At 65.6% G+C, this 57491-nt stretch carries 52 protein-coding genes (1 of these 52 running past the window's edge); 31 read left to right on the top strand and 21 right to left on the bottom strand.

All coding sequences use genetic code 11. The features are described 5' to 3' along the window. Together metK and ACIPXZ_RS09395 are read left to right on the top strand one after the other, a co-directional pair. A protein-coding gene (gene metK, locus ACIPXZ_RS09400) for a methionine adenosyltransferase (protein WP_400593325.1) crosses the window boundary here: on the top strand, positions 1-50 show its end. The gene continues 1159 nt to the left of window position 1, outside the view; only the last 50 of its 1209 coding nucleotides appear in the window; the start codon falls outside the window, past its left edge; the stop codon is at positions 48-50. A 14-nt stretch (positions 51-64) separates the two neighbouring features. Continuing rightward, positions 65-2134 carry a primosomal protein N' gene (locus ACIPXZ_RS09395; protein WP_400592891.1) on the top strand — a complete coding sequence of 690 codons (2070 nt, stop codon included), beginning with the start codon at positions 65-67 and terminating at the stop codon, positions 2132-2134. 22 nt (positions 2135-2156) lie between these two features. Here ACIPXZ_RS09395 and ACIPXZ_RS09390 read toward each other — a convergent pair whose 3' ends face one another. The 4 genes from ACIPXZ_RS09390 to ACIPXZ_RS09375 are packed head-to-tail and all read right to left on the bottom strand — an operon-like array spanning position 2157 to position 5993. Then, positions 2157-3239: a glycosyltransferase family 4 protein gene (locus ACIPXZ_RS09390; RefSeq protein ID WP_400592888.1), complete on the bottom strand. Its 1083-nt coding sequence runs from the start codon at positions 3237-3239 to the stop codon at positions 2157-2159. Continuing rightward, positions 3236-4165: an alpha/beta fold hydrolase gene (locus ACIPXZ_RS09385; RefSeq protein ID WP_400592885.1), complete on the bottom strand. Its 930-nt coding sequence runs from the start codon at positions 4163-4165 to the stop codon at positions 3236-3238. The genes ACIPXZ_RS09390 and ACIPXZ_RS09385 overlap by 4 nt, the downstream gene beginning before the upstream one ends. Then, positions 4165-5001 carry an aldo/keto reductase gene (locus ACIPXZ_RS09380; protein ID WP_400592883.1) on the bottom strand — a complete coding sequence of 279 codons (837 nt, stop codon included), beginning with the start codon at positions 4999-5001 and terminating at the stop codon, positions 4165-4167. Before ACIPXZ_RS09380 ends, ACIPXZ_RS09385 begins: the two co-directional genes overlap by 1 nt. 47 nt (positions 5002-5048) lie before the next feature. Continuing rightward, positions 5049-5993 (bottom strand): sugar-binding transcriptional regulator, encoded by a 945-nt coding sequence (locus ACIPXZ_RS09375; protein WP_400592880.1) that lies wholly within the window; start codon positions 5991-5993, stop codon positions 5049-5051. 118 nt (positions 5994-6111) lie between these two features. Between ACIPXZ_RS09375 and ACIPXZ_RS09370 the strand changes: the two genes are divergently transcribed. The 8 genes from ACIPXZ_RS09370 (at position 6112) to holA (ending at position 17821) form a co-directional block, all read left to right on the top strand. Beyond that, the gene (locus tag ACIPXZ_RS09370) at positions 6112-7869 is read left to right on the top strand and encodes a glycerol-3-phosphate dehydrogenase/oxidase (RefSeq protein ID WP_400592878.1); all 1758 of its coding nucleotides are present in this window, start codon (positions 6112-6114) and stop codon (positions 7867-7869) included. Positions 7870-7935: 66 nt separating this feature from the next. Then, the gene (locus tag ACIPXZ_RS09365) at positions 7936-8685 is read left to right on the top strand and encodes an MIP/aquaporin family protein (RefSeq protein ID WP_400592875.1); all 750 of its coding nucleotides are present in this window, start codon (positions 7936-7938) and stop codon (positions 8683-8685) included. A gap of 28 nt (positions 8686-8713) precedes the next feature. Continuing rightward, positions 8714-10228 carry a glycerol kinase GlpK gene (glpK, locus tag ACIPXZ_RS09360; RefSeq protein WP_400592872.1) on the top strand — a complete coding sequence of 505 codons (1515 nt, stop codon included), beginning with the start codon at positions 8714-8716 and terminating at the stop codon, positions 10226-10228. Positions 10229-10594: 366 nt separating this feature from the next. Next, the gene (gene leuS / locus ACIPXZ_RS09355; RefSeq protein WP_400592869.1) at positions 10595-13105 is read left to right on the top strand and encodes a leucine--tRNA ligase; all 2511 of its coding nucleotides are present in this window, start codon (positions 10595-10597) and stop codon (positions 13103-13105) included. A gap of 82 nt (positions 13106-13187) precedes the next feature. Beyond that, on the top strand, positions 13188-14219 hold the full coding sequence (locus ACIPXZ_RS09350) for a DegV family protein (RefSeq protein WP_400592866.1): 1032 nt from the start codon (positions 13188-13190) through the stop codon (positions 14217-14219). 49 nt (positions 14220-14268) lie between these two features. Further along, entirely contained in the window at positions 14269-15093 is an 825-nt protein-coding gene (locus ACIPXZ_RS09345; RefSeq protein ID WP_400592863.1) for a helix-hairpin-helix domain-containing protein, read from the top strand. Between the two features lie 7 nt (positions 15094-15100). Further along, positions 15101-16783, top strand: coding sequence for a ComEC/Rec2 family competence protein (locus ACIPXZ_RS09340; RefSeq protein WP_400592860.1), 1683 nt, complete (start codon positions 15101-15103; stop codon positions 16781-16783). A 45-nt stretch (positions 16784-16828) separates the two neighbouring features. Next, positions 16829-17821: a DNA polymerase III subunit delta gene (gene holA, locus ACIPXZ_RS09335; protein ID WP_400592858.1), complete on the top strand. Its 993-nt coding sequence runs from the start codon at positions 16829-16831 to the stop codon at positions 17819-17821. 185 nt (positions 17822-18006) lie between these two features. Here the strand turns inward: holA and rpsT are convergent, their stop codons facing one another. Continuing rightward, complete coding sequence (gene rpsT, locus ACIPXZ_RS09330) at positions 18007-18267, bottom strand: 30S ribosomal protein S20 (RefSeq protein ID WP_400592855.1); 261 nt, start codon at positions 18265-18267, stop codon at positions 18007-18009. A gap of 193 nt (positions 18268-18460) precedes the next feature. Continuing rightward, entirely contained in the window at positions 18461-18931 is a 471-nt protein-coding gene (locus ACIPXZ_RS09325) for a type II toxin-antitoxin system PemK/MazF family toxin (protein WP_400592852.1), read from the bottom strand. Positions 18932-19113: 182 nt separating this feature from the next. On the opposite strand from ACIPXZ_RS09325, the gene lepA reads away from it, so the two are divergent. Continuing rightward, positions 19114-20973: a translation elongation factor 4 gene (gene lepA, locus ACIPXZ_RS09320; protein ID WP_400592849.1), complete on the top strand. Its 1860-nt coding sequence runs from the start codon at positions 19114-19116 to the stop codon at positions 20971-20973. A gap of 3 nt (positions 20974-20976) precedes the next feature. Further along, positions 20977-22206, top strand: coding sequence for a radical SAM family heme chaperone HemW (gene hemW, locus ACIPXZ_RS09315; RefSeq protein WP_400592846.1), 1230 nt, complete (start codon positions 20977-20979; stop codon positions 22204-22206). A 58-nt stretch (positions 22207-22264) separates the two neighbouring features. On the opposite strand, the gene ACIPXZ_RS09310 is transcribed toward hemW, so the two are convergent. Together ACIPXZ_RS09310 and ACIPXZ_RS09305 are read right to left on the bottom strand one after the other, a co-directional pair. Next, positions 22265-22720: a DUF4870 domain-containing protein gene (locus tag ACIPXZ_RS09310; protein WP_400592843.1), complete on the bottom strand. Its 456-nt coding sequence runs from the start codon at positions 22718-22720 to the stop codon at positions 22265-22267. A gap of 81 nt (positions 22721-22801) precedes the next feature. Further along, complete coding sequence (locus ACIPXZ_RS09305) at positions 22802-23641, bottom strand: DUF3097 domain-containing protein (protein ID WP_400592841.1); 840 nt, start codon at positions 23639-23641, stop codon at positions 22802-22804. A 126-nt stretch (positions 23642-23767) separates the two neighbouring features. Here ACIPXZ_RS09305 and hrcA point away from each other — a divergent pair, with 126 nt between their 5' ends. Genes hrcA through ACIPXZ_RS09290 form a run of 3 tightly spaced genes read left to right on the top strand, consistent with a single transcriptional unit; the run spans position 23768 to position 26722 of the window. After that, the gene (gene hrcA / locus ACIPXZ_RS09300; RefSeq protein ID WP_400592838.1) at positions 23768-24781 is read left to right on the top strand and encodes a heat-inducible transcriptional repressor HrcA; all 1014 of its coding nucleotides are present in this window, start codon (positions 23768-23770) and stop codon (positions 24779-24781) included. A 56-nt stretch (positions 24782-24837) separates the two neighbouring features. Then, complete coding sequence (gene dnaJ / locus ACIPXZ_RS09295; RefSeq protein WP_400592836.1) at positions 24838-25959, top strand: molecular chaperone DnaJ; 1122 nt, start codon at positions 24838-24840, stop codon at positions 25957-25959. A 1-nt stretch (position 25960) separates the two neighbouring features. After that, complete coding sequence (locus tag ACIPXZ_RS09290) at positions 25961-26722, top strand: 16S rRNA (uracil(1498)-N(3))-methyltransferase (protein ID WP_400592834.1); 762 nt, start codon at positions 25961-25963, stop codon at positions 26720-26722. A 36-nt stretch (positions 26723-26758) separates the two neighbouring features. Here the strand turns inward: ACIPXZ_RS09290 and ACIPXZ_RS09285 are convergent, their stop codons facing one another. After that, on the bottom strand, positions 26759-27694 hold the full coding sequence (locus tag ACIPXZ_RS09285) for a GerMN domain-containing protein (RefSeq protein ID WP_400592831.1): 936 nt from the start codon (positions 27692-27694) through the stop codon (positions 26759-26761). A 288-nt stretch (positions 27695-27982) separates the two neighbouring features. Between ACIPXZ_RS09285 and ACIPXZ_RS09280 the strand changes: the two genes are divergently transcribed. The 5 genes from ACIPXZ_RS09280 (at position 27983) to ACIPXZ_RS09260 (ending at position 33470) form a co-directional block, all read left to right on the top strand. Further along, the gene (locus ACIPXZ_RS09280) at positions 27983-29083 is read left to right on the top strand and encodes a PhoH family protein (RefSeq protein ID WP_400592829.1); all 1101 of its coding nucleotides are present in this window, start codon (positions 27983-27985) and stop codon (positions 29081-29083) included. Then, on the top strand, positions 29080-29553 hold the full coding sequence (gene ybeY, locus ACIPXZ_RS09275; protein WP_400592826.1) for an rRNA maturation RNase YbeY: 474 nt from the start codon (positions 29080-29082) through the stop codon (positions 29551-29553). The genes ACIPXZ_RS09280 and ybeY overlap by 4 nt, the downstream gene beginning before the upstream one ends. Beyond that, positions 29550-30854 (top strand): hemolysin family protein, encoded by a 1305-nt coding sequence (locus ACIPXZ_RS09270; RefSeq protein ID WP_400592823.1) that lies wholly within the window; start codon positions 29550-29552, stop codon positions 30852-30854. Before ybeY ends, ACIPXZ_RS09270 begins: the two co-directional genes overlap by 4 nt. A gap of 3 nt (positions 30855-30857) precedes the next feature. After that, complete coding sequence (era, locus tag ACIPXZ_RS09265; protein WP_400592820.1) at positions 30858-31820, top strand: GTPase Era; 963 nt, start codon at positions 30858-30860, stop codon at positions 31818-31820. A gap of 99 nt (positions 31821-31919) precedes the next feature. Further along, a complete protein-coding gene (locus ACIPXZ_RS09260; protein ID WP_400592817.1) occupies positions 31920-33470 on the top strand; it encodes an LCP family protein in 1551 nt (516 codons plus the stop codon). A 111-nt stretch (positions 33471-33581) separates the two neighbouring features. Here the strand turns inward: ACIPXZ_RS09260 and ACIPXZ_RS09255 are convergent, their stop codons facing one another. Beyond that, positions 33582-35534, bottom strand: a complete 1953-nt coding sequence (locus tag ACIPXZ_RS09255) for a M13 family metallopeptidase (RefSeq protein ID WP_400592814.1) — start codon at positions 35532-35534, stop codon at positions 33582-33584. A 270-nt stretch (positions 35535-35804) separates the two neighbouring features. Here ACIPXZ_RS09255 and leuA point away from each other — a divergent pair, with 270 nt between their 5' ends. The 3 genes from leuA to ACIPXZ_RS09240 all read left to right on the top strand — a co-directional run bounded on the left by leuA (position 35805) and on the right by ACIPXZ_RS09240 (position 39192). Beyond that, positions 35805-37544 (top strand): 2-isopropylmalate synthase, encoded by a 1740-nt coding sequence (gene leuA, locus ACIPXZ_RS09250; protein WP_400592812.1) that lies wholly within the window; start codon positions 35805-35807, stop codon positions 37542-37544. A 73-nt stretch (positions 37545-37617) separates the two neighbouring features. Then, positions 37618-38373 (top strand): DNA repair protein RecO, encoded by a 756-nt coding sequence (gene recO / locus ACIPXZ_RS09245; RefSeq protein ID WP_400592810.1) that lies wholly within the window; start codon positions 37618-37620, stop codon positions 38371-38373. Positions 38374-38391: 18 nt separating this feature from the next. Next, positions 38392-39192 (top strand): isoprenyl transferase, encoded by an 801-nt coding sequence (locus ACIPXZ_RS09240; RefSeq protein WP_400592807.1) that lies wholly within the window; start codon positions 38392-38394, stop codon positions 39190-39192. On the opposite strand, the gene ACIPXZ_RS09235 is transcribed toward ACIPXZ_RS09240, so the two are convergent. Next, positions 39159-40238: an alpha/beta hydrolase gene (locus ACIPXZ_RS09235; protein WP_400592805.1), complete on the bottom strand. Its 1080-nt coding sequence runs from the start codon at positions 40236-40238 to the stop codon at positions 39159-39161. The genes ACIPXZ_RS09240 and ACIPXZ_RS09235 overlap by 34 nt on opposite strands. Positions 40239-40268: 30 nt before the next feature. Beyond that, positions 40269-41213, bottom strand: a complete 945-nt coding sequence (locus ACIPXZ_RS09230; RefSeq protein WP_400592802.1) for an alpha/beta hydrolase — start codon at positions 41211-41213, stop codon at positions 40269-40271. Between the two features lie 92 nt (positions 41214-41305). Between ACIPXZ_RS09230 and ACIPXZ_RS09225 the strand changes: the two genes are divergently transcribed. Continuing rightward, entirely contained in the window at positions 41306-42373 is a 1068-nt protein-coding gene (locus ACIPXZ_RS09225; RefSeq protein ID WP_400592800.1) for a quinone-dependent dihydroorotate dehydrogenase, read from the top strand. Positions 42374-42442: 69 nt separating this feature from the next. On the opposite strand, the gene ACIPXZ_RS09220 is transcribed toward ACIPXZ_RS09225, so the two are convergent. Next, on the bottom strand, positions 42443-43027 hold the full coding sequence (locus ACIPXZ_RS09220) for a DUF3043 domain-containing protein (protein WP_400592797.1): 585 nt from the start codon (positions 43025-43027) through the stop codon (positions 42443-42445). 105 nt (positions 43028-43132) lie between these two features. Here ACIPXZ_RS09220 and ACIPXZ_RS09215 point away from each other — a divergent pair, with 105 nt between their 5' ends. The 5 genes from ACIPXZ_RS09215 (at position 43133) to ACIPXZ_RS09195 (ending at position 48209) form a co-directional block, all read left to right on the top strand. Then, a complete protein-coding gene (locus tag ACIPXZ_RS09215) occupies positions 43133-44542 on the top strand; it encodes a dipeptidase (RefSeq protein ID WP_400592794.1) in 1410 nt (469 codons plus the stop codon). Positions 44543-44680: 138 nt separating this feature from the next. Then, the gene (locus tag ACIPXZ_RS09210) at positions 44681-45061 is read left to right on the top strand and encodes a HesB/IscA family protein (protein ID WP_400592791.1); all 381 of its coding nucleotides are present in this window, start codon (positions 44681-44683) and stop codon (positions 45059-45061) included. 181 nt (positions 45062-45242) lie between these two features. Next, positions 45243-46115 (top strand): cytochrome c oxidase subunit II, encoded by an 873-nt coding sequence (gene coxB / locus ACIPXZ_RS09205; protein ID WP_400592789.1) that lies wholly within the window; start codon positions 45243-45245, stop codon positions 46113-46115. A 10-nt stretch (positions 46116-46125) separates the two neighbouring features. Then, positions 46126-47811 (top strand): cytochrome c oxidase subunit I, encoded by a 1686-nt coding sequence (gene ctaD, locus ACIPXZ_RS09200; protein ID WP_400592786.1) that lies wholly within the window; start codon positions 46126-46128, stop codon positions 47809-47811. After that, positions 47808-48209, top strand: a complete 402-nt coding sequence (locus ACIPXZ_RS09195) for a cytochrome c oxidase subunit 4 (protein ID WP_400592784.1) — start codon at positions 47808-47810, stop codon at positions 48207-48209. The genes ctaD and ACIPXZ_RS09195 overlap by 4 nt, the downstream gene beginning before the upstream one ends. 104 nt (positions 48210-48313) lie before the next feature. Here ACIPXZ_RS09195 and ACIPXZ_RS09190 read toward each other — a convergent pair whose 3' ends face one another. Beyond that, a complete protein-coding gene (locus tag ACIPXZ_RS09190) occupies positions 48314-48589 on the bottom strand; it encodes an HPr family phosphocarrier protein (RefSeq protein ID WP_400592781.1) in 276 nt (91 codons plus the stop codon). Between the two features lie 88 nt (positions 48590-48677). On the opposite strand from ACIPXZ_RS09190, the gene ACIPXZ_RS09185 reads away from it, so the two are divergent. Then, the gene (locus ACIPXZ_RS09185) at positions 48678-49472 is read left to right on the top strand and encodes a GntR family transcriptional regulator (protein ID WP_400592778.1); all 795 of its coding nucleotides are present in this window, start codon (positions 48678-48680) and stop codon (positions 49470-49472) included. 314 nt (positions 49473-49786) lie between these two features. On the opposite strand, the gene ACIPXZ_RS09180 is transcribed toward ACIPXZ_RS09185, so the two are convergent. From ACIPXZ_RS09180 to ACIPXZ_RS09165, 4 genes are all read right to left on the bottom strand, one after another. Then, complete coding sequence (locus ACIPXZ_RS09180; protein ID WP_400592775.1) at positions 49787-51478, bottom strand: cytochrome bc complex cytochrome b subunit; 1692 nt, start codon at positions 51476-51478, stop codon at positions 49787-49789. After that, positions 51456-52526: a Rieske 2Fe-2S domain-containing protein gene (locus tag ACIPXZ_RS09175; protein ID WP_400592772.1), complete on the bottom strand. Its 1071-nt coding sequence runs from the start codon at positions 52524-52526 to the stop codon at positions 51456-51458. The genes ACIPXZ_RS09180 and ACIPXZ_RS09175 overlap by 23 nt, the downstream gene beginning before the upstream one ends. 94 nt (positions 52527-52620) lie before the next feature. Further along, complete coding sequence (locus ACIPXZ_RS09170; RefSeq protein WP_400592769.1) at positions 52621-53409, bottom strand: c-type cytochrome; 789 nt, start codon at positions 53407-53409, stop codon at positions 52621-52623. An 85-nt stretch (positions 53410-53494) separates the two neighbouring features. Next, positions 53495-54073, bottom strand: coding sequence for a heme-copper oxidase subunit III (locus ACIPXZ_RS09165; protein WP_400592766.1), 579 nt, complete (start codon positions 54071-54073; stop codon positions 53495-53497). Between the two features lie 232 nt (positions 54074-54305). Here ACIPXZ_RS09165 and trpD point away from each other — a divergent pair, with 232 nt between their 5' ends. Then, on the top strand, positions 54306-55364 hold the full coding sequence (gene trpD / locus ACIPXZ_RS09160) for an anthranilate phosphoribosyltransferase (RefSeq protein WP_400592763.1): 1059 nt from the start codon (positions 54306-54308) through the stop codon (positions 55362-55364). A gap of 81 nt (positions 55365-55445) precedes the next feature. Here trpD and ACIPXZ_RS09155 read toward each other — a convergent pair whose 3' ends face one another. The 3 genes from ACIPXZ_RS09155 to rlmC are packed head-to-tail and all read right to left on the bottom strand — an operon-like array spanning position 55446 to position 57335. After that, positions 55446-55727: an Lrp/AsnC family transcriptional regulator gene (locus ACIPXZ_RS09155; protein WP_400592761.1), complete on the bottom strand. Its 282-nt coding sequence runs from the start codon at positions 55725-55727 to the stop codon at positions 55446-55448. A gap of 49 nt (positions 55728-55776) precedes the next feature. Further along, positions 55777-56169, bottom strand: a complete 393-nt coding sequence (locus tag ACIPXZ_RS09150) for a DUF3054 domain-containing protein (protein ID WP_400592758.1) — start codon at positions 56167-56169, stop codon at positions 55777-55779. A gap of 14 nt (positions 56170-56183) precedes the next feature. Continuing rightward, positions 56184-57335, bottom strand: coding sequence for a 23S rRNA (uracil(747)-C(5))-methyltransferase RlmC (rlmC, locus tag ACIPXZ_RS09145; protein WP_400592755.1), 1152 nt, complete (start codon positions 57333-57335; stop codon positions 56184-56186). Between the last annotated feature and the right edge of the window lie 156 nt (positions 57336-57491).

Here is a 57491-nt window from a genome sequence, read left to right as displayed (position 1 = left end):
GGGAACGGCTGGACAAGGTGGCCGATCTCAAGGCTTATTTCAACGCCTGAGCCGGTGACGCGAGGTGCAGGACGGACTCTTCCCCGCGACTGAGCCGGAGGGCGCTGCCCTCCCGGGGCTCGATTCGGCCGGACCGTGGCAGCCCTCGGACCCTGCCGAGAAGCCTGCCGCCCAGAATCCGGTGGCGCGCGTCGTCGTCGAATCCCCGCTCCCTCATCTGGACCGCCCTTTCGACTACCTGGTTCCGGAGGACCTTGACGAGCAGGCGGTTCCTGGTGCTCGCGTCAGGGTCACCTTCGCTGGACGGGCCTTGCACGGTTATCTGATCGAGCGCCGGGCCGACAGCGACGCCGGAACGCGTCTGGCCATGCTGGGCAAGGTCGTCTCGGCGGTCCCGGTTCTCACCCCGGAGGTCCTGGACCTCTGCCGGGCGGTTGCGGCAAGGTACGCGGGGACCGTCAGTGATGTGCTGCGCCTCGCGGTGCCGAGCCGGGTGGCCAGCTGTGAGAAGGACTGGGCCCCTCGTACGGGGGATCTGCCCGCCGTGCCCGAGGCCGGATCCCCGGAGGCGCCGGCGTGGGACCGGCTCCGGAACGGTTCAGCCTTCCTGCATCACCTGCGCCAGGGCGAGAATCCCCGGGCCGTGGTGTCGATTCCCGAGGGGTTCGGACCGCACGCCTGGCCTCAGCTGTTCACCGAGGCGGCACTGGCCACGCTGGCTTCCGGCCGCAACGTTCTGTTCGTGGTCCCGGATCAGCGTGATCTCCGTCGTCTTGAAGCCGTACTCGCCGAGTCTTTGCCGCGCGGACTCGTCGCCCGGCTCACCGCGGAGGACGGCCCGTCCGTGCGCTACCGCGAGTACTTGCGGGTGCTCGGCGGCTATGCGCGGGTGGTGATCGGGACGCGTGCCGCCGCCTACGCGCCGCTCGGCGATCTCGGCCTGGTCGGTATCTGGGACGACGGCGACGATGTGCACGCCGAGCAGCGTGCCCCGTATCCGCATGCCCGCGAAGTCCTGATGCTCCGCAGCAGCGAGGGGGCCGGGGCCGCTTGCGTCCTGGCCGGTCATGCTCGCAGCACCGAGGCGCAGCGTCTCGTGGAGAACGGCTGGGCGGGTTCGGTGAGTGCCGACCGTCCACTGCTGCGGACCGTGACGCCGCGTGTGGTGAACACTGCCGATTCCTACCACCAGGAGCGTGATCCGCTGAGCACGGCGGCTCGTCTGCCGCACGCCGCCTGGCAAGCCGCGAAGGACGGACTGGACCTCGGCCCGGTGCTGATCCAGGTGGCCCGTTCCGGATACGCCCCGGCCCTGCTCTGCTCCCAGTGCGGCACGCGGATGCGCTGCACGAACTGTGAGGGGCCCCTGCATGTGCCTGCGCACGGAGCCGCGCCGGAATGCCGCTGGTGCGGCTCGGTGCAGCGGGCACTGAGCTGCCGTGAGTGCGGGTCCAACAAGTACACGGTCACGGGCAACGGGGTTCTCCGGACGGCCGAACAGCTCGGGAGGGCCTTCCCCGGGGCCCGGGTGGTCTCGTCCTCTGCAGGCCGGGTGAAAGACACCGTTTCCGGTGCCGGGACGCTGGTGGTGGCGACCCTTGGCGCCGAACCTGTGGCCACTGAAGGGTATGCCGCAGCTCTGCTGCTGGACGGCGAGCAGATGCTCCGCCGGGAGAACCTCCGGGCCGCCGAGGAGACCGTGCGGCGATGGTTCAACGCTGCGGCGCTGGTCAGGCCGGCCAAGGACGGGGGAGTCGTGATGGTGACGGCCGAACAGGAGAACCCTGTGGGGGCGCTGGTCCGCTGGGATCCGGCGGCCTTTGCGGCCCGGGAGCTGGAGGAGCGCCGCGAACTGCACCTGCCCCCGGCCGTGCGAGTGGCAGCGCTGACCGGGCCGCGAGAGGCGGTGGAGTACCTTCAGGCCGCCCTCTCGCCCCTGATGGTCGGGCCGACGGAGGTCCGCTGCGTCGGGCCGGTTCCGATCGGTGAGGACGGCTACCGTACGCTCGCGTTCATTCCGTTCGCTGTCGCATCCGAGGCCGCGAAGCTGCTGAGAGCCGCCAAAGCAGCCTCCTCGGCGAAGCGCACCCACGGTGCCGCCCAGTTGCGCTTCGACGGCGTCGACCTGCTCTGACCGCTCAGGATCTGCGTTCGCTTCACGCCTTGCGGGCGCGCAGCCGCACGACTTCCCCTGCGGCGGCGAGCAGTTCCTGCGCGGACCGCTCCCAGGAGAAACGGGCCGCCTGATCCACGGACGCGGCACTCCTGGCCGCCCATGCGCCGTCGTCCTCCAGGGCGAGCACGGCGGAGGAGAAGGCCGCCGGGTCCTCGGCGGGGACGTATGCTGCGGCGTCGCCACCCACCTCGCGGAAGATGGGGGTGTCCGCCACGACCACCGGTGTCCCGAGCGCCATGGCCTCCACGAGAGGCAGGCCGTAACCCTCGGCCTTCGAGAGCGTCACGAGTGCGGCGGCGTTCCGCAGGAACCCTTCATACTCTTCGTCACTCACGCCATTGTGGAAGACCACTTCCGCGCCGGCCGGAACGAGGGCCTCCAGTTGTTCACGGCGGGCCGGTGCGATACGGCTCATCAGGCGCAAGGTGTATCCCGGGAGTCCCACCATGCCGCGGATGAGCGTTTCGACGTTCTTGTACTCCATGAAGGACCCCATGTAGACGAGTTCCTTCGACGGCGCTTCGGAGGCGTCGCGGGGCACCGCGCCGGGCTGAGGTGCGTTGCCGATGATCCGCACGGGTTTGTGCGTGAGACGGAACTTCCTCATCAGTGATTCGGTGGTGCGGCTGATGGTCGCGACGATGTCGGCCCGGTTCAGCAGCAGCCGCTGCGGCCAGTAGGCCTTGTGGTAGAGCCGCCACAGCACTCGCACCGGCGCCGGCAGGAAGCCGGGGGGCGCGGGGTGCTCGTAGTAGATCAGATCGTGCAGGGTGAGGATGAGTCCGTACTTGCGTCCCCACGACCCCATGGTCTGCATGGGACAGACCACGACATCCGGCTGCAGACGATTGACCCGACGCGCCACGAACAGCTCCAGCGGTGACAGCGGGCTCCCGATCTTGATGTACGGGACCTCCGGGAGCAGCTTCAACTGACGGTCGTCGCAGATCAGCATCGTCACGTCGGCGACCTTGGCACAGGCCTCGATGAGACTGGCACCGTAGCGGCTGATCCCGTCGTGATGGTCCATGCGGGTGAACCTGGCGTCGATCACCAATTTCATGCTGGGTACTCCTGAAGGAAGTGGTCGATGGCATTCGCGGCGATTCCAGGAGTCTCGTAGTGGATGAGGTGGCCGACGCCGTCGATCACCACCAGACGGGAATCGGGGAGTGCCGCGTGGAGGGTCTCCTGGGCGGGAAGGGGGGCGACCTCATCGGTGGAGCCGACCACCAGCAAGGTGGGCAGCGTCAGCTTGTCCGCGCGCTCGGTGACGGTGCCGGACACGGACGCCCGGAAGGACTCCAGCAGACTGGAGCGGCTGTCGAAGTCACTGAAATAGGCGTCATGCTGCGCGTGGATGAAACGGCGCAGATCCTTGTTCCTGGTCCGGGCCATGGTGACACTCATGATGCGCACGATGGCCGGGTTGGCCAGCAGCGCGCGCCCCGCGCCTTCGGGCAGTGCGGCGGCCGCCCGGTAATAGAGGATGGCCAGTTTCGTCAGGAATCCCTTGGGCCCTTCCAGCGCCGGTGCCGCGATCGGGTTGATCAGGATCAATGGATGGACGCGGCCCGGGTGCTCGCTGACGAAACGGCTGCACACCAGCGACCCGAAGGAGTGGCCGAGCAGAACGGTGTCGGGTCCGAGCCCTAGCGCGTCCAGGAACTCGGCGACGAAGCGGCCGTAGCCGTCAAGGGAGTGCTCCCGTCCGCGGAAGGCGGGGGAGGCGCCGAAGCCCGGCAGGTCGGGGGTGATGAAGCGATGGCCGGGCAAGAGGTCCACCAGGCGGAGCAGGCCGTGGTGGTCGCCACGGAAACCATGGATGACCAGGATCGTCCTGCTGGCATCGTCGGGTTCACTGGCCCGGTGCTCCCAGTAATGGACGGGACCGCTGGGAAGCTCCACCACATGACGGGACTCGCGGTCACGCAGAGCAGGGGAGATGAACCCGGAGGTATCGGGGGAGCCGGCGTGTTGCGTGGGCATCAGTTCACCGCGTCCGGATGGGAACCACTGCGGAAGTCACGGTCGAGTCCGGCGATCTCCGCCATGTCGGCAGGGCTGAGGGCGAAGTCGAAGAGCGCGGAGTTCTCTGCGATCCGGGCCGCGGTGCTCGCCTTGGGGAACGTCACGGAGCCTTCCTGGATCTGCCAGCGCAGCGCCACCTGGGCGACACTGCGGCCGTGCTCCGACGCGATGCGCTGCAGCGCCGGGTCCTCGAGGAGCCGGCCGCGCGCGAGAGGGCTCCAGGCCTCGGTGGTGATGCCGTGCTCGGTGTGGAACGCCCTCAATTCGCGCTGCTGAAGCCAGGGATGCATCTCCACCTGGTTCACGGCAGGCACCACCTCGCATTCGTCGAGGACACGCTCGAGGTGCTCGGGCTGGAAATTCGACACGCCGATGGCCCGGACGCGTCCCTCACGGTACAGGGTCTCCAGGGCCTTGTAGCTCTCAACATAGAGGCCTCGTGCCGGCGCCGGCCAATGGATGAGGTACAGATCGAGCACGTCCAGTCCCAGGGCGACCATGCTCGCATCGAAGGCCCGCAGCGTGCTGTCGTACCCCTGGTCGTCGTTCCAGACCTTGCTCGTGACGAAGAAGTCCTCCCGCGCCAGGGAGCCTTCCTCGAGCACCGCGCCCAGGGCGCGGCCGAGCGCGAGTTCGTTGCCGTACATCGAGGCCGTATCCAGATGGCGCAGGCCCGCGTCGACAGCTGCGGGCACGAGATCCCGGACCGACTCGGCTGGGACCTTGTAGAGGCCGAAGCCCAATTGGGGGATCTCCACCCCGTTGTTCAGGGTGACGGTGGGAATGCGGCTCATGATTGAAGACTCTACCGAAGACGGCCGGGCTCTCCCCGGGGACCCGCTCAGGCGGACACGAGGAGGCGGGCCGTCTTCTCGTCGAGGATGAGCTCGGTGACCAGGCCCGCCGCGAGGGCTCCCTGAAGGCCGTTGATCTTCCCTGCGCCGGACACCACGCAGACCCGGCGGGGCGCGCGGCGCAGCTGCTCGTGACTGGGGCCGGTGGAACGTGCGTTCAGGGGGATGCCATCGGTGGTTCCGTCGGCGCGGAAGAACACGGTGGCAACGTCGCCGACCACTTCGTGACGGGCCAGGGACTCCAGGTCTTCACGCTCCAGATATCCACCGGCGTACACGTGGCTGGGATAGCCGGCGTCGATGCCACCGACCCCGAAAAGGGCCATGGTCATGCGGGACTGCAGGTCCAGCATCCGGGCCACGCTGCGTTCGCGCCACATGGCCTGGCGGGTCTCCACGTGGTCGAAGAACGCAGGCACGGGGAACTGTTCCACCTTGGCCCCGTAAGCCCGGCCGAAGCGGCGCAGGATCTCACTGGAGTAGGAGATCCCGGTGGAGTGGGTGTTGCCGGCACCGTTGAGCTGGACGATCACGCTGTTGTGGGTGGGCTTGCTCGTCAGATGGCGGCTGACAGCGCTCATGGTCGCACCCCACGCCACTCCGACGATGGAGTTGGAGTCCACCTGCGGGGTGATGGTCCGCGCCGCGTACAGGGCGACACGTTCCAGCGCATCGGCTTCACCCATGCTGCTCGGAACGGGCACCACGTGGGCGTCCACACCGAAACGTTTCTTGATCAATTGTTCAAGCTCCGGTGCCATGTCCAGACTGGACCTGACCTGGATCTGGACGAGTCCCGTCTCCCGCGCTGTCGCAAGGAGCCGGGAGACCGTGGACCGTGATGTGCGCAACTCGCGGGCGATCGCGTCCATCGTGAGGTCCTGCAGGTAGTAGAGCTGGGCTGCTTTGAGGACGTCCCCGTCTTTCCGCATCGGAACCCCTTCTGCACGTTCGTGCATTTCGCTTGACGGTAATTTTCACTGTTTCCAAGAATAGTGGGACGTGCCGTCCTGGCACCTAGAACGACGTGAAACCCCTCCCGGAGAAACGATGTCCACGCAGCAGAACGCAGCCCCCCGTACCCCTCAGACTCGGCAGACCGTCCAGGCGATCGCCGGGCGTCCGTCCGCCACCGTGCTGATCGTCGGTGGAGGCATCAACGGCGTGGGAACCTTCCGCGATCTCGCCCTCCAGGGTGTGGACGTGGTGCTGGTGGAGCGCGGCGACTACTGTCAGGGTGCGTCCGGTGCGTCCTCCCACATGATTCACGGCGGCATCCGCTATCTGGAGAACGGCGAGTTCCGTCTCGTGAAGGAATCGGTCGTGGAGCGCAACCGCCTCATGAAGATCGCCCCGCACTACGTGAAGCCCCTCAAGACCACCATCCCGATCTTCAGCACCTTCTCCGGAATCCTCAGTGCGCCGATCCGCTTCCTGACTCACAAGCAGGGCAAGCCCCAGGAGCGTGGCGCGTTCCTCATCAAGCTCGGCCTGAGCCTCTACGACTCCTTCTCCCGCGACGGCGGCACGGTGCCCCGCCACCAGTTCCGCGGACGCGACAAGGCCCTGCAGGAACTGCCGCGGCTGAACCCGGGCATCAAGTACGCCGCGAGCTACTTCGACGCCTCGGTGCACAACCCCGAGCGCCTCACGCTCGACGTTCTCAATGACGGCCTGAAGGCCGGCGGTGAGAAGGCCCGTGCCGCCAACTACCTGAGCGTGGTGGGTCCCGCAGAGTCCTCCGACGGCGTCGTACGGCTCCGTGATGAACTCACCGGCGAGGAGTTCGACTTCTCCGCCGACGTCGTCGTCAACGTGACCGGCGCCTGGGTCGACCAGAGCAACACCGCGCTCGGGGCGCCGACCCGCTTCATGGGCGGCACCAAGGGTTCCCACATCGTGCTCGACCACCCGGAACTGCTCGCCGCCACCGGTGGCCGGGAGATCTTCTTCGAACACACCGACGGCCGGATCGTCCTCATCTACCCGATGGGCGACCGCGTCCTGGTGGGCACCACGGACATCAATGCCGACATGAACGAAGACGCCGTCTGCACTCCTGAGGAGATCGACTACTTCTTCGATCTCATCTCCCACGTCTTCCCGGACATCTCGGTGACGAGCGATCAGATCGTGTACACCTTCTCCGGCGTCCGGCCCCTGCCGCGACACGATGACACCGCACCCGGATTCGTCTCCCGTGACTACCGCATCGAAAAGCGCGAGCAGGACTTCGGCACCGCGAAGGCGACCGTACTGAGCCTCGTGGGTGGCAAGTGGACGACCTTCCGCGCACTGTCCGAACATCTTTCCGATGAGGTCCTGGGGCTGATCGGTGCCTCGCGCACGGTGTCCACCGCCAAGCTTTCGATCGGCGGCGGAGTCGGTTTCCCCTCGGACGACGCCGGCGTCCAGCAGTGGATCAAGGCCCGTGTCAACCCTGCGGCGGGACTCGACGCGGCGCGCGTCGACGTCCTTCTGACCCGCTACGGCACCCGTGCCGACGAGGTGATCGCTTATCTTGCCGACGGCGAAGACCGCCTTCTGCACTCCACCCATGAACTCAGCGTGCGCGAGCTTCACTGGATGGCGGATCACGAGCAGATCGGCCACCTGGTGGACGTCCTCATCCGCCGCACCTCCCTCGCTTTCCGTGGCCTGGTCACGGGAGAACTCCTCCGCGAAACGGCCGAGGCCTTGTCAGAACAGCTTGGCTGGGACAAGGATCGGATTGTGGAGGAATGCAATCATGCCGCCACTGTCCTGGAAAACCTTCACCTGGTACAGCTCGACAGCCTGGTTGCCTAGCCCCTCGGGGCGAACAGTCCCCGGGCGCGGGCCCGGGGACTTACAGCACATCTCAAGGAGTCAATGATGTCTCTTGGAATCATCTTCCTTTCGGAAGTCTTCGGTACGGCAATGCTCACTCTCCTCGGCTGTGGCGTTGTCGCCAACACCGCCCTGAAGGGGACCAAGGGCAACAACACCGGGTTCCTTTTCGTGAACTTCGGCTGGGGCCTCGCGGTCTTCGCCGGTGTCTTCGTGGCCGCCAAGTCCGGCGCCCACCTGAACCCGGCGGTGACGCTGGGCATCGTGGCCTCGGGCAAGGGCGAGTTCGTCCCCGGGATCCCGGTGGACGCGGCCTCCATCTTCACCTACCTCGGTGGTGAGATGCTCGGCGCCTTCATCGGTGCCGTGGTCTGCTGGCTGGCCTACAAGCAGCACTACGACCTGGAGCCGGACCCGGCCAACAAGCTCGGCACCTTCTCCACCGGTCCTGCCATCCGCAGCTACGGCTGGAACCTCGTCACCGAGATCGTGGCCACCTTCGTCCTGGTGTTCGTGATCCTCTGCTTCGGTGGATCGCCCTCCGGACTCGGCCCGCTCGCCGTCGCACTTCTGGTGGTCGGCATCGGTGCATCTCTCGGTGGCCCCACCGGTTACGCCATCAACCCGGCCCGTGACCTCGGCCCGCGCATCGCCCACGCCGTGTTGCCCATCAAGGGCAAGGGCGGAAGCGATTGGAGCTATGCCTGGGTTCCCGTGGCCGGTCCGATCATCGGCGGCCTGATCGCCGGTTGGGCCGCACACCTGCCCATCGTCTTCACCGCAGTGGCCAAGTAAGCGACCCGCAAGGAACTGAGGAAAACTCATGTCTGAATACGTCATCGCCATCGACCAGGGCACCACGAGCAGCCGCGCCATCGTCTTCGACCGGAAGGGCACCATCGTCTCCACCGGTCAGATGGAGCACGAGCAGATCTTCCCGCAGGCGGGCTGGGTCGAGCACAACGCCTCAGAGATCTGGAACAACACCCGTGAGGTGATCGCCAGCGCTCTGTCCAAGGCCAATCTGACCCGTCACGACATCGCAGCCGTCGGCATCACCAACCAGCGTGAGACCGCCGTCGTCTGGGACAAGAACACCGGTGAGCCGGTCTACAACGCCATCGTCTGGCAGGACACCCGCACGCAGTCCATCGTGGACGAGCTTGCGGCCGACGGCGGCGTCGAGCGTTTCAAGCAGAAGGTCGGCCTGCCGCTGGCCACCTACTTCTCCGGCACCAAGGTGAAGTGGATCCTCGACAACGTCGAGGGCGCCCGTGAGAAGGCCGAGGCCGGGGACCTGCTCTTCGGCACCACCGACTGCTGGGTTCTCTGGAACCTGACGGGCGGCGTCGACGGCGGCGTGCACGCCACCGATGTGACCAATGCCTCCCGCACCATGTTCATGGATCTGCAGAGCCTTTCCTGGGATCAGGACATCCTGGATGCCTTCGGTGTCCCGGCGTCCATGCTGCCCGCCATCAAGTCCTCCTCCGAGGTCTACGGCACGGTGCACACCTCCCAGCTGCTGCGCGAGGTGCCGGTGGCGGGCATCCTCGGTGACCAGCAGGCTGCGACTTTCGGCCAGGCGGCATTCAACGCCGGCGAGGCGAAGAACACCTATGGCACCGGTTGCTTCCTGATCTTCAACACGGACACCGAGATCATCCACTCGAAGAACGGGCTGCTCACGACGGTCGGCTACAAGCTGGGCGACCAGCCGACGCACTACGCGCTGGAAGGTTCGATCGCCGTCGCCGGTTCACTCATCCAGTGGCTGCGGGACAATCTGGGCATGATCGCCAGTGCTCCCGAGGTCGAGCAGCTGGCGGCGTCCGTCGAGGACAACGGTGGCACGTACATCGTTCCGGCGTTCTCCGGTCTCTTCGCACCGTACTGGCGTGCAGACGCCCGCGGAGCGATCGTGGGCCTCACGCGCTACGTCAACAAGGGACACATCGCGCGCGCTGCGCTCGAGTCCACGGCATTCCAGACCCGTGAGGTCCTGGACGCCGTGAACGCCGACTCGGGTGTGCCGCTCACGGAGCTCAAGGTCGACGGCGGCATGGTCGCCAATGAGGCCCTGATGCAGTTCCAGGCAGACATCCTGGGCGTCCCCGTGGTCCGCCCGGTGGTCACCGAGACCACTGCGCTGGGTGCCGCCTACGCCGCCGGCCTCGCCGTCGGCTTCTGGAAGGACCTGGGCGAGCTGTCCGCCAACTGGGGCGAGGACAAGCGCTGGGAACCGCAGATGGACGAAGCCGAGCGTGACCGTCAGCTGCGTCTGTGGAAGAAGGCAGTCACCAAGTCCATGGACTGGGTGGACGAGGACGTGAAGTAGTCCTCCTCACCCAAGCCTGACCGCCTCGCTGTCAAGGGGGCCCCGCCCGTCCCCAGCTGCTCCCTCCGTTCGCAAGCTCGCAGTGGGACCCTCGCAGCTGTGGGCCCACCGCGGACGCCCGAAGCCGCTCCCGGGCCCCCTTGACACCGAGGCACGCCGTAGCCTCGGCGAGGTGCGGTAAAGTGGTGGACATGCACGTCATCCTCCTCCTTAGCTAGCCGTCCTCCGGGTCCGTGTGACCCGTGATGGACGGCCGCCCCTTGAACCCTTTCCGCAGCGCAGGCTGCTGGTGAGGGTTGAGGGGCTTTTGTGTGTGTGGAGTATGGCAGGAACGATGCCGGAGCCGGCGAAGGTGAGAGAGTACGAGTGAGCGTAGAAGCTGAAGAGACCATGGGCGGTGAGTCCGCGCGGGAGCGTGGTTACGACTTCGCCGCGATCGAGGCCGTCTGGGCCAAGGCCTGGGATGAGAACCCCCAGTTCACCCCCGTCGACGACGGTTCGCGCGAACGGCGCTACGTGCTGGACATGTTCCCTTACCCCTCGGGAGACCTTCACATGGGTCACGCCGAGGCGTTCGCGATGGGCGATGTGGTCTCCCGCTACTGGCGCCTGCAGGGCTATGATGTCCTGCACCCGATCGGCTGGGACTCCTTCGGCCTGCCCGCGGAGAACGCTGCGATCAAGCGCAACGCCCACCCGAGCGAGTGGACGTACGCGAACATCGACACCCAGGCGGCGTCGTTCAAGCGCTACGCCATCTCCGCGGACTGGAGCCGGCGGCTGCAGACCTCGGATCCCGAGTACTACCGCTGGACTCAGTGGCTGTTCAAGCGCTTCTACGAGAAGGGCCTGGCGTACCGCAAGGACTCGCCTGTCAACTGGTGCCCCAAGGACCAGACCGTGCTGGCCAACGAGCAGGTCGTCAACGGCGCCTGTGAACGGTGCGGCACACCGGTGACCAAGAAGTCCCTGAACCAGTGGTACTTCAAGATCACGGAATACGCTCAGCGTCTGCTGGATGACATGGACCAGCTGGAGGGTCACTGGCCCGAGCGGGTCCTGGCCATGCAGAAGAACTGGATCGGCCGCTCCGAAGGCGCTCACGTGCGCTTCGTCATCGAAGGGGCGGGGGAGAAGGCGGAACGCGAGACCACCGTCTTCACCACCCGTCCGGACACGCTGTACGGCGCGACCTTCTTCGTGGTCGCCGCGGACTCCGAGCTGGCGATCGAGCTGGTCACTCCGGAGCACGCCGACGCACTGGACGAGTACCGTGAGCAGGTCAAGGCGCTTTCCGAGATCGAGCGCCAGTCCACCGAGCGTCCCAAGACCGGCGTGTTCACCGGCCGCTACGCGATCAACCCGCTCAATGGGGAGAAGCTGCCGGTCTGGGCCGCCGACTACGTGCTGGCCGACTACGGCACAGGCGCCATCATGGCCGTCCCCGCGCACGATCAGCGTGACCTGGACTTCGCCAAGGCATTCGGGATCGCCGTCCGCCCCGTCCTGGAGACCGGCGAGGAGGACCCCGCGGAGACCGGCGTCGCCACCTCCGGTGAGGGAACCCTGATCAACTCCGGCGAGCTGGACGGCCTGAGCAAGGCCGAGGCGATCCCTGCCGCCATCGCGATCCTGGAGCGTCAGGGCACCGGCGAGGGCTTCGTGAACTTCCGGCTGCGTGACTGGCTCCTGAGCCGCCAGCGTTTCTGGGGCACCCCGATCCCGATCATCCACTGCGAGTCCTGTGGCGAAGTGCCGGTTCCGGACGAGGATCTGCCGGTGCGTCTGCCGGACGATCTGCGCGGAGAAGATCTGTCCCCGAAGGGCACGTCCCCCCTGGCCGCTGCGGAATCGTGGGTCAACGTGAACTGCCCGTCCTGTGGTGGTCCGGCGCGCCGCGACAGCGACACCATGGACACCTTCGTCGATTCCTCCTGGTACTTCCTGCGTTTCACCTCGCCGCAGTACACGGACGGCCCCTTCGACCCTGAAGCGGTCAACACCTGGATGCCTGTGGGGCAGTACGTGGGCGGCGTGGAACACGCCATCCTGCACCTGCTCTATGCGCGCTTCTTCACCAAGGTCATCCACGACCTGGGCATGCTGGAGACCACCGAGCCGTTCACCGCCCTCCTGAACCAGGGCCAGGTGCTCAACGGTGGCAAGGCCATGAGCAAGTCGCTCGGCAACGGTGTGGACCTCGGCGAGCAGCTCGACAAGTTCGGCGTCGATGCGGTGCGCCTGACCATGGTGTTCGCCTCGCCGCCGGAGGACGACGTCGACTGGGCCGACGTTTCGCCAGGCGGTTCCGCGAAGTTCCTGGCCCGCGCCTGGCGCCTGGCACAGGACGTCTCGAGTGAGCCCGGGACTCCGACGGAGTCCGGAGACAAGGCGCTGCGTGCGGTGACCCACCGGACGATCGCGGATGCCGCAGACCTGCTTGCGGCCAACAAGTTCAATGTCGTGGTGGCGCGCCTCATGGAGCTGGTCAACGCAACGCGCAAGACCATCGACTCGGGCGCCGGTGCGACCGATCCAGCGGTCCGTGAGGCCGCCGAGACGGTAGCCGTGATCCTGTCGCTGTTCGCGCCGTACACGGCCGAGGACATGTGGCACCTGCTGGGCCAGGAGACGTTCGTCGCGAATGCCGCGTGGCCGGTGGTTGATCCCGCGCTCCTCGTGGAGGATACCGTCACGGCGGTCGTGCAGGTCCAGGGCAAAGTCAGGGACCGTCTTGAGGTTCCGGCGGACATCACGGAAGACGCCCTCCGGGAGATGGCGTTGGCTTCGGAGAACGTCCAGCGGATCCTCGATGGACGGGACATCCGCACGATCATCGTGCGAGCCCCCAAGCTCGTCAACATCGTTCCGGCCTGACCGGAATCGACCTGATCCAAAGAGGGGCGGGACGCGTCATGCGTCCCGCCCCTCGGCTTACGCGAGGAATAGACTGAGCACCATGACCGAGCCGGGGAGTGGAAGCCGGGCGCGCCTGCTGGAGCGCCTCGAAGCATTCCGCGGCCTCGGCTCCGCCGTATCCAGGTCGGCCCGGGCCGAGGGCCGGACGTCGCGTTCGCGGGCCAGGTCCGGGCTGAAAGCCGTCAAAGTCGCCGTCGTCACCGATTCCGCGGCAGCGCTGCCGGCCGAATGGCTGTCTTCCGCGCCGGGCTGTTTCCGGCATGTTGCACTGCCGGTCATGGTGGGGGACGAGATCTTCTCCTCCGCCGATCTGGCGGACGACGACGGCCAGCTCCTGGAACGTCTCAGCCTCGCCCTCGCGACGGGTGAGGCGGTCAAGACGTCCCGGCCGTCTCCGGCGACTTTCGGCGCGGTCTACCGGGAACTGGCGGACGCCGGATACCAGGAGATCGTCTCCCTCCACCTTTCCTCAGGTCTTTCCGGGACGGCCGATGCCGCACGGCTGGCCGCGGCATCGGCCCCGGTGGCGGTTCAGGTCCTGGACTCCCGGACCGCTGCCATGTGTCTCGGCTTCGCGGTCCAGGCCGCTTGCGTCTCCGCCGAGTCCGGCGCGGACGCTGAAGAGGTCCTCCGTGCCGCCGCAGCCAGTCTGGAGAGCAGCACGGTGCATTTCTACGTGCCATCCCTGGAGCAATTGCGCCGAGGAGGCCGGATCGGCGGGGCAGCGTCCTGGTTGGGGACGGTCCTGGCCATCAAACCGATCCTCGGCATCTCCGATGGGCATGTCGTGCCCGTGGAACGGGTCCGATCATCGCCTAAGGCCCTGGCACGCCTGGAGGAGCTCGCGGCTCTTTCCGCTTCCGAGCTCCCCGAGCAGTCCCTCGGCCTTGCGGTCCATCACTTCGGTTCCGAAGCCGCGGCCCGCGAGTTGGCCGGCAGATTGCGGACCCGCTACCCGGCTGCCCCGGCACCGGTGATCAGCGCATTGCCCGCGGTCCTGGCCGCGCATGTGGGCCTCGGTGTCCTCGCCATCGTCAGTGCACAGTTGCCCCAGGACGACTTGTCCCCATAGCCGCCCGGAGGCCGCCGGAGCGTCCGACGACTTTCTTAGCCTTGTGGGCATGGGCGGTGAACAGGGCGGGACGGACAGTGAGTCTGGAGAGGTCGAGTCTGCAGAGACGCTGCGCCGACGACGGTTGGCGCGAGCACTCGGCGAAGTGTTCGTGGAGCCTTCAACGGAGACCCTCCAGCAGCTGCCGCCCGGAACCGGGCAGGGTCTGGCGCGTCGGCGTCGGCACAGCTCCTCCCGCCGGATGCGGCTCGGGACCACCGTCCGTTCCGTGCTGGCCTTGGGCTCCCTGCTGGCGCTGCTATGGCTGGGAACGCTGCTGTTCAGCCCGGTCGCCACGGGAGTTCAGGAGGAGGCCTCCATCTTCTCGCCGGCGGCCTCGCCTCAGGCTGCGGGCGCCCGCCCCGAACGGTCGCCGGGTATCCTTTACATCCACGTCTCAGGCGCCGTGAAGCGTCCTGGGGTCATCCGCCTGCCGGAGACGTCGAGGGTCTTTCAGGCGCTGGAGAAGGCCGGTGGCGCGCTTCCCGGGGCCAGACTCTCCTCGCTCAACCTCGCCGCCGTCCTCCGGGACGGGCAGCAGGTCCGTGTGCCCTCCGAACATGAGGAGACACAGGGGCCGACCGGTCAGGAATCAACCGCCGACGGTGACGCCGGGACGGTTCACGGTGCTCCGTCCGTGGCCTTGGTTTCTCTGAACACCGCCTCAGCCGAACAACTGATGAGCCTGCCCCGCGTCGGGAAAGTGCTGGCCGAACGGATCGTGGCGTGGCGGACGGAACATGGCGCGTTCAGCCGCGTGGAGGAACTGGACGCGGTGGATGGCATCGGGCCGAAGCTTCTTGAACAGCTGACACCGCTGCTCACCCTGGAATAGGAGAGCCATGGCACGGCACAGAAGTCCGGCAGACGTCATCCGGCACCGCTTGCAATCCCGCGACGAACGTATCCAGCGGCAGCTCATGAACTCCTCACGGGTGCCCGACGTCCGTCTCCTGCCCACCGTCCTCGCGGTCTGGGTTGCGAGCTTCGCCCTGCTGCGAAGAGAGCCGTGGACGGCCTGGGGCCTGATCGCCGTCGGGGGACTGATCGTTTTCGGGTGGGCGGTCCTTGAGCTGCGGAGGAGGGGACAGGCATGGCCTCGACGCTGTGACGGGCCGCTGGCCCGTGCTCGCTGGACAGGGTCGTTCGGCATCGCGGGGCTCCTCCTCCTGACCTGTTCCGTCACCGGGCTGGCGAGGATGGCGGACCCGGGCCAGCAGGCTTTGTGGGATGGGACATCCCAGAACAGGGCCGTCCCGGTGGACCTTCTGGTCCTCGGCCATCCGGAACCAGGAGCCGGTGCCCCGTCGGAGCCTTCCACCTCCGGAGGGGCCTGCGTCCGCGGGTGCCGGACACCTGTCCTGGTCACCCGGGTCATGAATGGCACCCATTGGCACTCCGTGCTTCAGAGCGCCACGCTGCAGTGCAGCTCCGATTGCTCTCAGAACGTCACGGTCGGCACACGGCTCCGTGTGCTGGCACGTCCCGAGTCTCGTGCAGACCGGCCGGGCGATCTGACGCTTCGCGTATTGACGCCGGCCGAAACACTGGGGGCACCAGGCCGGGTGGAGCGACTGCTGCGAGGACTCCGCATTGACTTCCTGGCCCGTGCGGCGCGGATCCCAGGAGAAGAAGGGAGTCTCCTGGAAGGGATGGTCCTGGGGGAGAGGTCCCGCAACACGCCGCAGTTCACCCTCGTCATGTTCTCGACCGGACTGGGACATCTGACCGCGGTGTCCGGGGCGAACTGCAGTGTGGTTTTCACGATGGTGGTCCTGCTGCTCCGGTCGTTCCGTGTGCGGAGGGTGCTTGCGGGCGGCTTTGCGATGTCGGCCCTGCTGGCCTTCACGGCGCTTGTCGGGCCGGATCCGAGCGTGCTGCGGGCCGCGGTGATGGCGGGGCTTGCGCTGTCGGTCCTCGTGACGGGGCATCGGAGCCGCGGTCTCCCGTTGCTGTGCTGCACCGTGATCCTGTTGCTCTTCCTGGAACCGGGGCTCTCCGCTGATCTGGGTTTCGCGCTCTCCTCGGCGGCCACGGCGGGGATCATTCTCGGTGCCGTGCCGCTGAGCCTGATGCTGGGCAGGATCATGCCGTACGGCCTGGCGCTCACCGTGTCGGTGCCGTGGGCCGCACAATGGGCGTGCGCACCGCTCGTCGTACTGATCCAGCCCCAACTCACTCCGTACTCGCTCCTTGCGAATGTCCTGGTGGGGCCGTTTGTGGCTCCCGTGACGATCCTGGGGACCTTGGCTCTGGTGCTGGGGCCGGGCGGATCAGGCCTGTCGCAGCCGGTATTTCAGGCGGCGGAGTTCTGCGCGGGCGCCATCTGGCAATTGGCGAAGCTGTGCCACCGCCTCCCGGGCGCTGTTCTCGACTGGCCGCCCGGTGTTCTCGGCTTCGGCACCATGGCCCTCTTCGGACTCTGCCAGGCGGCACTTCTCTGGTGTTTCGCGCATCCGGCGCGGGTCAGCGCGACCTTCGTCCGCCTCCACGGCGTGCTTCGCGGGGACTCCGCGGCACGTTAAGATCGTAGGTAGCCCGGCACCCCAGGAAGGCAGGCATTCCCCGTCATGGCCAAGGCCACTCAGTCCAATGCACTCAGCTGGCGAGACATCACTCCTGCACCTCTCGTACTGCTTTCGGGACCGGAGGAGTACTTCGCCCAGCGGGCGCGCGACCTTCTGCGACGGCAGCTCCGGCAGGAACATCCTGACCTTGAAATCACGTCCTTCGACGCCTCTGAGTACACGGCGGGTTCCCTCACCGTGGCATGCAGCCCCTCCTTGTTCGGAGAATTCAAGCTGATCGAGGTGACTCGTCTGGAAGCCATGAACGACGCGTTCCTCAGTGACGGATTGGCTCTTGCCGCGGGCGGAGCCGAGGACGCCGTCGTACTTCTGCGGCACGGTGGTGGCGTGCGCGGGAAGAAGCTGCTGGATGCTCTCAAGGCCGCGTGGCCTGTGATCGACTGCCAGCCGTTGAAGAAGGAGACCGACAAGAACACGTTCGTCAGTGCGGAGTTCCGTGCCGCAAACCGCCGTATCGAGGGCACGGCCGTCACTGCACTCGTACAGGCCGTGGGCTCCCAGACGGCTGAGCTGGCGGGTGCCTGTCAGCAGCTGATGGAGGACACCACCGGGACCATCACCGCGGAAGTGGTGGAGAAGTACTACGGCGGACGGGTCGAGGCCAGTGCGTTCAAGGTTGCGGATGCCGCCCTCGACGGCGACGCCGCGACCGCCCTGACGACGTTGCGCTACGCGCTGGACACCGGCGCGGACCCGGTTCCGCTCGTCGCAGCCCTGGCGGCAAAGCTCAGAACACTGGCCCGGGTGGCCGGAAGCCGGGGCTCCGCCTCCCTCATTGCGAAAGAGCTGGGCATGCAGCCGTGGCTCGTCGAGCAGGCGCAACGGGATGTACGGCGCTGGACTCCCGAGAATCTACGGCGTTGCGTGCAGGCCGTGGCGGAAGCCGATGCTCAGGTGAAGGGCTTGTCCCGTGATCCCGTCTACGCGGTGGAGCGGGTGGTGCACTTGGTGGCCACCTCGGTCCGCTCGCGCTGATCCTCCGCCCTACCGCGAAAGGGCGCCCCTGCCGGACTCTGGGTCCGGAGGGCGGGCACCTCGGGTGACAAGATCTTGGACAACGCGATTTAAACAACGAGGGCGCCCGGTCCAGAACGGACCGGGCGCCCTCGCGAAGCATGAAGTGCGGGTGATGTGATCACCGCGCCGCGGGTGCGGGCTCTTTAGAGAGCGCTGACCTTCTTGCTGATGGCGGACTTGCGGTTGGCGGCGTTGTTCTTGTGAATGACGCCCTTGCTCACAGCCTTGTCCAGCTTGCGGTTGGCCACCTTGACGGCGGACTCAGCGGCTTCCTTGTTACCAGCCTCGATGGCTTCGTTGACGGTCTTCACGACGGTCTTGAGCTCGGACTTGACAGCGACGTTGCGCTGGCGAGCCTTCTCGTTGGTAAGGATGCGCTTCTTCTGAGACTTGATGTTAGCCACGTAGTGAACTCTCTTTTTATGACGGATGGGTCTAGAGGGCGTCAGATTGGCCATTGACTGAGCGGCGTGGGGATGCCTATGGCAGCCAATCATCAGTGTCCGCCGACCTGTACGGACACACAGCAAAATAGTTTAGCAGAAATTCACCGTTCCTGCCCGGTCTGGCGCGTCGCGGAACGGGTTCCGCCGCAGCTCAGTGACCGGCGGAGCGGAGTGCGCGAGTCACCGCACGGAATCGCCCACGGTCCAGGACCGCTCCTTCACGGCGGACCGAGCCTGGATCGACCCTGATCACGCGATTCACCTTGACCTCGCTGGGACGCCCCGCGCGGTCCCAGAGTCCGGACCCGATGTCGACGTAGTGACTATCGGTATGAGTGGGACTGTTGTGGTCTTTCGAGGTGAGCATCAGGCCGAGCAGCCAGCCGCCGTCGCGGCCGATCAGGAGGACCGGCCGGTCCTTGCCCTGGGCGTGATTCTCCTCGAACGGCACCCAGGTCCAGACGATCTCCCCGGGGTCAGGCTTGCCGTCTGGCGCGGGGGAGTAGCTGGTGCGGACGCGCCCGTCGTAGTCGCCCGGATAGCCGGCTGGGGAGCTTTGGCGGGGCCGGGCCGCTTTCCGCAGCCCCAATGATCTCAAGAGTCTGGAGAACACGGACATCATGGCTGACAGACTATCCACTTCGCCGCCTCCCGCCCACTGCTGCCGGATCGCCACGCGGAGGAGCGGAAGAGTTGTGAGTCATGGGAGAATAGGGGATTGATTCATCCGGCCTCCGTGACAGTCCTCTTGTGATTGCCCATTCCCGCGGGGCCGTGCCCACGGCAACAGTAAGGACGTCACGAGTGTCTCCCATGGCCCGCACCGCACCGGTGCCTGCCGCGACCGACCCGGCGCTGATCCGCAACTTCTGCATCATCGCGCACATCGATCACGGCAAGTCCACCCTGGCTGATCGCATGCTGCAGCTGACCGGTGTGGTCCAGCCCCGGGACATGAAGGCCCAGTACCTGGACCGCATGGACATCGAACGCGAGCGCGGCATCACCATCAAGTCGCAAGCGGTTCGCATGCCCTGGGAGCTGGACGGCACCAGCTATGCCCTGAACATGATCGACACTCCGGGCCACGTGGACTTCACCTACGAGGTCTCCCGTTCCCTCGCGGCGTGCGAAGGTGCGGTCCTGCTCGTGGACGCCGCTCAGGGCATCGAAGCCCAGACCCTGGCGAATCTGTACCTGGCCATGGAGAACGATCTGACGATCATTCCGGTGCTGAACAAGATCGACCTGCCGGCCGCTCAGCCGGAGAAGTACGCGGCCGAGCTGGCCAACCTCATCGGCGGCAAGCCGGAGGACGTGCTGATGGTCTCCGGTAAGACCGGCGTCGGCGTCGAAGGCCTGCTCGACAAGATCGTGCAGGATCTGCCTGCGCCCGTCGGCGATCCGGACGCGCCTGCCCGTGCCATGATCTTCGATTCGGTTTACGACACCTACCGAGGCGTGGTCACCTACGTCCGCGTGGTGGACGGCAAGCTGTCGCCGCGCGAGCGCATTCAGATGATGTCCACCAAGGCCAGCCACGAACTCCTCGAGATCGGTGTGAGCTCGCCGGAGCCGGTGCCTTCCAAGGGTCTGGGCGTGGGAGAGGTGGGCTACCTCATCACCGGCGTGAAGGATGTCAGGCAGTCCAAGGTAGGTGACACCGTCACAACGCTGAACAAGCCGGCATCGGAGTCCCTAGGAGGGTATGAGGACGCCAAGCCCATGGTCTTCTCCGGGCTCTACCCCTTGGACGGCACGGACTACCCGGTGCTTCGCGACGCGCTGGAGAAGCTGATGCTCAACGACGCGGCGCTGGTCTATGAGCCGGAGACGTCTGCGGCTCTGGGCTTCGGGTTCCGGGTCGGCTTCCTCGGACTGCTGCACCTGGAGATCACCCGTGAGCGCCTGGAGCGCGAATACAAGCTGGATCTGATCTCCACCGCTCCGAACGTGGAGTACGAGGTGACCCTCGAGGACAAGAAGATCGTCCACGTCACCAACCCGAGCGAATACCCCGTCGGCAAGGTCGCCGAGGTGCGCGAGCCGATGGTCTCCGCGACCATCCTGGCGCCGAACGAGTTCGTCGGCGCCATCATGGAGCTGTGCCAGTCCCGGCGAGGCATCCTGGGAGGAATGGACTATCTCTCTGAGGACCGCGTCGAGATCCGTTACAGGCTCCCGCTGGCCGAGATCGTCTTCGATTTCTTCGACACCCTCAAATCGAAGACCCGTGGGTACGGCTCACTGGACTGGAAGACCGACGGCGACCAGGTCGCCGACCTGGTCAAGGTGGACATCATGCTCCAGGGCGAGACCGTGGACGCCTTCAGCGCCATCACGCACCGCGACAAGGCCTACTCCTATGGCGTCATGATGACCTCCAAGCTCCGGGAGCTCATTCCCCGTCAGCAGTTCGAGGTCCCCATCCAGGCCGCCATCGGAGCCCGCATCATCGCCCGCGAGAACATTCGCGCCATCCGCAAGGACGTTCTTGCCAAGTGCTACGGCGGCGATATCAGCCGTAAGCGCAAGCTGTTGGAGAAGCAGAAGGAAGGCAAGAAGCGCATGAAGATGGTGGGCCGCGTCGAAGTTCCGCAGGAGGCATTCATCGCCGCCCTGAGCAACGACGAAGGCAACGGCAAGGACAAGGCCAAGAAGTAGCGCATGCCGAGTGCACTGCCTCTCGGGGCCCCCGCACCTGCCGACGGAATCCTGGATCCCCAGGCCGCCGACGGTGCGGGGGAGCGCCCCTTCAGCCTGTATGTCCACGTCCCGTACTGCACGGTTCGCTGCGGCTACTGCGACTTCAACACCTACACCGCCACGGAGCTGGGCGGCGGCGCGAGCCAGGCGGAGTATGCCGGCACCGCCCTCTCCGAACTCGATTTCGCGGCAGATGTCCTGGACCGTTCGGGACTTCCTCAGCGGGAGGTCTCCACGGTGTTCTTCGGTGGGGGCACCCCTACTCTCCTGAATCCCGCGGAACTGGGCTCTTTGCTCGGACGTGCCCGCACCCTCTGGGGTCTCGCCCCGGACGTGGAGGTGACGACCGAGGCCAACCCCGAGACGGTCACGCGTGAGTCCCTCGCCCGGCTGGCCGAGGCGGGCTTCACGCGTGTGTCCTTCGGCATGCAGTCGGCCGTGCCGCATGTGCTCAAGGTCCTGGACCGGGTGCACCGGCCGGAACGCGTGCCGCAAGTCGTGGAATGGGCGCGTGCCGCAGGGCTGGCCGTGAGCCTCGATCTGATCTACGGCACGCCAGGGGAGTCCCTGAGTGATTGGGAGCATTCCCTGACGGAGGCGCTGGCCTGCGAGCCGGATCACCTGAGCGCCTACGCCCTGATCATCGAGGACGGGACCAAGCTGGCCGCCCAGATCCGCCGCGGCGAGGTTCCCGACGTCGACGACGACGATCACGCCGACAAGTATGAGCTGGCCGAGGAGCGGCTGTCCGCTGCAGGCCTGCACTGGTACGAAGTCAGCAACTGGGCGCGCACTCCCGGGCAGGAGTGCAGGCACAATCTGGCGTATTGGCGCGGCAGCGACTGGTGGGGTGTCGGCCCAGGCGCTCACTCCCATGTGGGTGGTGTGCGCTGGTGGAACGTCAAGCACCCCAGGGCCTATGCTCAGCGCCTGGCCTCGGGAGTCTCGCCTGCCGCCGGCAAGGAGGCGCTCGACGGCGACACGCGCTACGTCGAGGACGTCCTGCTGCGCAGCCGCCTGGCCGAGGGCCTGCCGGTCGCCGGGCTGCGGCCTGAAGGGCGTACCGCTGTGGCGGGTCTGATCGCCGACGGACTCATCGACGCACCGGCGGCCTTTGCGGGAACCCTCCGGTTGAGTTTGCGGGGCCGCTTGCTCGCCGACGCCGTCGTCCGTCGCCTGCTGCCGGACTGAGCCAGAACTGAAGGTCATGAAAAAGGCCCGCACCGGACGGTGCGGGCCTTTGCCGTGCTTACTTGATGAGGCGGAGATTGAACCTGTAGCGATAGGGCTGGCCGCGGTTGACCTGGATCCCTGCGATCACAGAGAACACCGTGAGCGCGATCCAGATGAGCGCGGCGATGACGGCGAAGCCGCCACCGACCCAGGGGACCAGGCTCAGGACGTTGGCGACCATGGCCACGACCGTGGGAGGCAGGGTGAAGTTGAGGGCTTCCTTGGACTCCTGTGCGGTGAAAGGCCCGCGGTCCTTGAAGATCAAATAGATGAGCAAGGACGGGATGAAACCCAGGATGCCTCCGAAGTGAGCCAGCATGGCCCACTGCCTGTCCTCGCTGGCGCTCAGCGGCTCCGGGACCGCGCTGGTTCCCGTGTAATCCGAGTCCTGAGGACGCGCCTGGGCCGGCTCCGTGTTCCCGTGACCTGAGGAGGGGCTTCCCTGCGACTGAGGTCCAGATGCGTCCGACACCGGTGCTACTCCTGAGATAGTTCATGGTCGCGGGACGAGGCCCGCGGCAGTGCATTCCTCTTCAGCATAGTGGCTGGTGGGTCATGCCGTGAGGAAATCGATGACTTCCTCGACCCGGCCCAGCAAGGAGGGTTCCAGATCCGCGTAGCTGCGCACTGTGGAGAGGAGCTTCTGCCAGCCCAGGCCGATGTCCTCCGGCGTGGCATGAGGCCAGCCGAATGCTTTGAGGATGCCGGTCTTCCAATCGGTGCCACGCGGTATCTCAGGCCAGGCCTGGATGCCGAGCGTCTGCGGTTTGATCGCCTGCCAGACGTCCACATAAGGGTGGCCGACCACCAGGACATTGCCGGCGACGCCGGGCTGCCGCATGAGTTCGTCGACGATCCGCTGTTCTTTGGAACCCGGAACGAGGTGGTCCACCAGGATGCCCAGTTTGCGGCCGGTGCCGGGCCCGAACTCGCGCACCACGGACGGCAGATCGTCCACACCGTGCAGCGGTTCGACGACGATGCCCTCCACACGGAGATCGTCGCCCCAGACGCGTTCGACGAGTTCGGCATCGTGTTTGCCCTCGACCCAGATGCGGCTGGCGAGAGCGGTGCGTGCTTTGGTCTCGACATGGATCGAACCACTGGCGGTGCGCCGCGGACCTTGCGGGGCTTTGGCGGCACGCGGCGGGACGATCTTGACCGGTTCGCCGTCGAGCAGAAAGCCGAAACCGAGCTGGAAGGAACGGTTCTTGCCTCTGCGATCCTCCAAGCTGAGGATGTGCATGCCGCCGGACTTCTCGACGCGGGTCACGGCACCCACCCATCCGGTCTGGACGTCCTCGAGGACCATTCCCTGTTCCACCGGGACCTCCCTCAGCTGACGGGCGGCCGGGGCGCTGAGCTCCTGCGGCCCCCAGGAGTGGATGGGCATGATCTCTCCCTCATTTCCGGGAACGGGTGACTACGTGCCCGCGAGGGGCGGGCATACTAGAATTAGCACTTGGAGGGGTAGAGTGCTAAGAGAAACGCCGATGGAAGAAGCAGTGGAGGTGCCAGTGTGAGCGATCCTCGTCGTCTCGCCGTGCTGCGGGCCATCGTGGAGGACTACGTCCACTACCGTGAGCCGGTGGGCTCCAAGGCCTTGGTGGAGCGTCACCAGCTGGGGGTTTCCAGCGCGACGATCCGCAACGACATGGCGGCACTGGAGGAGGAGGGGCTCATCGCGGCCCCGCACACCAGCGCGGGACGCATTCCGACGGACAAGGGCTACCGGCTCTTCGTCGACCAGCTGGCCGCAGTCAAACCGCTGTCCGCACCGGAGCGCCGGGCCATTCACACCTTCCTGGACAGCGCCAGCGATCTGGATGACGTTCTGGAGCGATCCGCCCGCCTGCTCTCGCAGCTGACCCGGCAAGTCGCCGTCGTGCAGTATCCCACCGCCACTCAGGCACGAGTGCGCCATCTCGAGCTCGTCGCGCTGGGGGAGAGCCAGGTCCTGCTGGTGCTCATCACCGATGCCGGGGCTGTGGACCAGCGCGTCGCCACCCTGGGACAGCCCGTCTCCGAAGAGGAACTGGCGGTGTTGCGCACGGCGTTCCTGAACCTGAGCGTCGGGCAGCTGGTCCGAGGACTCAGAGATGCTCTGCATGCCCTGCCGCTGACCGTTCCGCCTGGCCTCCAGGCTCCGGCCACCCAACTGGCGTCAGCGTTGCTGATGCTGCTGGAATCGGGCGCTGAAGACCGGATTGTACTGGCCGGTACGGCGAATCTGGCCCGTTCGACGATGGACTTCCCCCTGAGTATCGGCCCCGTGCTGGAGGCACTTGAAGAGCAGGTGGTCATGCTCCGGCTGCTCACCGAGATGAATCAGGATCAGCACGGCGTCGCCGTCAGCATCGGACGGGAGAATCCGTACGACGAACTGGCCGGGACATCCGTGGTCGCAACAGGTTACGGCCGCGGCTCCATGTCCAAGGTCGGTGTCCTGGGACCCACCCGGATGGACTATGCCTCCTCCATGGCCGCAGTGCGCGCCGTGGCCCGGTATCTTTCACGCATTCTGGCGAACTGAGCCCCTGAGCCGGTACCGCCGTCGAAGTCAAGCAAGAGGAAGAGAAGAACAGACACGTGAGCAGCCACTACGAAGTCCTCGGGGTGCCCCGCGACGCCAGTGGGGAGGAGATCAAGAAGGCCTACCGCAAGCTGGCCCGGACCCTGCACCCGGATGTGAACCCGGGGGAGGATGCCGCCGACAAGTTCAAGGCGGTCACCCACGCCTACGAGGTGCTCTCGGATCCTGAAAAGCGCCGGATCTACGACACCACCGGCAACGAGAACGGCACGGACAACGGCTTCGGAGGGTACTCCGGCTCGGGCTTCGCGTTCCAGGACATCTTCGAGACCTTCTTCGGCGGGAGCGCGGCCGCCGGCCCCGCGTCCCGGGTGCGACGCGGTCAGGACGCCCTCATCGAGGTGCGGATCGACCTCAAGGATGCGGTTTTCGGTGTGGAGAAGACCCTCGAGCTGGAGACCGCGGTGGTCTGCGAAAGCTGCGACGGCAGTTGCTGCCAGCCCGGCACCAGCCCGGAACGATGCGACATCTGTCACGGTGCAGGCCAGGTCCAGCGGCCGGTGCGGTCCATCCTCGGCCAGGTCATGACCGCCGCCACCTGTCCCAGCTGCCAGGGCTTCGGCACGGTCATCAAGGACCCCTGCAACGAGTGCAGTGGACAGGGTCGTGTCCGCAGCCACCGTTCCCTTGCCATCAAGGTGCCGGCCGGTGTGAGTACCGGCACCCGCATCCAGCTCTCCGGGCACGGCGAAGCCGGAATCGCAGGCGGCCCGGCCGGGGATCTGTACGTACAGGTCAAGATCAACGCGGACAAGACGTACACGCGGGAGGGCGACGATCTGCACGCCTCCCTCAAGGTGCCCATGACGGCGGCCGCATTGGGGACCGATCTTGAACTGGAGACCTTCGACGGTCTGCAGAACATCAGCATCAAGCCCGGCACCCAGTCCGGAGAGGTCATCACGCTGCACGAGCTCGGCGTGACTCATCTGCGTGGCTACGGCCGTGGCGATCTCAAGGTCCGGATCCACGTGGAGACCCCGACCCGGCTCGATGCGGAGCAGGAGGAACTGCTGCGCAAACTGGCCGGCCTCCGCGAAGAGGAGTTCACTCAGGGAAAGCTGGCGAGCAGCGGCGGCATGTTCGCCAAGCTCCGTGACAAGTTCGGCAACCTCTGAGATGAGCAATCCGGTCTTCTTCGTCACCCCGGGGTCCCTTGACGACGCCGGGCCGGGGAGTCTGATCCCGCTCGACGGGGCCGAAGGGCGCCATGCGGTGACCGTGAAGCGGCTCGCGGTGGGTGAAGCGCTCGATCTGGTGGACGAACAAGGTCTCCGGGTCACGGGCACCGTGGCGGCTGTGCACGACCACGAACTCGTGGTGCGCTGCGAGTCGGTGGACCGGGAGGAGCAGGCCTCTCCGCGGCTCGTGCTGGTGCAGGCTCTGGCCAAGGGCGACCGGGACGAGCAGGCGATCGAGAGCGCCACGGAGCTGGGCGTCGACGCGATCATCCCGTGGCAGGCCGAGCGGTCCATCGTGCGCTGGAAAGGCGAACGCGCTGCGAAGGCTCTGGCCAAGTGGCGCAGCGTGGTGCGCGCAGCCGCCAAGCAGTCCCGCCGTTCGCGGACGCCCGTCGTGGAGGACTGTGTGGATTCCGCCGGGTTGGTTCGCCGGATCGGCGATGCGGAACACGCTTTCATTCTCCACGAACAGGCTGCGGAACCTCTGACCGGCCGCTTGGCCGCGCTCGGAGGGGAACCGTCCGGCAGCGCCGAGGTGCTGCTGATCGTCGGTCCTGAGGGAGGGATCTCTCGTTCCGAGCTTCAGCGTTTCCAGGAAGCCGGCGCATTGACGGCGCTTCTGGGCCCACACGTGTTGCGATCGAGTTCGGCGGGGCCGGCTGCGATCGTCGTGGCCAGCACCTCACTCAGCCGCTGGTAGCGCCCCGCCTGCTGTCGGCTGGGCGTCCGGGGCGTCTCAGCCGACGACGACGGTCTTGCTGTCCTGGATGTCCGGGGCGGTGCCGGGCCCAGTGATGCCTGCGATGAGTTCGTACTTGCCGGGAGGCAGCTGCACCGTCACGGCGAACTGGCCGACGCCCTGTTCCTGAGCCGTCACTGAGGTCAGTCCTTTGGCGAACGAGGTCTCATTGGATGAACCGTCCACGCGGTTGACCGTCCAGTGGACTTCCGTCCCTTTGCCCAGGACGATGCCTCTGAACGTCACCTGCCCGCTGTGCAGACTCGCGCCTTCTTGAAGATCGGTGAGCCGTAACGGCGAGAGATAGGCGGTGTCCCGGTGGAATGGGGCGGCCAGTGAGATGCTGCCGAAAGCCTTGACGTCGTTCCGGCCGTCGACCAACACGGTCACGTTCGGCTCGATGACGGAGTCCACCATGCCTGAAGCCCGGGCGGCGGAGACCGCAGTGAAGACCAGTTGCTGAACGGCGCGTTTGGCCATTGACGGGTCCAGGTTCTTGGAAAACGCGTCACTGCTGACATCTACGGTGATGCCCGCGGTATCGGTGATCGAGGCCGCAAGCCGCTGGGGTGGCTGCCAGGCGGTGAAGTAGTCAGGGTCGAGTGGTTTCTCACTCATCATCACCCGTAGTGCGGAGGTGACGGGATCGTTCGACTTGTCGATCTTGCGGGTCTCTGAGAAGAGGTAGGCATTGCCGCCGGTCTGGCCGATCCAGTAGACCTGCGCCTGTGTTCCGGCTTCCGCAGATTCGCTGGCGGTGCTCGTCACCTCCGGGACGGAGGAGGCCAGGGTGGACGGCTCGGGAAGCCCGGAGGACACCGTGCTGGAGGGGGTGGCGGTGCACGCGCTGAGCACGAGCGGCAATGCCGCGAGCTGAAGCCAGCGGACAAGCCGGCGGCGGGGGCGGACGGAACTGTGCGACGGCGTGGTCATACTTCTCAGGGCACCCCTTCCGGTCTGGAACCTTCCGGTGCAGGCGTGTGCGCTGACCGGGCAAAAGCGAAAGGGCTGCCTATTCCGGCAAGCCCCGATTAAACTCTAGCCACTGGCGGTGGCCGGAAACGCTTCGAGGGGTGTCGGAGGCGGAAGTGAAACCTGATTGAGACCGGGCTGTTCCCAAGCCGTGACCCGGAAGCGGTGACGTAGACTTTCAGAGGGCCGCGACACTTCGTGGCCGCGTCACTTCCACGAAAGGGTCACTCGGTCCGTCGGGCCGGCATCATGAGCGAAGAATCCCTGGCTGCAGGCCCCTTGTCCGGCCGCACCGACTTCCCGCACAGCACCCCCGTCGCACGGACCGAGGTTCTGGTCTTCGACAGCACCGAGGACATGGTCCGCACGCTCGGGGCCCACGATGAGGCTCTGAGGAGCCTGGAAGGTTCGTTTCCGACGGTCGCGTTCCACGTGCGCGGTGATGAACTGACTCTCAAAGGCCCGGCAGTCGAGGTTCAGCTGGCTCAGCGGCTCGTCCTGGAACTGCGATCCATCGCCTCCCGAGGGACGGTGGTCGGCAAGGATCTCGTCACCCAGCTTCTGGGGATGCTTCGCGCGCGGACCGCGCCCACCCCGACGGAGGTTCTCACCCAGAACATCCTTTCCAGCCGGGGACGCACCATCCGCCCCAAGACGCTGAACCAGAAAAGCTACGTCGATGCCATCGATGACAACACCGTGGTCTTCGGCCTCGGCCCCGCAGGCACCGGCAAGACCTATCTCGCCATGGCCAAAGCCGTGCAGGCGCTGCAGAACAAGGAAGTCAGCAGGATCATCCTCACCCGTCCCGCGGTGGAAGCCGGAGAGAGGCTCGGATTCCTGCCCGGCACGCTGAGTGACAAGATCGATCCCTATCTCCGTCCGCTGTTCGACGCGCTGCACGACATGATGGATCCGGAGTCGATTCCGCGGCTGATGGCTGCGGGCACCATCGAGGTCGCACCGCTGGCGTACATGCGAGGTCGTACGCTCAACGACGCTTTCATCATTCTGGATGAGGCTCAGAACACGACCCCGGAACAGATGAAGATGTTCCTCACCCGCCTGGGGTTCGGATCCAAAATGGTCGTCACCGGTGACACCAGTCAGGTCGATCTGCCCTCCGGGACCAGTTCCGGACTGCGCATCGTCCAGGGGATCCTGGAAGGGATCGAGGACATTCACTTCGCAGTGCTCGATGCGACCGATGTGGTCCGGCACCGGCTCGTGGGAGACATCGTCACGGCGTACAACCGCTGGGACGAAGGGCAGCAGAACCACACGGCGCGCCGGAGGCCCGGCCAGCAGGATCCGTCCCCTTCCGTTCAGAACCCAGGAGCAGCATCGTGAGCATAGAGGTCAACAACGAATCCGGCGTCGAGGTCAATGCCGAGGAACTCGTCCGCCTGGCCCGTTTCATCTTCAATGAGCTCTACATCCATCCCGAGGCGGAGCTTTCCGTGCTCCTCGTGGACGAGCCCGCCATGGAGAAGCTCCACATCGAGCTGATGGACGAGCCCGGCTCCACGGACGTGCTTTCGGTGCCGATGGACGAGCTCACTCCGGGTGCACCCGGCCGGATCACGCCGGCCGGTATGCTCGGCGACATCGCGGTCTGCCCACAGGTCGCGGCCGTCCAGGCGGTGAACGCCGGGCACAGCACCGAGGAGGAGATGCTGCTTCTGACGACGCACGGAATCCTCCACCTGCTGGGCTTCGACCACGCGGAACCCGAGGAGAAGGCTGAGATGTTCGGCCTCCAGCGCCAGCTGCTTTCCGCCTTCCTCGGCAAGGATGCCCCGCTGGAGACGACCGAATGACCCTGGCGGTCCTCCTGCTGCTGACGCTTCTCTTCCTCATCATCGGCGCCGTCCTCTCCGCAGCGGAGTCTGCGCTGGCGTTCCTGCCCCGTCACGATCTGGATGAACTGAAAGAGACCCGACCGGGCCATTCCGCGTTGCGTCTCTTCGAGGAGCCGCAGGCTCACCTTCGCGCGATCCGCTTCTGGCGTGTGTGGTTCGAGATGGCCGGCGCTGTCGCGCTCACCCTGGCGGTCAGTGAGCTGATCGACAATCTCTGGCTCACCGGGCTCATCGCGACGGTCATCATGGCGGTGGTCGGATTCGTGCTCGTGGGAGTCTCCCCGCGTCGTCTGGGACGTCAGTACCCGGTGAGCACGGTGCGCTATACGGCATGGCTGGTGCGTCTGCTCCGTCAGGTGCTCGGCCCGATCCCTGATTGGCTGCAACGTTTCGGCACCGCGGTCCTGCCCGCAGGCAGCTCGGACGTCGATCTGCACGATGAACTCGGCTCGCTGACGGGCGCTGAGGTGCGAGCCCTCTTCGAACGGTCCAGTGAGTCGGAACTGATCGAAGAGAGCGAGGCCGAGCTCATCCAGAGTGTGTTCGACCTGGAGGACACCCTCGTGCGGGCGGTCATGGTGCCGCGCACGGACATCGTGCACATTCACAGCGGACAGAGCCTGGAACAGGCCATGCGGCTTTTCCTGCGCAGTGGCAACAGTCGGGTGCCGGTGGTGGGGGAGAGCGCCGACGAGGTACTCGGAATCCTTTACCTGAAGGATGTCGCCGCCGCACTGTTCGGCGCAGGCGACTCCCATCAGCCATCGCTCGTCGCGATCGCACGCAAGGTACGCTTCGTCCCCGAGTCGAAACCGGTGGCCGAGCTGCTCAAGGAGCTCCAGACCGAGCAGGTGCACATGGCGATCGTCATCGACGAGTACGGCGGCACGGCGGGCCTGGTCACCCTGGAGGATCTCATCGAGGAGATCGTGGGGGAGATCGTCGACGAATACGACTCGGAGATGGCGGAAGCGGCCGAGATCGCCCCCGGTGTCTACCGTGTCAACGCCCGCATGCCGATCGACCATCTCGGCGAACTGTTCGACCGGGAGATCGAAGACGACGACGTCGACTCGGTGGGTGGTCTGCTGGCCAAGGCCCTGGGGCGGGTGCCCATCCTCGGCAGCGTCGCGATCACGCACGGACTGCGCCTGGAAGCGCTGAGCATCGAGGGCCGCCGCAATCGAGTGAATCATGTACTGGCCCAGGTGGAAACCGTGGCCGATGGAAGGGCCGAACGAGCCCAGGAGGAAGTGTGAGCCATGGCAGGACAGCGTGACGGTCTGATGAAGGACCCAGGCACAGAGGGGTATCGGGCCGGCTTCGCGATCCTGGTAGGACGGCCGAACGCGGGCAAGTCCACGCTCACCAATGCTCTGCTCGGGCAGAAGGTGGCGATCACCTCGAACAAGCCGCAGACCACACGGCACACGATCCGTGGCATTCTGCACCGTCCGGACGCCCAGCTTGTCCTGGTCGACACCCCGGGCCTGCATCGTCCCCGCACGCTTCTCGGGCAGCGGCTCAACGACCTGGTGGCTGCGACGCTCTCCGAAGTGGATGCCATCGGCTTCTGCCTGCCGGCCAACGAGGCGCTCGGCCCAGGCGACCGCTTCATCGCCCAGCAGCTCGCCATGGTCGGGCGGAAGCCCATCATCGCCGTCGTCACCAAGACCGATCTGGTGGGACGTGAGCAGCTGGGGGAGAAGCTTCTGGCCGTCGCGGCCATGGGCCAGGAGGTTCTGGGCGGTGAAGGGTTCCGGGAGATCGTTCCGGTATCCGGCAAGGACGGCTTCCAGATTCGCAGCCTCGAAGATGTGCTGATCTCCTACATGCCGCCGTCGCCGCCCCTGTACCCCGAGGGTGAACTGACGGATGAACCGGAGTCCGTCATGGTCGCCGAGCTGATCCGCGAGGCGGCTCTGGAAGGTGTCCGCGACGAGCTTCCGCATTCCCTGGCCGTCGTCGTCGAGGAGATGCTGCCGCGGGAGGGCCGGAGTGAGGACAACCCGCTCCTGGATGTGCGGGTCCATCTCTTCGTGGAACGGCCTTCACAGAAGGCGATCATCATCGGCAAGGGAGGCAGCCGGCTCAAGGAGGTGGGCACCCGTGCACGCAAGGGCATCGAGGCGCTCCTCGGGACGAAGGTCTACCTTGATCTCCACGTCAAAGTGGCCAAGGACTGGCAGCGGGACCCGAAGCAATTGGGCCGCCTGGGCTTCTGATCCACTCGGGCCGGGCCGCGGCTCATGGCCTGCTATCAGCCGAATCGCAGAAACGGCCCCTAGAATTAGACGGTTCTGTCAGTTTTGAAAGGCCCCTGAGTGACCACGCCGCACAAAGTAAAGCGTCGGGCTGATGCCCAACCGCGCAAAGCCCGTTCGCATGCTTCCGACGCGAAGGTCCTCGGCGCCCGGCACCTGGCCTCCCTGAACGGAATGCCGCTCTGGGCCAAGATCACCGCGGGCGCCATGAGCCTGATTCTCGTGGCGTTGCTCGGCTTCGCCGGCTATTGGTACTTCAGGCTCCAGGGAAACCTGAGCAAGGCTCCTCTGACGGCGTCGGGCCGGAGCCAGCAGGCGGCGAACGATGCGACGGATCGCCTCCAGATCCTGATCATGGGCACCGACACCAGGACCGGCAAGAACGGCGCCTGGGGTTCGGTCGACCAGTCTGGAGGCTACGGCAACTCCGATGTCATGATGCTGCTGGACATCTCGGCGGACAACCAGCGGGTCAGCATGGTCTCCTTCCCCCGTGACCTGGTGGTGCCGATTCCGCAGTGCACGGATCCCAAGACCAAGAAGGTCTGGCCCGCGCAACCGGCAGCGCAGCTGAACAGTGCGATGGCGGAGGCCGGCCCCGGCTGCACGGTGGACACCATCAGCAAGCTCGTCGGTCTGCAGATCGATCACTTCATGCTGGCCGACTTCAACGCGGTCACGGAGCTCTCCAAGCAGGTGGGCGGCGTGGAGGTCTGTGTCAACGCACCCATCAACGATCCCGACTCCGGGCTCAAGCTTCCCGCCGGCAAGTCCCTGGTGGAGGGCGACCAGGCGCTGGCGTTCCTGAGGAACCGGCACGGCGTGGGCGATGGCAGTGACATCACGCGCATCAAGTCCCAGCAGCAGTTCCTCGCCTCGCTGGCCCGCAAGGTACGCAGTGATGGCACGCTCACCGATGTGCCGAAACTCCTCGGGATCGCGGATACCGTGACCAAGAACCTGACGGTCGACGAGGGCCTCGCCGGTCCGCAGTCGCTCATCACGATCGCGCAGCGGCTGCAGAAGGTCGATCTGTCGAAGGTCGCCTTCGTCACCGTGCCGTGGGAACCGTCCGACATCAACCCGACCGCCTGGGTGCAGGCAAAGCAGCCGGAGGCCGGGCAGCTCTTCAAGGCGATGCGTGAGGGTGTCGATCTGACCAACCCGAACGCCAAGCCGACCGCAACTCCGAGCGCCACCCCTTCAGCCACGCCGACGCCGACGTCCACTTCGAAGGCGACGACGGGTCCGGATCAGACTCAGGCTCCCGTCACCGTGGCCAACGGCACGGGCGTTCCCGGCCGGAGCGAGGCGCTCGACACCTTCCTGCAGGCCAAGGCGTTCTTGATGCAGGCGCCGATCACGGCCGACACGACCGACCAGACGATCATCTACTACTCCTCGCAGTACCAGGGCGCGGCGAAGAAGGTGGCGGCGGCCCTCGGGATCCCCACCGCACAGCTCAAGCCGAGTGCGGACATCCTGGGCGTCCAGGTCTACGTGGGCACCGACTTCGCCAGCGGCACGGCCTACCAGGCGGTGCAACTGCCCAAGGACATCGTGGGTCAGACGGCGGCGGACAGCACCTGCCAGACAGCGTTCAGCGGCTGATCCACGGAGTACCGCGGAATACCAAAGGGGTGGGTCCCGGAAGCATGCTTCCGGGACCCACCCCTTTCCGGTACTGATCGTTCAGCGGTCCGGATGGCGGACTGCGGGGAGCTACCAGATGCGGACCCGCTCGTCCTCCGCCAGCCACATGTCGTCTCCTTCCGTTACGCCGAAGGCGTCATGGAAGGCATCGAGGTTCTTGACGATCGCGTTGGCACGGAACTCGTTGGGGGAGTGCGGGTCGATGGTCACACGACGGATGGCCTCCTCGGAACGGATCACCTGACGCCAGCCGGTGGCCCAGGCGAAGAAGAACCGCTGGGCGCCACTCAGACCGTCGAGGACCGGGGCATCGGCGTCGTCGAGCGACGCCCGGTAAGCCTTGTAGGCGATGCCCAGTCCGCCCAGATCCCCGATGTTCTCCCCGAGCGTGAGCTCGCCGTTGACATGGTGTCCCGGTGCTTCACTCGGTTCGAGAGCGTTGAACTGGTCCACCAGGCGGTGGGTCCTCTCCTCGAAAGCGGTGCGGTCCTCATCCGTCCACCAATTGCGGAGAGTGCCGTCGCCGTCGTACTGCGAACCCTTGTCGTCGAAGCCGTGTCCGATCTCGTGGCCGATCACGGCACCGATGGCCCCGTAGTTGACGGCATCGTCCGCATCGGCCTGGAAGAAGGGCGGCTGAAGGATGGCGGCAGGGAAAACGATCTCGTTCAGCACGGGATGGTAGTAGGCGTTCACGGTCTGCGGCGTCATGAGCCACTTGTCCCGGTCCACGGGAGCGCCGATCTCCTCGACATGGCGGTCGACGTCGGCCTCATGGGCCCGTTCGACGTTCCCCAGAAGGTCCGCCGGATCGATGACGATCGAGGAGTAGTCGATCCACTTGTCCGGGTAGCCGATCTTGGTCCGGAACGAATCGAGCTTGGCCAGGGCCTTCTCCTTGGTCTCGGGGCCCATCCAGTCCAGCGTGGTGATGCTGGCACGGTACGCCTCGACAAGATGCGAGACCAGTTCCTGCATGCGTCCCTTGTGTCCCTCGGGGAAGTGCTCGCGGACGTACAGCTCACCGATGGCCTCGCCCAAGGCGTCCTCGACGACGGCGACGCCGCGCTTCCAGCGGTCCTTCAATTCAGGCGTTCCGCTCAGGACGGTCCCGTGGAAGGAGAAATGGGTCTGGACGAAGTCCTTCGACAGATACGGTGCAGCCGCGTCCACGATCCGGGCGACGAGCCATTCGCGCCAGGTCTCCATCGGCTCGGACTCGAGGAGTGCAAGGAGGGCGGGGAAGAAGTCGGGAGTGCTGAGGACGAGCTCCGTCCACTTCGTGCTGTCGATCCCGGCCGCCTCAAACCACGCGCCGGCGACGGGGAATGCCTCAACGAGCTCCTGAGCGGTGCGCAGGTTGTAGGTCTTCTGCGGATCCCGCAGCGTGACCTTGTCCCAGTGGGTGGCAGCGATCTTGCGTTCGAGGACCACGATCCGAGCCGCGGCGCCGGCAGAGTCCTCCCGTCCTGCCAGGGAGAGGAGGCTGTCGAGATAGTCCTGATACTTCTCCACGATGGGGGCGAACTGTTCGTCGCGGTAGTAGCTCTCGTCCGGCAGGCCGAGACCGGACTGGCCGAGGTAGGGCAGCACCCTGGTCGGGTCACCGGCGTCGGGCGAGGGGTAGAAGTAGAACAGTCCTGGGACGGCTGCACGGAACAGCGTGCCCAGCCGCCGGACCAGTTCCTCGGGAGTCCGCACTTCGTCGACCGCGTCCAGACGGGTGCGGAGCGGTTCGAGGCCGAGGTGTTCCAGACGGTCCTCGTCCATGAAACTGGCGTACAGGCCTCCGATCTGGGCGGCGATGCCGCCGTCAGCGGCCCCACGGGTGGCGGCTTCCTCGATGAGCGCACGCACAGCTTCTTCGGAAGAGTCACGAAGGGCTGTGAAGGTCCCTTCCAGGGAGCGGTCCTCCCGGATCACCGTTTCCTCGAGCCACCGGCCGTTCACGTGCCGGTAGAAGTCGTCCTGGGGCTTGATCTCCTGGGCTGCATGGCCGAGCTCAACGCCTGATGGTTGCACGAAAGGGTCTCCTGACGGGACGGATGCGACCGCTCGTGGGCCACATGGTGGACATCGTCGTGATGCGGAACACCCTCATCCTACGCACGTGCTACTCTGACTTCGTGCATACAGGGCTGCTCCTTCTTAGCTGCCGTGGCGAGGCCTGATTTTCCGCTTCTTTAGAAGCCGGGCTTCCTCGTCGCGGAGTCCGTTGCGCCCGGCCACCCTCACAGCCCACGAGGCTCGTGAAGGAATGTAGCTTCCGATAAGAAAAGGCACCGGAAAACCATGCGAAATGCACAGCAGCCCTCGGGCATGCCGACTCACCGTTACACCCCGTTCCATGAGCAGATCACCGTCGATCTGCCGGACCGCACCTGGCCGGACAAACGCATCGAGAAGGCGCCGCGCTGGTGCGCGGTGGACCTGCGTGACGGAAACCAGGCCCTGATCGATCCCATGAGCCCGGCCCGCAAGATGAAGATGTTCGATCTGCTGGTCCGGATGGGCTACAAGGAGATCGAGGTCGGTTTCCCGTCGGCGTCCCAGACCGACTTCGACTTCGTGCGGCAGCTCATCGAGGGCAAGCACATTCCGGATGACGTCACCATTCAGGTTCTGACCCAGGCCCGTGAGCACTTGATCGAGCGGACCTATGAGTCGATCGAGGGTGCGAAGAACGTCATCGTGCACCTCTACAACTCCACCTCCACGCTGCAGCGCCGCGTCGTCTTCAAGCAGGACGAGGACGGAATTCTGGACATCGCCCTGCAGGGTGCACGGCTGTGCAAGAAGTACGAGGAGACGCTGACCGATACCAACGTCACCTACGAGTACTCGCCCGAATCCTTCACCGGCACCGAGCTGGACTACGCAGTGCGGGTCTGCAACGCCGTCGCGGACATTTTTGAGGCATCGGCCGACCGCCAGGTGATCATCAACCTGCCGGCCACCGTCGAGATGGCCACGCCCAATGTCTACGCCGACTCGATCGAATGGATGCACCGGAACCTGCACCCGCGCGACGGCATCATCCTGTCCCTGCACCCGCACAATGACCGCGGCACCGGTGTGGCGGCGGCGGAACTCGGCTACCTGGCCGGCGCCGACCGGATCGAAGGCTGCCTGTTCGGCAACGGTGAGCGCACCGGCAACGTCGACCTGGTGACCCTCGGCCTGAACATGTTCGTCCAGGGAGTCGATCCGATGATCGATTTCTCGGACATCGACGAGATCCGCCGGACCGTCGAATACTGCAACCAGCTGCCGGTTCCGGAGCGGTCCCCGTACGGTGGCGATCTGGTCTTCACGGCCTTCTCGGGTTCCCACCAGGACGCGATCAAGAAGGGGCTGGAGGCGCTCGAGGCGGACGCCGCCGCAGCAGGCGTCGCAGTCGACGACTTCACCTGGCAGGTTCCGTACCTGCCGATCGACCCGAAGGACGTGGGGCGAAGCTATGAAGCGGTGATCCGGGTCAATTCGCAGTCCGGCAAGGGCGGTGTCGCTTACCTGCTCAAGAGCGAGCATCACCTGGACCTGCCTCGTCGTGCCCAGATCGAATTCTCCGGTGTCATTCAGCGCCGCACCGATTCGGTCGGTGGCGAAGTGAGCGCGGATGACCTCTGGAAAGCCTTCCAGGACGAGTACTTGCCGTCCAAGGAGGCGACCCAGCAGTGGGGCCGTTATGCGCTGGGCGCGACGCGGACCGAATCCGATGAGAGCGGCGCCGTGACGTTGCATGCCACGATGCGGATCGACGGGCAGCAGCAGGAACGTACGGGACACGGGAACGGCCCGATCGCCGCGTTGCTGGACATCCTGCGTCAGGACGGCGTGGATGTCCGGGTCCTGGACTACAGCGAGCACGCGCTCAGTGAAGGTGGCAATGCCCTGGCCGCAGCGTACGTCGAGTGCGCCGTGGGGGAGCGGGTCCTGTGGGGCGTGGGCATCGAATCCAATACGAGCACCTCGTCGCTCAAGGCAGTGGTGTCGGCCGTCAACCGGGCCATCAGAGACCGCTCCGTCTGACGCCAGGTGCGAAAGGCCCCAGGGACGCGCCGTCCCTGGGGCCTTTCCCCTGTCCCGAGTGGGACAATGAATTGTGGCAGAGGCGAGTTTCACTTCACGCGCGTACCGGGACGACGCCGTCGTCCTGCGTACCCACAAACTGGGCGAGGCCGATCGCATCCTCACGCTGCTCACCAAGCATCACGGGCAGATCAGGGCGGTGGCCCGCGGGGTGCGTCGCACCAGCAGCCGTTTCGGCTCTCGTCTGGAGCCGTTCATGGTGGCGGATCTGCAACTCGTGCCGGGGCGCAGTCTCGAGGTGGTCACGCAGGCCCAGAGCAAAGGCTCTTATGGACACTCGATCGCTTCCGACTATTCGCGCTACACGGTGGCCACCGCGATGGCCGAGACCGCGGAGAAACTGACCGACGTCGATGGCGAGTCGGGAACGGCGCAGTACCTCCTCCTGGTGGGGGCCCTGGCAGCATTGAGCCGCGGCGCGCATGATCCCGGGCTGATCCTGGACTCATACCTTCTCCGGGCGCTGGCCACCGGCGGCTGGGCCCCGAGCTTCACGGCTTGCGCCCGCTGCGACGCCCCCGGTCCGCATTCGGCCTTCAACGCGGCCCTCGGCGGCATGGTCTGCGCGGACTGCCGTCCGCCCGGTTCTCCTGCTCCCGCACCTGAGACGGTCGAATTGCTTGCGGCGCTGCTCAGTGGTGACTGGGACCAGGCGGACCGCTCCATCGGACGGGCGCGCTCCGAAGCAGCCGGCCTGGTGGCGGCCTATCTACAATGGCATCTGGAACGCAGGGTGAAGTCCCTGCAGCACGTCGACCGATCATCCTGAGCTGAGGAATTAACACACGTGTCCTTCAATGAAGCATCGAGTGCCGGATACGAGCGGCCTTATCCGCATCCCAGCGGGGCCCTGGCGCCGTCGGTCCCCGGGGTTCTGGTCCCGCAGCATGTGGCCATCGTCATGGATGGGAACGGCCGCTGGGCCAACCAGCGGGGGCTGCCCCGGATCGAGGGACACAAGGCGGGCGAACCGGCCCTGCTGGACGTGGTGGCCGGAGCGATCGAACTCGGGGTCAAGTACGTCACCGTGTACGCGTTCTCCACCGAGAACTGGAAGCGCTCTCCCGAAGAGGTGCGCTTCCTCATGGGATTTAACAAGGACGTGCTTCGAAGGCAGCGGGATCAGCTCAACCGCTGGGGAGTGGAGGTCCGCTGGTCGGGACGCCGGCCGCGGCTGTGGGGATCCGTCATCCGGGAACTGGAAGCCGCCGAGGAACTGACCCGCGGCAACACCCAGTGCGTGCTCACCATGTGCATCAATTACGGTGGCCGGGCCGAACTGGTGGACGGATTCAACCGGATGGCGGAAGACGTCGCCGCGGGGAGGCTGAAGCCCGGGCGGATCACCGAGAAGACGGTGCAGCGGTATCTTTACCAGCCGGATCTGCCCGACGTCGACCTGTTCATGCGTTCCTCGGGTGAGCAGCGCAGTTCCAACTTCCTGCCGTGGCAGTCGGTGTATTCCGAGTTCGTCTTCCTCGACGAGTTGTGGCCCGATGTCGACCGGCGCACCCTCTACCGTGCCGTCGAGAACTACGCCCGGCGCGACCGGCGTTACGGGGCGGCGGTCGATTCCGCGGCAGTCTGAACCAGCCAGTCCATGCATTCCTTGTAGGCCTGCTCCCGCACATCGCGGGCGGACATGAAAATGTCGTGGATGGCACCACGATAGCGGAACACCGCCACCCGGCGGCTGAGCCCGAGCGCCCTCTTGGCCGTCTCATGGACGTCGATCACGGCGTCGAGGGTCTTCAGCTCCTCGGTGTAGTCCGTCTGGATCTTGCTGCGTTCGCTCAGCATGACCAGAACGGGCGCGTCGATGTTCAGTCCGTGCTGCACCCGGGAGTGCCCGTTCATGACGGCCTTGATCCAGCCTGCGCGGATGGGGAATGACTCGCGGGGACGCCAGGCGGAGACGATATGCCATTCGCCGTAGGCCTTGTCGCTGACGCTCTTCCAGTACGCGGGCATCTCCGGCAGGGGGAAGGCGTGTTTCGGATCCGCTCTGGCGAAGGGCTCCACCAATTGCGTGGCGATGGTCCGTACGAGTGAGCTGCCTTGGAGCTCGAGCCACGGCGAGTTGAGGATCACGCTCGCAAGACGCCCTGGATTCCTATCGGCCCAGAGAGGCGCGATGAGCCCTCCGAGGGAGTGGCCGAGCAGGTGGATCCTCAACTCGGTGGCCCCTCGGAGCCTCTCGGCTGCTTCGAGAGCGGACAGAGCCGCCTCGATGTCCTCGTCGTAGATCTCCAGATCTGCGCTGAAACCCGCCGTCTGGTGTTCGTGGAGGCTCCGCCCGAACTTGCGCAGATCGAGCGCATAGAAGCTCGCGCCATGGTCTTCGAAGTAGTCCGCCAGCTCGGTCTGGAGGAAATAGTCGGCCCAGCCGTGGACGTAGAGGACGACGTCCTGGTGACCCGATGTCTGGGCGCGGCGTTGCCGGACAGCACTCAGCCAGGAGGGCCAACGGTGTTCCCGGGCGGCATGTGAGAGCTCGCGATGGGCCTTCCGCCTGACCAGGGTCGCGGTGACCGGACCTTCCTCGTCCTCGGTGAGGGGGAGTGAACACTGTTCGAAGTCATTGAACAGCACGTCCTGGCTCCAGACCAGCCCGGTGGGCAGAGACGAGGTCATGAGGAGTTCCTTCCTGAATCGGTATACACATCAGAGCACACGGAGCCAGCGTTCCAGGCGGGCATAGGCCTCGCCCCGGACCGGTGCGGGGGAGAGGAAGACGTCGTGCAGGGCTCCATCCACACGCTCCAGGGTGACCGAACGGCCGAGCTCGAGAGCCCTCAGCGCCATGGTGTTGACGTCCAGCACCGCATCGCTGCGGCGCATGTCCTCCCGCCAGAGAGGCCCGTTGGAACTGGAGGAGGACATCAGCACGACGATCGGCATGGGGAGCTCCAGCCCTCGGGCGACCTGCCCCTGGCCGCTGAGGATCGCACTCAGCCAGCCCGCCCGGACAGGGAAGGCCAGGGGAGGGCGGTACCGCTCGTCGAGTTCCCATTCGCCCTCGGCTTCGGCGCTGATGCTGCGCCAGTAGAAACCGCGTTCCGGAAGCCTGAGCACCGTCTTGGGGCGGACCCGGCTCAGCGGAGCCAGCAATGAGCGGGCGGCGTGCCGGACGACCGGGCTGCCGTGCATCTCCAGCCACGGGCTGTTGAGGACCAGGCCGTCCACCCGTCCGGGGTGGTTGGCCGCCCACAATGCAGCCACCAGGCCGCCGGTGGAGTGACCCATCAGGATCAGCGGCCTGGCCTCACCACCCTCGTTCACGACGTCCAGCGCGGCCTGGATGTCGGCGTCGTAATGGCGGAGATCCGCCACATACCCGCCGGTGGTGTCCGGACGCAGGTTCCTGCCGTGGTTGTGCAGATCGAGCGCGAAGAAGTCCAGCCCCTGCCCGGCGAAGAACTCCGCAAGATCCCTGTTGAAGAAGTAATCGCTCCACCCGTGCAGAAACAGGACGGCACCCGACGATGCGCCGGCCGGATGGCGCGGCCGGTGCCGGATCAGAGTCGCGGTCTGCGCTGTCCCGGCCCGCACATGGTGCAGTTCCAGGGACTCGAACTCCGGTCCCAGGATGTCGGGCTGCCACTCCATATCCCCTCCTGAAGCTCCGATGTCCGCATCGTAATCCTAGTCCTGGCAGCTCTTCATTTGTCTGGGGTGCTCTGAGGGGAAAAAATGGACTCATGCGCATTTATCCCACCGTCTTCCGCCTTGCCTTCTCCTGGATGGATCCGGAGAAGGCCCACCGGATCGGTTACCAGGCGATCCGATTCTTCAACACGGCAGGAGCCGGGGGACTGCTGCACCGTATCAACCGTCCGCACCCTGCGCTGAAGACCCGCGCTCTCGGCCTGGACTTCCCGTCGCCTTTCGGCCTCGCCGCCGGCTTCGACAAGGAAGGGCTGGCCATCGAGGCTCTCGCCGCGATGGGTTTCGGGCACATCGAGGCAGGCACCATCACGGGTTCTGCTCAGCCGGGCAATGAGAAGCCGCGTCTCTTCCGTCTGGTCGAGGACCGGGCGGTGATCAACCGGATGGGGTTCAACAACGACGGCGCCGTCGAGGTCGCTCCGCGGATCGCGGCCGCGCGCGCCGCGCTGTCACGGAAGTACCCGGGGGTCCGCCCGGTGATCGGGGTGAACATCGGCAAGACCAAGGTGGTGGAGCTGGAGCATGCCACGGAGGACTATCTGCTGAGCACGAGGACCCTGGCGCCTCAGGCCGATTATCTGGTGGTCAATGTCAGCTCACCGAACACCCCCGGCCTGCGGCTGCTGCAGAACGTGGACTCTTTGCGTCCGCTCCTGGAGGCGGTCGGCGAGGAGGCTGACCGCAGCGCAGGCCGTCATGTCCCCCTGCTGGTGAAGATCGCTCCGGATCTCAATGATGAGGATCTCGACGACGTCGCGCGGCTGGCAGTCGATCTGGGCCTGGACGGGATCATCGCCACGAACACGACGATCGGGCGGGAGGGCCTTGAGGCCCCCGCCGAGAAGGTGGAGGCCTGCGGGGCGGGCGGACTCTCCGGAGCTCCGCTGAAGGCCCGCTCGCTGGAGGTGCTTCAGCGACTCCGCGCCCAGGTCCCCCAGGAGATGACGATCATTTCGGTGGGCGGTGTCGAGACCGCGGACGATGTTCAGGAGCGGCTCGACGCCGGGGCGAACCTTGTGCAGGGCTACACGGCTTTCCTGTACGAAGGACCGTTCTGGGCCGGCCACATCAACCGCGGTCTCGCCAAGCTGCGTCGGTAGCCACCATGACGAAAGGCGCCGTCCCACCCCTCAACGGGTGGGACGGCGCCTTTCGTGCGGCCGGCTGAATTACTCGGGGCGCTGCCCGCGGCTCACCTGAGGCTTCGGCAGACGCAGCTTCCGGAACTGCAAGGCCCGCATGCAGCCGTACCAGACGGTGCCGCGTTCGACCTGTCCGAACTTGTTGGTCAGGGCCTTCTTGAGACGCCGGCTCAGCCAGAAGGTGTCGACGAAGACGACGAGGAACATGACCCAGAAAGCCGCCAGGACGATCCACTGGCCGTCGCTGCGCTGGGGGACCACCAATGAGACCACCACGAAGATGAGCGCACCGAACATCAGGAACTCGCCGACATTGAAGCGGGAGTCCACGAGGTCACGGGCGAATCGCTTCTGCGGACCCTTGTCGCGGACCGGAAGGAAACGCTCATCTCCGGTGTCCATGGCTGAACGCACCTTGGCGCGCTGCTCGGCGACGGCGAGGCGCTCGGCCTGCTTGGAGGCCTTCCGGTCCTCCGGGACCAAAGGCCGCTTGCGCGCTGCCACCTGATCCTTCCGCTTAGGGGTGGGGGCGCCTTTGCCGGCCAGGGGAGCGGCGGGGCTCACCTCGGTCTCGGCCGGCGACTGGGGCTCGTCCTTCTTTCGTCCAAACACCCCACAAGGATACTCGTTGCGGACCGTCCCCACGCCATTCCGCAGCTCATCCGATCTCACGGACGCTTCAGCCTGGTGAGAAGGCTTCGCAGGTAGGCTGGGCGCATGACTTCTCACGAGGAAAACACCCTGGCCGCAGCCGGCCCACACGCCGAGGCACTGCGCGCAGCGATCGACGAGTCCTTCACCGGAACCCTTGAGACCCTCAAGGATCTTGTCGCCATTCCGGGCATCGCCTGGGCGAGCTTCGACGCGAGCCAGCTGGACCGCAGCGCAGCGGCCGTCGCCGAGCTCGCCGAAGCCGCAGGTTTCCCGCAGGTCGGCGTGCACCGGGCCGCCAAGGAGGACGGAACGCCGGGTGGGCCCGCCGTCGTCGCCCGCCGCCTGGCGAAGGAGGGCAAGCCCACCGTCCTGCTGTACGCGCACCACGATGTGCAGCCCCCTGGAGACACCGCGCTCTGGGAGTCTGCGCCGTTCGTCGCGGTTGAGCGGGACGGTCGCCTGTACGGCCGTGGCGCGGCCGACGACAAGGCGGGGATCATGGTTCACCTCGCCGCAAGCGCGGCCGTGGCGAAGGTCCTCGGGGACGAGCTCGGCCTCGGTGTGACGCTGTTCATCGAAGGCGAGGAAGAGGCCGGGTCCCCGACGTTCCGGGCGTTCCTCGAGGAACACCAGGCCGAGCTGGCCGCCGACGTGATCGTGGTCGCCGATTCGAGCAACTGGAAGATCGGCGTCCCGGCGCTCACCACGAGTCTCCGGGGACTGGTGGACGGCACGGTGGAGGTTCGCGTCCTCGATCACGCCGTGCATTCCGGCATGTTCGGCGGGCCGGTGCTGGATGCACCGACGCTGCTGGCGCGGCTCATCAGCACCTTCCACGATGAGAAGGGCAACGTCGCGATCGCCGGACTGGTCTCCCACGACGACGCCGACGTCGACATGCCGGAGGCGGATTACCGTGCGGACGCCTCGGTGCTCGACGGCGTGCGGCTTGCGGGAGAGGGAAGCATCACCTCCCGGATCTGGACCAAGCCGGCCCTGTCCATCATCGGCATCGATGCGCCCAGCGTGGAGGTGGCCAGCAACACGCTCCTGCCGGCGGCCCGGGCCAAGTTCAGCCTGCGCATCGCCCCGGGTCAGTCCCCGGAAGCAGCCATGGACGCGGTCCGCGCACATGTGGAGTCAAACGCTCCGTTCGGTGCCCAGGTGACCTTCACGCCGGGGGAGATGGGCAACCCGTTCGCGGTCGACATGGGATCGCCGGCCGCTCGTCTGATGATGGAGTCCTTGGCCCAGGCCTGGGGGACCGAATCGGTCGGAACGGGCATCGGCGGCTCCATCCCGTTCATCGCAGAGCTCGTGGAGCTCTACCCGCAGGCGCAGATCCTGGTCACCGGCGTCGAGGATCCCGACTCCCGCGCACACAGCGCCAACGAATCTCTGCACATCGCGGAGTTCCGTAAGGCGATCCTGGCGGAAGCCCTCCTCTTGCTCGCACTCAACGACGGGCACTGAGCCTCTCCGGGAAGAAGAAAGGGGCCGCGCGCGTTGACCTGAGTGTTAAGGCGTGTGGGCCATCCGCCGTAGCATAGTCAGAGACGTAACGTCCCTGGGTCATGACAGGCCCCGGGAAGATGAAAGAGGAGAACCGCCATGAGCACCAGCACCAGTGAGAACGTCGCTGCCACCACCGATGACGGGCTGCCGAGCCACGAGGTCCTGCTCAGCGACGTGGCCGCGGACAAGGTCCGAAGCCTCCTCGAGCAGGAAGGCCGTACCGATCTGCGCCTGCGGGTCGCCGTGCAGCCGGGTGGCTGCTCCGGCCTGATCTACCAGCTGTACTTCGACGAGCGTGTCCTGGACGGCGACTCGGTCCGCGATTTCGACGGTGTCGAGGTCGTGGTGGACAAGATGAGCGTTCCGTACCTGAGCGGCGCTTCCATCGACTTCGAAGACACCATTTCCAAGCAGGGCTTCACCATCGACAACCCGAATGCGGGAGGGTCCTGCGCCTGCGGCGACTCGTTCCACTGAGCCCTGCCCCACCACGACAGCCGTGTGCTGCGCACGTCACTCAAGAATGTGCGACGCACACGGCTGTTGTGTGAGCAAAACGCTGTTCGTAGCGGTAAGCTCTACATCGGGTAGTAAAACTCAAAGCTTGTGGTGCCATAAAAACGTCGCCACGTGCAGAAACAAAGAGGAAGGGCCGTCTGTGAGTTCGCAGAACCGAACCGGCAGCCGACGCGGGAAGATCACGGCGATCACCGGCGTCGCCGTAGCCGGTGCGTTGGCATTGACCGGATGTTCATCGGAGGTCGCCAGGGGGTGGCTTCCTTCTGACAAGGACGTCACCAATCACACCGGTCGGATCATCGACCTCTGGGTGAACTCATGGATCGCCGCTATTGCCGTCGGCATCGTCACCTGGGGTCTGATCATCTGGTGCATCATCGCCTACCGTCGGCGGAAGGGCACCACCGGCTTCCCGAAGCAGCTGAGCTACAACCTGCCGCTCGAGGTCTTCTATCTGACGATCCCGCTGTTCATGGTTCTGGTCTTCTTCTACTTCACCGACCGTGACCAGCAGGCGATCGATGACCGCTCGAAGCCGGCCGACGTCGTCGTCGACGTCCGTGGCAAGCAGTGGGCATGGGACTTCAACTACAAGCAGGGCAACGTCATTCAGCAGCCGGTCTACGAAGGCGGCGTTCAGGCGCACCTGACCGGTAATGACGTGGACAAGGACAAGCTCCCCACCCTGTACCTGCCCGTGAACAAGAGCGTCGAGCTGGAGCTCAACTCCCGCGACGTCATTCACTCCTTCTGGGTCCCCGCCTTCCTGCAGAAGCGCGACATGATCCCGGGCAAGACGAACTACCTGAACTTCACGCCCACGAAGGAAGGCACCTACGACGGTAAGTGCGCCGAGCTCTGCGGTGAGTACCACTCCGAGATGCTCTTCCGCGTGAAGGTGGTTTCCGAGGCCGAGTTCCAGGCCCATATGGAAGATCTCCGCAAGCAGGGCAATACGGGCGAGCTTGGCAACAAGTACGACCGCAACCCGAATCTGAACGCAAAGAACTAAGGGACGTCTCGTGGCTACCTACACTCAACCCGCTGGGGTCCTGGACGCACCTGTGGTGCCGAAGTCCAAGGGCCGGATCGTGGTCAACTGGATCACGTCCACCGACCACAAGACGATCGGGTACATGTACCTGATCGCCTCGTTCATCTTCTTCTGCCTGGGCGGCGTCATGGCGCTGCTCATCCGTGCGGAGCTCTTCGAGCCCGGCATGCAGATCCTGCAGACCAAGGAACAGTACAACCAGCTGTTCACGATGCACGGCACGGTCATGCTCCTGATGTTCGCCACGCCGCTCTTCGCCGGCTTCGCAAACGTCATCATGCCCCTGCAGATCGGCGCACCCGACGTCGCCTTCCCGCGACTGAACGCGCTGGCCTTCTGGTTCTTCCTGTTCGGCTCCACCATCGCGGTCTCCGGCTTCATCACCCCTCAGGGTGCCGCCTCCTTCGGCTGGTTCGCCTACGCGCCGCTGTCCAATACGACGTTCTCTCCCGGTGTGGGTGGTGACCTCTGGGTGTTCGGCCTCGGCCTCTCCGGCTTCGGCACGATCCTGGGCGCGGTCAACTTCATCACCACGATCGTCTGCATGCGTGCCCCGGGCATGACCATGTGGCGCATGCCGATCTTCACCTGGAACACCCTGATCACGGCCATCCTGGTCCTGATGGCGTTCCCCCCGCTGGCTGCGGCCCTGTTCGGCCTGGGTGCCGACCGTCGCTTCGGAGCACACATCTTCGACCCGGAGAACGGCGGAGCCGTGCTCTGGCAGCACTTGTTCTGGTTCTTCGGTCACCCCGAGGTGTACATCATCGCGCTGCCGTTCTTCGGCATCGTTTCGGAGATCTTCCCGGTCTTCAGCCGTAAACCGATCTTCGGTTACAAGGGCCTGGTCTACGCCACGATCTCGATCGCGGCCCTCTCGGTCACGGTGTGGGCACACCACATGTACGTCACCGGTTCCGTGCTGCTTCCGTTCTTCTCCTTCATGACGATGCTGATCGCGGTCCCGACCGGCGTGAAGTTCTTCAACTGGATCGGAACACTCTGGGGAGGCTCGATCACCTTCGAGACCCCGATGCTCTGGAGCCTCGGCTTCATGGTCACCTTCCTCTTCGGTGGTCTGACCGGCATCATCCTCTCCTCGCCGCCGCTGGACTTCCAGCTTTCCGACAGCTACTTCGTGGTTGCGCACTTCCATTACGTCGTCTTCGGCACCGTGGTGTTCGCGATGTTCGCAGGCTTCTACTTCTGGTGGCCGAAGTGGACGGGCAAGATGCTCAACGAGCGCCTTGGCAAGATCCACTTCTGGATGCTGTTCCTCGGCTTCCACGGAACCTTCCTGATCCAGCACTGGCTGGGTGTGCTCGGCATGCCGCGTCGTTACGCGGATTACATGCCGCAGGACAACTTCACGTTCATGAACCAGTTCTCCACGATCTCCTCCTTCGTCCTGGGCGCGTCCCTGATCCCGTTCTTCTGGAATGTGTACATCACGTGGCGCAGCGACAAGAAGGTCACTGTGGATGACCCGTGGGGCTTCGGTGCTTCGCTCGAGTGGGCCACGTCCTGCCCGCCGCCGCGCCACAACTTCACGTCCATCCCGCGTATCCGCTCTGAGCGTCCCGCGCTGGATCTGCACCACCCGGAGCTCGCTCCGGCTCACACCTCCGCAGTATCGAAGGGAGTCGCCAAGTGAAAATCGAGTCCTGGCTCTTCGGAACCGGCGTCTTCTTCTTCGTCCCGGTTTCCATCGTCTACGGTTTCCTGACCAACTGGACCGAGTGGGTCGGCATCCTCGGCATCCTCCTGGTGGGCGGCCTGGCCGGCATGATCGGCTTCTACCTCGGCTTCACCGGCAAGCGCGTCGGTATGCGTCCTGAGGACCGCGAGGACGCCGAGATCCATGAAGGCGCCGGCGAGCAGGGCCACTTCAGCCCTTGGAGCTGGTGGCCGCTGGTCCTCGGCCTCGCGTGCGCCGGTGGTTTCCTCGGCCTCGCGGTCGGCTGGTGGATCCTCTTCATCGCAGCAGGCCTGGCCGTCGTGGCTCTGGTCGGCTGGGTGTTCGAGTACAGCCGAGGCGATCACGCTCACTGAGTGACTCTTCGCAGCTGACGACAGACGACGGCGGCCCTTCCTTCGGGAGGGGCCGCCGTCGTCTGTTCAGGTGCGGGGATGGCGGCAGCGCCGCCGCCCGAGGCTCAGCGCTGAGTCTCCAGAAGCTCCTTGAGTCGTTCGAGCGTCGTCTGCGCGGCGGGGGAGCGGTACTTGTCATCGTCGAGCCCCAGGACGACGTCCGTGCCCTGGGTGAAGTCCGCTGTCATGACCTCCAGCAGTGACCGGGCGTCGACGGGTTCCTGGCCCACCTTCGCGATGGTGACCGGCAGCTCCGTTTCGGTGACGGCGCGGACGAAGTCGGCGGCGGGCCTGGCATGCAGTCCGATCGCGGCGGCGATGCGGGCGCGGACGAGGGGCACGGGTACTCCTAGGAATTCATTAGACCGGTACAGCTATCTGAACAAGAATAGTAGCTGTCAACCGTTCATCCGCGTCCACGGAGTCAGCATGCCCATCAGCGCCTCGGCCATCAGCGGTGAGATCGACAGGAACAGCCCTGTACCGCTCTATGAGCAGCTCAAATCGCTCCTGCTGGCATTCATCGACAGCAGTTGTCAGCCGGGAGCCGAGCTGCCCTCAGAGCGCGCGCTGTGTGAGCGTTTCGCCCTCGCCCGCATGACGGTACGCCAGGCCCTGGATTCCCTCGCGCGGGACAATGTGGTGGACCGGATGGTCGGCGTGGGCACCTTCGTGCACCGCCCCAAGATGGATCTTCAGCTCAAGCTGACCTCGTACAGCGAGGAAATGCAGCGCCGAGGCATGGTGCCGACGTCGCGCGTACTGAGCTTCGAGGAGATCAGGTCGAATGCCCATCTGGCCAGGGAACTGGAGGTCGCGGAAGGCACAGCGGTAGTGCGCTTCCGGCGGCTCCTGTTGGCCGACAATGAGCCGATGAGCGTCGACGAGAACTTCATCCTGTCCTCCCGTGCGCCCGGCATCACGGCAGGCAAGGCTCCGGTGTCCCTGTATGGCGAACTCGAGCAGAACTATGGCCTGGTGATGGACTGGGGTGAGGACATCGTCGAGGCCACCGCGGCGAGCCCATCGGTAGCCACGTTGCTCAAGGTGGACATCGGGTCCCCGCTGTTGAAGATCCAGCGCCATGCGTACGTGGCGGAGACCATCGTGGACTACTCGGTGTCCTATTACCGTGCGGACCGCTACTCCTTGCGTGTCCCTCTCCAACGGCAGGGCAAGAAGTCCCCGAGGAACTACCGCTCCGCGCCTCCGCCCGGGGTGTGACGGCCGGCGCTGGATCAAGACCCCTGCTGCTGTTCTGTTGTCTTGTAGAACTCTGCGGTAGTCGGCTCCGCACCACGTGCATGCGAGTCATCAGCGTCGACGTCACCATTCCCGATGGCCGAGTCCGCTACTGGGGGAGCGAGTCCGCTACCCGGGATCGCTGATTCACGCCTCCAGTAGCGGACTCGGCCGGGCAGCGGTTCCGTACACGGCCCAGCGGCTGGGTCGACGGGCGTCGGAAGACGGTCTTACCGCAGAGACGAAGAAGGCCCCCACCCGAGCGGGTGGGGGCCTTCTTCGTCAGAGCAGGAGACTCAGTGGCTCAGGCTCTTGCTGTCATCAGAGGACTCGATCTCTCCGTGGTGCCCATGGGCGTGAGACGCCTCGAGCTCTGCGGGAGTGACCGGTGCGACGCGATCCTCGAAGAACCACTGAGAGAACTTCGCACGGCGCCGTTCCTTGCGGTCCACCACACCCTGCGCATTCGGCTGTGCCGGCAGCGGCTCGGGGGACTCGAAGGAGACGAGACGGTAGCGCTTGTACTCGTTGAGCGGCTCATGGACCTCGATGAACTCACCGTGCGGCAGGCGCACGATGCGTCCGGTCTCGCGGCCGTGCAGGGCGATCTCACGATCCTTGCGCTGCAAGGCCAGCGCGACGCGCTTTGCCACCATGAATCCGATGATCGGGCCGATGAAGAACAGGGCCCGGAGCCAATACGTCACATCGTTCAGGGACACGTGGAAGTGTGTGGCGATGAGGTCGGAGCTGGCTGCTGCCCACATGACGCAGTAGAAGATGAATCCAGCGACGCCGATGCCGGTACGAGTCGGTGCGTTACGCGGGCGGTCCAGCACGTGGTGCTCGCGGTTGTCCTTCGTGATCCAGCGTTCGATCCACGGGTAGGTGAAGAGAACGGTGAAGACGATGCCGGCCGGAACGAGCGCCGGAAGCAGGACGTTCAGCGTCAGGACGTGCCCGAAGATGATGAATTCGAAGTGCTGGCGGTATCCGTCGAGGGAACCGATCACACCTGGCATCAGACGGAGGGCGCCGTCGACCCAGCCGATGTACCAGTCAGGCTGGGTGCCTGCGGACACGGGGGAGGGATCGTACGGGCCGTAGTTCCAGATCGGGTTGATGGTGAAGAAACCTGCCATCAGAGCGATCACGCCGAAGACGATGAAGAAGAAGCCGCCTGCCTTGGCCGCGTACACCGGGCCGAGCGGGTAGCCGACGACGTTGCGGTCGTTACGGCCGGGGCCGGGGTACTGCGTGTGCTTGTGGACGACCACCATGAACAGGTGGACGGCGACCATCAGCAGAATCAGTGCCGGGATCAGGAGGATGTGCAACACGTACAGGCGGCCGATGATCGCGGTGCCCGGGAACTCCCCGCCGAAGAGGAAGAAGGAGATCCAGGTTCCGATGACCGGGATGGACTTGATCACACCGTCGATGATGCGCAGGCCGTTGCCGGAGAGCAGATCATCGGGGAGGGAGTAACCGGTGAAGCCGGCGGCCATGGCCAGGATGATCAGAACGCCACCCACGACCCAGTTCAGCTCACGCGGCTTCCGGAAGGCGCCGGTGAAGAACACGCGCAGCATGTGCACCGAAACAGATGCTACGAAGAGCAGCGCCGCCCAGTGGTGCACCTGACGCATGAACAGGCCGCCACGCACCTCGAAGGAGATGTTGAGCGACGAGTTGTACGCTACCGACATCTCGACGTTGTACAGCGGCGAATAGCTGCCGTGGTAGTGCGTCTCGGCCATCGACGGGTCGAAGAAGAACGTCAGGAAGGTGCCGGACATCAGGAGGATGACGAAGGAGTACAGAGCCACCTCGCCAAACATGAACGACCAGTGGTCCGGGAAGACCTTCCGGCCGAATTCCTTCAGGATTCCGGACCCACCGACGCGCTGGTCGACGAAGTCGGTGAAGCGGCCGAACTTGGTCTCCGCCTCGTAGGTGGAGTGCTCAGCTGTTGAGGCGGCGCTCATGCTCGTCACGCTCCCAGTAACTCGGTCCAACAGGTTCCTTGAAATCGCTCGTCGCCACGAGGTATCCCTCGTCGTCGACGGCGATGGGCAGCTGCGGCAGCGGGCGGCTTGCCGGGCCGAAGATCACGGCGCACTCGTTCGTCAGGTCGAAGGTCGACTGGTGACACGGGCACAGCAGGTGGTGCGTCTGCTGCTCGTAGAGAGCAACGGGGCAGCCGACGTGGGTGCAGATCTTCGAGTAGGCCACGATGCCGTTGTAAGCCCAGCTCTCGCGCCCGGGGGAGGGGTGAAGCTCATCCGGGTTGAGGCGCATGAGCAGCACGACGGCCTTGGCCTTCTCGTTCAGCTTGCCGGTCTCGAGGTCGTTCAGGCCCTCCGGAATGACGTGGAAGGCCGAGCCGATCGTGACATCCGCAGCCCGGATGGGGGTTCCATCGGGGTCGCGGGTCAGGCGCTTGAGCTTGCCGTCCTTCGGAGCCCACATGGTGTGTGCCAGCTTGTCGTCCGGGCGGGGGCCCAGATCACCGAAAACGGCCAGCGCGGGCAGCGGGGCCAGCGCCACAGCACCCAGAAGGGTGTTGCGGATCAACGGGCGGCGCTTGATGCCGGATTCCTCGATGATGGTGTCGGCGATCGCCACAGCGGCCTGACGGTCTTCTTCGGAACGCAGCTCATGGCGCTCCTCCGAGACCTCGTGGTCAGGCATGAGCGTCTTGGCCCAGTGCACGATGCCGGTGCCGATACCGAGCATTGCGAAAGCGGTGCCCACACCCAGCAGCATGTTCTGCAGACCGATGTCCTTGGTGCTGGACGTGTTGGTCAGGTCGATGGCGAAGTACGCCACCAGGAAGACCAAGGTGCCAATCACGGACACGAAGAACAGAATCGCGACCTGACGTTCCGCGCGCTTGGCGGCCTTGGGGTCTTTGTCGGCCAGTCGCGGACGATGAGGGGGGATTCCAGGATCCTGGAATGCTCCTTCATCGTGCTGACCAGCCGTAGCTACGGTGCTCGAGCTTGTCGAGCTGCCGTCACTATGGTTGCCCATGGTTCCCCTTTTTCCCTCTCTGAGTTCGGCTACTGCCGAGGTTCTTGAATGTCTACGCCGCTGTCAATGCAGCGACCACGTGGTGCGCGCTTCGTCAGCTGCTGCGCGAAGTGAGCCAGATCGTGAAGCCGATGATCACAGCCAGTGCCGCAGTCCACACGAAGAGACCTTCGGAGACGGGACCAAGGGAGCCCAGTTCCGCTCCACCCGGCGACGGGTTGTTCTCGATGGTCTTCAGGAAGGTGATGATGTCCCGCTTGCCTTCCGGAGAGATGTTCGCATCGTTGAAGACGGGCATGTTCTGCGGGCCGGTGACCATGGCCTCGTAGATGTGCGCGCTCGATACGCCGTGCAGGCTCGGAGCGAACTTACCGCGGGTCAGCGCGCCACCGGCGGCTGCGGCGTTATGGCACATGGCGCAGTTCACGCGGAACAGCTCGCCACCCTTGGCCGGATCGCCCTGACCATCGATGATGTGTGCGTCCGGGACGCTGGGGCCGGGGGCCAGGGATGCGACGTAAGCCGCGAGCTGGCGGGTCTGCTCTTCATTGAACTGAGCCGGCTTGACCTGAGCCTGCGGGCCGTTCATCTGCATCGGCATGCGGCCCGTTCCAACCTGGAAGTCAACCGCTGCGGCACCGACGCCGACCAGCGAAGGACCTGCCTGGGTGCCGGAGGCGCCCATGCCGTGACAGGTGGAGCAGTTGGCCACGAAGATCTTCTTGCCTTCTTCAACATCGCCGGCGCTGTAGCTCTTCGTCTCGGCCTTGGCCTGGTTGGCCGTCGAGGCGGCAGCGTAAAGGCCACCGGTGAAGAGCAGGCCCAGCAACAGCAAGGCGATTGCCGCGAGCGGATGACGTCGCTTCAGGGAAAGTGCCTTCACTTGGTGGTTCCTTTGATCGATCGTGTGTCTGCCGCCCGGGCAGACACGGAGTTTTCTTTGCCGTGTTCAGTGCTCAAGGCACGTCTCACTTCAGGACGTAGATGACCAGGAAGAGCCCGATCCAGACGACGTCGACGAAGTGCCAGTAGTAAGAGGTCACGATGGCGGACGTCGCCTCGAAATGACCGAACTTCTTGGCTGCGAAGGAGCGGCCCAGGATGAACAGGAAGGCAATGAGGCCGCCGATGACGTGCAGGCCGTGGAAGCCGGTGGTCATGTAGAAGGCGGAACCGTACGCATTGGCGTTCAGGGTCACGTGCTCGCTGGTCAGCATGGCGTACTCAGTGGACTGGCCGGCCACGAAGAAGGCACCCATGAGGAACGTCAGGACGAACCATTCGTTCATGCCCCAGCGGGCGACCTGGAAGAAGCCTCCCGTGCGGCGAGGCTGGAGCCGCTCTGCGGCGAAGACGCCCATCTGGCAGGCGACGGAGGAGAGCACCAGGACGATGGTGTTCACCAGTGCGAAGGGGAAGTTCAGCTTCGCGGTTTCCTCGGCCCAGAGCTCACCAGAGGTGGAGCGCAGGGTGAAGTACATGGCAAAAAGACCGGCGAAGAACATCAGCTCGCTGGACAGCCAGACCACGGTCCCAACGGAAACCATGTTTGGCCTGTTCAGCGTGGGATGCGCCGGGGTACTGGGGGCATGAGTCGCTGTGGTCACATAGACATTATGTCTGTAAAACGGCGCGCTGCCCAACGCAAAGCGCCGTTTCGGCTCACTTTTTCTACAGAGCTGCGAAAACGACAGTGGTTTTCCGCACCGGAAGGGGTGCTGCAGTTCACATTGCGGGCCTGACGGCGATGCCTCGATGGGACTCGATAGGATCTGTACCGTGACTAACGAGCGCCAGACCCCGCGAGTTCCCTGGACTTGGCCCCTGCTGATCGGGGCCCTCCTCAAAGGGGAGGATCTCCCTGCGGAGGCCACCGCCTGGGCCATGGGTCAGGTCATGGACGGAGCGGCGAGTCCCGCGCAGCTTGCAGGCTTCCTGGTGAGTCTGCGCGCCAAGGGTGAGACGGTCGAAGAACTGGACGGCCTGGCCGGAACCATGCTGGACCGGGCCGAGCGGATCGCCGTGCCCGGAGAGACTTTGGACATCGTCGGCACCGGGGGTGACGGCCTCGACACCGTGAACATCTCCACGATGTCTTCTTTGGTGGTCTCTGGTGCGGGGCACACCGTCATCAAGCACGGTAACCGCGGAGCCTCGACGAAGGCCGGTTCCGCGGATGTGATCGAAGCGCTCGGCGTGCGTCTGGATCTCCCCGCCGCCCGGGTCGCCGAGATCGCCCGGCAGGTGGGTATCACGCTGTGTTTCGCCCAGGTCTTCCACCCCTCGTTCCGGCACGCCGGCGTCGTCCGTCGCGATCTCGGGGTGCCCACGGCTTTCAACGTCCTCGGTCCCTTGACCAATCCGGCAGGGGTGACGGCCCAGGCCCTCGGCGTCGCCAATGAGCGGATGGCGCCGCTGCTGGCGGGCGTGTTGGCTCGCCGCGGAACCCGGGCCTTGGTGTTCCGGGGCGATGACGGACGGGACAAGATCACGACATCGGCGCCGTCGACGCTCTGGGAAGTGCGGGAGGGAACGGTCACGGAGCACCGTCTCGATCCCCGTGACTACGGGGTCGAGCTGGTTCCCGTCGAAGCACTCAAGGGATCCGAGCCCGATGAGAACGCCGCCCTGGTGCGACGTTTCCTGGCGGGGGAGCGAGGGGCGGTCCGCGACGCGGTGGTGCTGAACGCGGCCGCCGGCCTGGTCGCCGTCGCGCCCGGGCATGACGCTCCGCTGCCGGAGAGGCTGTCCGTCGCGATGCGGGTCGCCGAGGAGTCGATCGACTCGGGAGCGGCGGCAGATGTACTGGACCGCTGGGTGGAGGCCAGCCGCGGCTGACGTCCTGCGGCGGAATCTGAACCTGGATGAAACGGAGGGCGCCGGGATATTCCCGGCGCCCTCCGTCCGTGCGGTGAAGACTCAGTCGTCGATGCCCATCGAGAAGGCCTCGTCAAGGTCCTCTTTCGAATACGAGCGGAACGCGATGTGGGTGGTCGTGTGCACGACGGCGGGCACCTTGGAGAGCTTGTCGGCGATCACATCGGCCAGATCCTCGTGCTTGTTGACCTTGGCGATCGCGATGAGGTCCCAGTCACCGGTCACCGAGTAGACCTCCGAGATCCCCTCGATGGCGGCGATCTGCTGTGCGGATTCGGGGATCGATGAGGTGTCCGTCTTGATGTGCACGAATGCGGTGATCACGGCTGTCCTTCCGGGTGGTACGGGCTGTGGCTGCTCTGCGAGAACTCTATTACAGGGTCTTGCGCTTCAAGAGGAGCATGCGGGCAAGAGCCCAGAGCGCGCGCCAGCCGAGCAGGACCAGCGCGAGGAACAGTGCGGCCACGATGATGAAGGGGAGCACGACGACCTGGCCGGTGAGGGCCCTGAGGACCATGCCGCCCACCAAGGCGCCCAGCCAGACGCTGATGCCGGAGGGCCAAACGGCGAGAGGCCTCTTCCAGACGCGGCCGGCCACCCAGCCGATCGCAGCACCGGCAAGGAAAGGCCATGCGGTGGCGAGGACGCCCAGGGCGCCTTCGGTCTGGTGGTGGGCATCTCGTCCGATGGCTGCGAACAGGAGAATCAGCGCGGCATCAAGGACGGCGGCGGGCCAGAGGTGGCGGGGCGGCACAGGAGTGTTCATCTCTTCTTCCAGGTTCAGAGGTTTCGGCGGCGCAGCAGCACCATGGTCTCGTAGTGGTGACTCTGGGGGAACATGTCCATCAGACGCACCCGGATCGGTTCGAGACCCGGCATCCTGGCAAGGTCTTTGGCCAGCGTCACGGCGTTGCAGCTGGAGTACAGCACGTGCCGGGTGGGGGATTGGTCCAGGAGCGCGCACAGCTCGGCGCCAAGTCCCCTCCGGGGTGGGTTCACGATCACCATCTCGGGCTGTTCCTCAGCGTCACGGACGAACGCCGTGGCGTCTCCGGCTGCGAACTCCAATCCTCGCAGGCCCGCTTCGTCTGCACTGAGCTGTGCACTGGCGATCGCCTCTTCACTCATCTCGATGCCGGTGATCCGGGGGTGTCCCGCATCGCCGTCGGCAAGGGCGCGAGCACTGTGCAGCGCGAAGCCCCCGACCCCGCAGTAGAGATCCCACAGCGTGGCCGGACCCACCTCGCGCACCCAGTCACTGCCCTGCCGGTAGAGTTCGCGGGCCACGGCCGTGTTGGTCTGGAAGAAGCTGCGTGTGCGCAAATGAAGGGTCAGCCCATCCAGTCGCATCGGCAGGGACGACCGCTCGGTCAGCAGGATCTCCTGCTCTCCTTCCAAGGTGGCCTTGTGTTCGGGATGGATGTTCGCAGAGACGACGACGGCGTCCGGCAGTTCGTGCTGCAGAGCAGCCAGATGCTGACGGAGGCGGGGGAGAGGGGCCTCGCCGCTGAGGACGAAGCGCAACATCAGTTCCCCGTCGGGTGACTCGGTGACGAGTACATACTTCAGTTCGCCGCGTCGTTCAGGCACCGAGTAGGGCGTCAACCCTGCCGCGGTGATGAAAGCCGCAATGGCAGGGAGAGTCTGCGTCAGGCCGGGCGAACAGAGCCCGCAGGCTCTCAGATCGACTCCGAGCCCGTCGGCATCAAGGATCCCCAGGGTGGGAGAGCCAACGGTGCCGCCGACCACCATCTTGGCCTTGTTGCGGAATGCGGACTCGTCCGACGCGTAGCTGGGCAGCCAGGTGATCTCGCGGAAAGCGGAGAGCTGGTGTCTCAGGTGTGCTTCTTTGCTCTGAAGTTGTGCGGAATAGGGGATGCCCATCTCGGTGCAGGAACGGCAGAGGCCGGCGTCGAAGTAGTCACACTGCATAGCTCTTCAAGTCTAGTCGGGCGTGGGGGGGGGGGGGGGGGGGGGGGGGGGGGCGCCCCCGGCCCCCCCCCCCCCCCCGCCCCGGGCGGCGGGGGGGGGGTATGTAAGAGCGCCCAGACGCTGCCGAACCCCACAGCCGAGGCACCGGAACACAGC

Origin of the sequence: Arthrobacter sp. NPDC090010 (assembly GCF_044748305.1) — a bacterium.
Lineage (GTDB): Bacteria > Actinomycetota > Actinomycetes > Actinomycetales > Micrococcaceae > Arthrobacter_E.
This window is presented reverse-complemented; position numbering and strand designations above follow the sequence as displayed.

Excerpts from the sequence above, each read along its gene's own strand:
- ACIPXZ_RS09175 (WP_400592772.1), bottom strand. The coding sequence starts at position 52,526 with ATGGGCAACCATAGTGACGGCAGCTCGACAAGCTCGAGCACCGTAGCT.
- ACIPXZ_RS09305 (WP_400592841.1), bottom strand. The coding sequence starts at position 23,641 with ATGCCCATCCACTCCTGGGGGCCGCAGGAGCTCAGCGCCCCGGCCGCC.
- ACIPXZ_RS09165 (WP_400592766.1), bottom strand. The coding sequence starts at position 54,073 with ATGGTTTCCGTTGGGACCGTGGTCTGGCTGTCCAGCGAGCTGATGTTC.
- ACIPXZ_RS09225 (WP_400592800.1), top strand. The coding sequence starts at position 41,306 with ATGCGCATTTATCCCACCGTCTTCCGCCTTGCCTTCTCCTGGATGGAT.
- era (WP_400592820.1), top strand. The coding sequence starts at position 30,858 with ATGGCAGGACAGCGTGACGGTCTGATGAAGGACCCAGGCACAGAGGGG.
- glpK (WP_400592872.1), top strand. The coding sequence starts at position 8,714 with ATGTCTGAATACGTCATCGCCATCGACCAGGGCACCACGAGCAGCCGC.
- rlmC (WP_400592755.1), bottom strand. The coding sequence starts at position 57,335 with ATGCAGTGTGACTACTTCGACGCCGGCCTCTGCCGTTCCTGCACCGAG.
- ACIPXZ_RS09270 (WP_400592823.1), top strand. The coding sequence starts at position 29,550 with ATGACCCTGGCGGTCCTCCTGCTGCTGACGCTTCTCTTCCTCATCATC.
- ACIPXZ_RS09385 (WP_400592885.1), bottom strand. The coding sequence starts at position 4,165 with ATGCCCACGCAACACGCCGGCTCCCCCGATACCTCCGGGTTCATCTCC.
- ACIPXZ_RS09340 (WP_400592860.1), top strand. The coding sequence starts at position 15,101 with ATGGCACGGCACAGAAGTCCGGCAGACGTCATCCGGCACCGCTTGCAA.
- ACIPXZ_RS09350 (WP_400592866.1), top strand. The coding sequence starts at position 13,188 with ATGACCGAGCCGGGGAGTGGAAGCCGGGCGCGCCTGCTGGAGCGCCTC.
- ACIPXZ_RS09285 (WP_400592831.1), bottom strand. The coding sequence starts at position 27,694 with ATGACCACGCCGTCGCACAGTTCCGTCCGCCCCCGCCGCCGGCTTGTC.
- ACIPXZ_RS09180 (WP_400592775.1), bottom strand. The coding sequence starts at position 51,478 with ATGAGCGCCGCCTCAACAGCTGAGCACTCCACCTACGAGGCGGAGACC.
- hemW (WP_400592846.1), top strand. The coding sequence starts at position 20,977 with ATGCCGAGTGCACTGCCTCTCGGGGCCCCCGCACCTGCCGACGGAATC.
- ACIPXZ_RS09370 (WP_400592878.1), top strand. The coding sequence starts at position 6,112 with ATGTCCACGCAGCAGAACGCAGCCCCCCGTACCCCTCAGACTCGGCAG.
- holA (WP_400592858.1), top strand. The coding sequence starts at position 16,829 with ATGGCCAAGGCCACTCAGTCCAATGCACTCAGCTGGCGAGACATCACT.
- ACIPXZ_RS09375 (WP_400592880.1), bottom strand. The coding sequence starts at position 5,993 with ATGCGGAAAGACGGGGACGTCCTCAAAGCAGCCCAGCTCTACTACCTG.
- ACIPXZ_RS09185 (WP_400592778.1), top strand. The coding sequence starts at position 48,678 with ATGCCCATCAGCGCCTCGGCCATCAGCGGTGAGATCGACAGGAACAGC.
- ACIPXZ_RS09230 (WP_400592802.1), bottom strand. The coding sequence starts at position 41,213 with ATGGAGTGGCAGCCCGACATCCTGGGACCGGAGTTCGAGTCCCTGGAA.
- ACIPXZ_RS09215 (WP_400592794.1), top strand. The coding sequence starts at position 43,133 with ATGACTTCTCACGAGGAAAACACCCTGGCCGCAGCCGGCCCACACGCC.
- ACIPXZ_RS09345 (WP_400592863.1), top strand. The coding sequence starts at position 14,269 with ATGGGCGGTGAACAGGGCGGGACGGACAGTGAGTCTGGAGAGGTCGAG.
- ACIPXZ_RS09280 (WP_400592829.1), top strand. The coding sequence starts at position 27,983 with ATGAGCGAAGAATCCCTGGCTGCAGGCCCCTTGTCCGGCCGCACCGAC.
- ACIPXZ_RS09235 (WP_400592805.1), bottom strand. The coding sequence starts at position 40,238 with ATGACCTCGTCTCTGCCCACCGGGCTGGTCTGGAGCCAGGACGTGCTG.
- ACIPXZ_RS09150 (WP_400592758.1), bottom strand. The coding sequence starts at position 56,169 with ATGAACACTCCTGTGCCGCCCCGCCACCTCTGGCCCGCCGCCGTCCTT.
- leuA (WP_400592812.1), top strand. The coding sequence starts at position 35,805 with ATGCGAAATGCACAGCAGCCCTCGGGCATGCCGACTCACCGTTACACC.
- ACIPXZ_RS09210 (WP_400592791.1), top strand. The coding sequence starts at position 44,681 with ATGAGCACCAGCACCAGTGAGAACGTCGCTGCCACCACCGATGACGGG.
- ACIPXZ_RS09390 (WP_400592888.1), bottom strand. The coding sequence starts at position 3,239 with ATGAAATTGGTGATCGACGCCAGGTTCACCCGCATGGACCATCACGAC.
- ACIPXZ_RS09290 (WP_400592834.1), top strand. The coding sequence starts at position 25,961 with ATGAGCAATCCGGTCTTCTTCGTCACCCCGGGGTCCCTTGACGACGCC.
- ACIPXZ_RS09365 (WP_400592875.1), top strand. The coding sequence starts at position 7,936 with ATGTCTCTTGGAATCATCTTCCTTTCGGAAGTCTTCGGTACGGCAATG.
- ACIPXZ_RS09380 (WP_400592883.1), bottom strand. The coding sequence starts at position 5,001 with ATGAGCCGCATTCCCACCGTCACCCTGAACAACGGGGTGGAGATCCCC.
- ACIPXZ_RS09325 (WP_400592852.1), bottom strand. The coding sequence starts at position 18,931 with ATGATGTCCGTGTTCTCCAGACTCTTGAGATCATTGGGGCTGCGGAAA.